This window comes from Robertmurraya siralis (genome assembly GCF_005502275.1).
Classification (GTDB): domain Bacteria; phylum Bacillota; class Bacilli; order Bacillales; family Cytobacillaceae; genus Robertmurraya; species Robertmurraya siralis.
The window spans coordinates 114,991-172,661 of sequence record NZ_SWLZ01000004.1; the positions used below are offsets into that span (position 1 = coordinate 114,991).

Genomic DNA, 57,671 nt, shown 5'->3' on the forward strand with positions numbered 1-57,671 from the left:
GTACAAACTGGAAGGACGGCGACTGAGATAAAGGAGATACGAAGAGCGAAGGCAAGTAATTGAACAGAAATATATGGAATCATAGCTCATCACCATCTTTTAAAAAAAGGGAGGAGTTTTACAAAACTTCTTCCTTTTTTTATTGAAAAATACTATATTAGTGATATTAGTGTATTTCTTTAAAGAAGAGAAATTTTGGAAGTGTCCTTGGGTGTTCGACATAAATAATTTGGACAATCATAGATACAAAAATTTCGACAATATGAGTGTAACTTTTGTGGATAATATAACGACTAATTGGTTGAACGGGGAGGGAAACCAATGGACTCCGTTTTTGATGAGCTGTATTCAAAATATCATCATGACGTTTTTCAATTTATTTTTTATATGGTGAAAAATAGGGAACAAGCTGAAGATCTTGTTCAAGAAGTATATATAAGAGTACTAAAATCGTACGACCGCTTTGAGGGGAAGAGTAGTGAAAAAACATGGCTGTTTTCAATTGCCAGAAATGTAGCAATTGATTATTTCCGAAAGCAAAAAGGCTGGCGACAGAAAATTGCTGAAAAGTTTGATTGGACTACAGGCCAGATTAAAGATGATAGTCCGATCCCTGAAGAAATTGCTCTGCAAAATGAGGAAATTTCATTGATATATCAATGTTTAGACCATTGTACAGTTGATCAAAGGATGGTTATCATATTGCGTTATATTCAAGAATTGACCATTATTGAAACAGCAGAAGCTTTAGGTTGGACAGAAAGCAAGGTTAAAACAACTCAACATCGTGCCTTAAAAGTATTGAAAAAAGAAATGGAAGAAAGAATGGCAAAGGAGGGGACAACAAGTGAGAAAATCAGAGTGGAGCGATGAACAGCTTGAGAAATTACTACGGGAAATGCCAAAGATTGAAGACAATCGCGATCCTCGTGATATATATCAAAACATTTCGCTTAGATTGAGTAAGAAAAAGCAACGCTCCTGGATCATCCCTTCTGTTGCTACTGCTGCAGTGGTTTTAATAATAGCAGTACTTTCTCCCAACCTTTTAGGTGAAAATTCTTCCTCTGAGCAATCAGCGGAGAGTGGAAATGCGACTGAGCAAGCTGAACGATCAGAGATGAATATAATCAAAGATGAGGGTGCAGGTATTGCCTATGAAAATGCTGTTGAGGAAAATCAGGATACCCCTACTAGTGATGACGCTGCTGAAGAAAGAGTGACTTCTTCAACCATTGACCTTAATCAAGAGTACACAGCCGTATATGCTGAAGATGTAGATGGTGCGGAAGAAAATGCGCTTACTTTTGCGATACCAGATGAGCAGAATCAAATTATCGTACCTATAACTGTGCTCATACAAAAGGAGAAGGGGAAGTCTCTTTTTGAGCAGTACACAGAGACAATGGCAAAGTTGCATGAAAAGGAATGGGGACTTGCGGAGACGTTCCCATTAAAAAATGTAGAACTATCGGTCATCAATGATAATATTTTAAAGGTAAATGTTCCAAGTGGTCAAACTTATCAAGGTTCTGCAAACGAAATCGCTTTTACATCTGTTATTAAGAAAACTGCGAAATCTTTAGGGTTAAAGGGAATTGAATTATATACAGATAATCAACCAGGAATTGAATTGGGCAATGAAGGAGAACTCTCTGGATTAGATCTTTCAGATGATGGAAATTATGCTTACTATTTTTACTATTCAAATGTGAATCCAGAAGTCCCTTATTTAGTTCCGTATGGGGAATCATTTACTAATATTGAATCGGCCTTAAATGCGATGAAGGAAAATGTTGATACTCATCAGTTAAGTGCGTCGATCCCTCAAGATATTGATATAGAAGAAATACACGGAGAGAAGGGGATGTTAACCCTACAGCTAAATGAAGAATCTGATATGACTAGCACAAGAACAATCCTTCAGACAATTGAAGCAATTTTACTAACAGCGAAAGAGTTTAATTATAACAAAGTAAAAATTGAGTATAGTAAGCTTGATAAAATCGGAAAATTTGTCTTTAATGAGGAAATGAATGTGCCGATTGCTCCTAATAAAAGGGAATTGTTAAATTGAGATTTCTAGAAGGCTGGTCTTTTTGCCTCCGTTCCGTTAAGACTTCTCATTATTTTGGCTGAAAATGTCTGTCTTGCGCCGAAAATGACAAATTGATAAGTGGGGTCGGGTACTATTTGAAAGTGCCCTGCTAAATTTAACAAGTGGGCTAATGGCCCACTTGTTTTTCTTTGAATAAACATTGTTCAAGTAGACTGGAACTGAGATATTAAACGGACCTTTTACATTAGATGCGTTAATCTGTCACTATGATTTGGTGTATGCAAGCTTGTATACTTTGTGCCTGCTAAAAAGATTAACTTAGTTTTGAAGAAACAGTCTTTTGACAACCTTTTGTTGTAATTAAGCCGTAAATCAATAATTTTTTGTATAAAAAAACGAAAACTATCCAAATAATAACAAATGTCTTTCTAAAAAGAAATTTTACAAAGCGAGGAGAGGATTTGACAGGTTTTTCATTTTACTCCGCTTAATTAGTAGTTCTAACAACGTACAAGCTGTCATATCGTGTAGGGAAAAGCTCAAATTAAGGAGGATTCTAATGAGAGACTTTGCAAAGCGTTTGTTAATTGCTGGGATTATGGCGTTTTTTATAAGCCTGTTATTTATAGGAGGAAAAAATATTCAAGCAGAGACAATTGATATAGAGGAAGCAGCGTCACATTGGATGTGGCCGGCAGATGGGATTGTAACCGATACATATGGAACACGGAGTGGACATCATAAAGGGATTGATATAGCTGGAGGATTAGGAACACCGATTTATGTAGTAGATGAAGGAACTGTTAGCAGATCCTATTATTCAAGTTCATATGGTCATGTCGTATTTGTAAAACACCCAAATAATTTTGAAACCGTTTATGCCCATCTTAGTAAACGAAAAGTAAACGAAGGTCAGAGTGTTAAACAAGGAGATATAATTGGAGAAATGGGCAGTACGGGTCGTTCTTCTGGAGTACATTTACATTTCGAAATACATAAAAAGGAATGGACTGTTAATAAAGAGAACTCGCTCAACCCTGTAGTCATTCTTGGGGACGTGGGTATAGGAGAAACAGTTCAAGCAATGGTACAGCAAAAAGATCATGTTCAGGTTGCAGGAGTGATGGAGGACACGAGCGATGTAGAGGAAGCAGGTGTAGCTTTTAAAGAAAATATAGCAAAATATCTACCTACTGACGATTATCAATTATTAGTTAGTGAGGAAAAAGATTTAAAGGATGAGGTAGAAAGTGCGAGTAACAAAGAAAGTGAAGAGGAGGCAACCAAGGATATTATTCACATCGTTCAAAGTGGAGATACTTTATGGGAATTAGCCGAAAAATACGATTCGTCCGTTGTTACGATTATGGAATCGAACCAATTAGCAAATGACGTAATCCTTCCAGAACAAAAATTAATTATTGAAGATCTCTCTGAAGAACAATATATTGTTAAACCCGGGGATTCATTAACTAGTATCGCAGAAGAAGCTAATTTATCAGTTGAAGAGCTGATGGAAATCAATCATTTAAGCAGCGAAATAATACAGCCACAGCAAATTTTAACGATTAAGCAGCAATAAACAATCGGAGGAGTTTTTCCTCCGATCGATAAACATTAATAAGATTAGAGAGTAATTTGATTCATTAAGACGATATCGTCTAGTTCAGATAGTAATTGGAGAGCAGTCGAGTCCAGTGGTTTGTCAAAGGACAGCACCATAATAGCTTCTCCGCCTATTTCTTTTCGACCCACTTGCATAGTTGCAATATTGATAGCGTGATCACCTAATATTTTACCGACGCGGCCAATGACACCAGGTCGATCCATATGTTGAATGTATAATAAATTTCCTTCGGGATGGAAATCAATATTAAAATCATTCATATGAACGATTCGCGGCCCATAATGATCAATATAAGTCCCTCTTAATGAAAATTGTCTATTCTCTACTTTGGCTGTAACAGTAATACAATTTGCATAACCAAACGAATTGGTTGAAATTTTCTCTCCAACTGTAATGCCTCGCTCCTTTGCGGTGAGCAGGGCATTTACTTCATTGACATGTACGTCTATACGGTTTTTGAAGAAACCAGATATTAGAGCTTTTGTTAAATAGGAGGTTTCGAGTTCAGTAACGCTACCTGAGTAATTGATAGATAACTCATCGATACCTTCTTTTACACATTGTGATAAGATCGAGCCAAGCTGCTTTGATAAATGGTGAAACGGTCGAATTTTTTCATAAATATCCTTGGACATCGCTGGAAGATTAATGGAGTTTGTAACTGGACGATCTTCAAAATAGGTTCTTACTTCTTTAGCGACTTGTGTGGCTACGTTTAATTGGGCTTCTTTCGTAGAAGCGCCTAAATGTGGTGTCACAATGACATTATCAAATTTCAAGAGTGGATGTTCTCCTGGTGGCTCCTCTTCAAAAACATCTAAGGCTGCACCAGCAACATGGCCGTTTCCGATATAGACAGCTAATGCTTGCTCATCGATAATGCCACCGCGGGCGCAATTAAGAAAATAGACACCTTTTTTTGTTTTTTTCATTGCGGTTTCATTAATCAGGCCTTTCGTTTCTTTAGTAAGAGGGGTGTGGACAGTGATGATATCTGCCTGTTCAAGGACTTCATCAAGAGTACAGCTCTGTACATTGAGACTAGTTGCTCTTTCTTTTGTTAGAAACGGATCAAAAACAAGGACTGTCATTCCAAATACTTTCGCGCGTTTTGCTATTTCTGCTCCAATTCTGCCTAATCCAACAATTCCCAATGCCTTCCCATGAAGTTCGTTTCCAACGAATGCATTTCTTTTCCATTCCAAATTTTTAACAGATGCGTGCGCCTGAGGAATATTGCGCAATAGAGAAGCCATCATTGCAAACGTATGCTCTGCGGTTGAAATAGTATTTCCATCTGGTGCGTTGACAACAATAATCCCTCGCTTTGTAGCAGCGTTAACATCTATATTATCAACTCCGACTCCCGCTCGTGCAATAATTTTTAATTGAGGCATTTTTTCAAGGAGCTCTTCGGTTACCTTCGTCGCACTTCTTACAAGAATGGCATCAATTTCCTTCAAATTAACTTCTGTGTCTGTTACTTTTTTTTCAATTACTTGAGCATCAGCATAATCTAATAATGGCTGCAAGCCTTCTGCATTAATCGCATCGGCTACTAAAACTCGATACATTTGAACATCTCCTACTAATTATCAATTTTCTGATTATTTTACAAAACGAATATTAATATGTCAATGTAGAATTAATGTTCGTTATCTGAAGAAAACGCTTTCTTGAAAGTGGTGTCATAAATTAGTAAAAATCGTAGGCATTAGCACCTACGACTCTTTTTTATGTTATTTATCTTTTGTTAAACACATCCGTTAAAACAGGGACAATTTGTTTTTTACGGGATACAACCCCTTTTAATAAGGCGGTATGATTCTCCAATTTCACACCGTAAGCCTCTTCGACAGCATCAGCTGAGCGACCAAGAGCAATAGCGGTAGAATCACTATTTAATATGTCTGTGATGACAAAGACAAATAAGTCTAACTCCTTATCAGTGATGACAGCTTCCAGAGCCGATTCAATTTCGGTTTGTCTAGAGAGAACATCTTCGATATCCACAGTATTAACCTGAGCAACTTCAACTTTGCTATTCCCCATTTGGAACTCTTTTGCATCAAGGGAGATCAGCTGTTCAACTGACTTTTTGCTTAAATCAGCACCAGCCTTAAGCATGTCTAAACCATATTTTTCTGGATCTACACCTGCTATTTGAGCCAGTTCCTGCGCAGCTTGAATGTCCTCATTCGTGCATGTAGGCGACTTAAATAACAAAGAATCGGAAATGATTGCCGAAAGCATTAGCCCGGCTATATTTTTTTCAATTTCTACATTATTTTCTTTAAACAGTTTCTTAAGAATCGTCGCCGTACAGCCGACCGGTTCAGCTCGATAGTAGAGCGGTTCACTAGTTTCGAAATTAGCTATTCTGTGGTGATCAATAACTTCTAAAACACGAACATCATTAATGTCATCTGCACTTTGTTGGCGCTCGTTATGATCAACTAAAATCACATTGCTAGCTTCTGCTGATACGGCTTGAACAAATCGTGGTACTTTTTGCTCAAATGTTTTTAGAGCGAACTCAGTTTCTCCGTTAATCTCACCTAAGCGGATAGGCTCGGTATTCAAACCAAGTTGATTTTTTAAATAAGAATATGCAATGCTTGAGCAAATGGTATCCGTATCTGGATTTTTGTGACCGAAAATAAGTATTTTATCCATTTTTATCTCCTTCTATATAAATGTTTATGGTTTTTTCTGAGGCGATAAAATGCCTATCTTTTTATGAAATTACTATTATAATTTACCATAAAATCGGTGAAAATAACAAAAAATATCGAGCATAAGGTTAACTTCTTCACAAAGTCGCTTAAGTGCGCTATAATAATGGTGTAATTAAATATTGGTCTATCTTCGGGGCAGGGTGCAATTCCCGACCGGCGGTAATGAGTGTTAGTCTCTGAGCCCGCGAGCCAATCATAAGCATAAGTGAATTTAAGAAGTTTCTTCTTGAGCTTAACGAAATGCTTTGGCAGGATTTGGTGCAATTCCAAAGCCGACAGTATAGTCTGGATGGGAGAAGATGGAGGTTCTGCAAGCGTTCAAATTTGCTAGTTTGAATGTTTATTAAGCGTGCCGTTTTATTCTCCCTCAAGTAAAAACTTGGGGGAGTTGTTTTTGGAGGGAATATTCAGGATTTAAAACATCTGGCCATTTCGAAATAATGTGATAAAATCGAGCATTAATCCATTGTTCGATGAAAAAACTGCATTTTATCATCCAGAAGAACGAATTGATTGTGCATTTTTTCACTTTATTTATTGAGAAATGGATTCAACTAGGTTGTGAGCATCTTGCTGTTCCTTATCAATGGGCATAGCTTAGTAAGGCTGAACCTTTCTTCTTTAGGAGAGATGGATCCTTAAAAGGAGAGAGGAAAATGAAGAAGTACGACATCAAAGTTTTAGTTTCAATCGGAATGTTAAGCAGTATTGGATTTGTTCTGATGCTTCTAAACTTCCCATTACCACCTTTTCCAAAATTTCTAATGGTCGATTTTAGTGATATTCCTGCTTTAATCGCTGCATTAATTTTTGGACCAGTTGCTGGGGTACTGGTTGAATTATTTAAAAATGTGTTGGATTATATTTTGACAAGCAGTGACACAGGTATTCCTGTAGGTCATTTTTCGAATTTCGTGGCAGGAGTTCTGTTCGTCATTCCAACATACTATATTTATGAAAAATTAAAAACGAAAAAAGGTATGACCTACGCATTAATTGTTGGAACGATATTGATGGCTGTTGTCATGAGCGTCTTAAATTATTTTATTATCCTTCCAGCTTATACAATGTTTATGGGGTTCCCGGCCATGTCCGGTGAGGAAACAAGGCAAATGATTGTCGCCGGTATACTTCCGTTCAATATTGTTAAAGGGATTTTAATATCAATCGTCTTTATGCTTCTCTTCACTAGAATGAACACTTGGATTGGAAAACAGAGAGCATATCGAATATAAATAGGAATAACAAATGTCTCTAAAAGAAAAAGTCCTCTCTTTTTGTGAGAGGAGTTTCAGGCCGTAGGCAAACTCGAGATTTCGAGTTTGCCTACGGCCTATTTTATTTTAAATATAGATAGAATATCCATGTGGTTAGATTTCCACTCGGGGTGGCCGCTTTTTCGCGGGCGGCACTTGACTTCTGGGGGATTTAGCTGGGACTGATGAGACCTCACGGGAGCTTCAGCGACGAGGAGGCTCACCGCCCGCCCCCGAAAAGCGGAAATCAGCCTTTTTCCCACCATTCCGAAACAAAAAAATGACAAAAGGTAGCGAGAAGGGCTTCTCACTACCTTTTGTTGACAATCCGTTCTTTTGATTCGGAAATTATCGAGTGCTTAGTTGAAGAGCACCCTTTCGAAACGTGTATCTATAACTGGCGCAAGTAGCCAAAGCCTAACAAACTTTAGACATTCACTGCCTACGATTAGTCAATCAAGAACAGCTGTCGCTATTCAGGCTTCCTATATCGGAAAGACAGTCCCTTCTAGCTAGTAACGACGACGAGTAAGCCCCTGCGCTGCTTTACTTCTATTCAAACTTTAATGGATCTCCATCAAATGGTTCGTCTGCAACTTTAATGGAATCAGTTGGACAGCCTTCAAAAGCATCCATCATATCGTCTATTAAAACATCTGGAATTTCAACAATTCCTTCGTTATCATCAAGCGTTACAAATGCGATACCCTCATCATCATAATCGTAAATATCTGGCGCAGCAGCTCCGCAAGCCCCACATGCAATGCATGTTTCTTTGTCAACAATTGTATATTTTGCCATGTAAAAACCTCCCAATGAATTAAACATTTATTTTCATACATTTCATTAAAGTTTCTGAAACGTATTCCCTCATTCTTTATTGTAAAACTGTATGAGTAACATTTCAATATAAAATTAATGAGAATGCTTATCATAACAACGTTTTGGAACGGAATAGGAGCCTTACTTACGTTTTCATGTTAAAATAAATGGGGAAACACGTCGAATTATGATATTAAAGAATACCGTTAAAAACGTGTTGTTGCTCTCCCATGAGGAACTATTTTTCAAAATATAGTAATAGGGTGATAGGATGCCAACTCCATTTATATATTTTGTCGTTCTTTTCTGTTTACATAAAATAAATGACGAGAGAACAATATACTCTTTATATCATCTCCTATGTGGAAAAAAATCTTCCCAGACCATACAAGATGTTCATCTTTTCCAAATTGCACAATTTTATAAAACATGTGATTTCCTAACAAGAAAGCAATTTGAAGAGATCGTTGAGGAGCTTGAAAGGAAAAATTTAGTTACTGCAACAAATGATCAGTATTATAAGCTCACAAGCAATGGTTTAGCGTATATGAAAAGAGAGTCTGAAAATTATCCGTTTTTATCCTATTTGAATGGTTGGGACTTCCAATATGCTAACATCTTTTGGCAGAGGATATCATTATTGGTTCAAGTAACTTCACATTTAGCTAATCAAGATCGAAATTATATTCCCATTCAGAGAAAGAAACCTTTGCTCAATTGGTTGAAAAATTATCTTATCAATAATCGATTCAATCGCAAAGAACTTAGTGATAGCCTATATAAAGAACTTATTCATGTTTTGGAAGATAGCCGCGAGATCGATCCAAGTGTTTTTGTCATTCGCTTAACTGGATTTGAGATAATTGGTTTGACGGAAAAACAGGCAAGTGAGTATTTAAAAATAGAGCGAACATTGTATCATTTTCAATTTCAGGCATTGCTACATTATATTTTGTCTAGAGTTCAAAAAGAACCGAAGAAATTTAAGCTTTTAGCGTCGCTTATAACAGATATTGAAACAGCTCTACCTTTAACAGATACAAGTAAGAAAACGTTGGCTCTCTTAAATAAAGGATTTTCACTCGAACAGATCGCTCAAATCAGAAAGTTGAAAGTTAGTACAATACAGGATCATATTGTTGAACTTGCTCTTCAAATGCATACATTTCAAATTGAACCTTTTGTAGGGAAGGAAATAATAGAACAGATTATGGCTGCACATAAACAGGCAACTTCTAAACAATTAAGACGGATTCGTGAATTGGTTCCAGAAGCAACCTATTTTCAAATCCGATTAGTTTTGACCAGGTTTGGTGAAAATAATGAAATTTGAGCTAGAAAAAAAGTTGCAGGAGTATTTCCGCTTTTCTACGTTTCGGCCCGGACAGAAAGAGGTTGTGTTATCTGTTCTAAACAAGAAAAATACCATTGCCGTTTTACCTACTGGCACAGGGAAGTCATTGTGCTACCAGTTTCCAGGATATGTACTTTCAGGTATCGTTGTGATCATTTCACCGCTTTTGTCGCTCATGCAAGATCAGGTCGAGCAAATGCAAATGCAAGGTGAAAAAAGAGTAATAGCGCTCAATTCATTTTTAACAGGCGCAGAGAGAATCAAGGCTTTACGCCAGTTAGAAAAATATAAATTTATTTACATTTCCCCTGAAATGTTGAACCTCGATGAAATAAAGCAGAGGTTACAATTGTTGCCGATTTCTTTGTTTGTGATCGACGAAGCCCACTGTATTTCACAATGGGGATATGATTTTCGTCCAGATTATATGAAGCTGGGAACAATTAGAGAGCAGCTTGGTAATCCACTTACGTTAGCATTGACAGCGACAGCTACGAAAGAAGTGGTTGCAGATATTGCACAAGTATTAAAATTATCTTCTTGGGATGAACATATTTTTTCGATGGATCGTCCCAATATTGCGATTAGGGTAGAAAAAGTGGCTGCTCCTGAGGAAAAAGAACATCATCTGATAAAGTTGCTTTCGTTTCTTCAAGGGCCAGGTATTATTTATTTTTCAAGTCGCAAAAGGGCAGAAGCTCTAGTTGAACGATTAAAGGATGAGGGCTTTCACAAAGTTATGGCTTACCATGGAGGCATGGATCAAGAAAGCCGAATTCTTATTCAACAGCAATTTATCCATGGACAACTTGATTTAATCTGCGCAACTAGTGCGTTCGGTATGGGTGTAAATAAAGAAGACGTCCGCTTTGTCATTCACTATCATATGCCACTGCAAATCGAATCTTATATACAAGAAATTGGTCGTGCTGGTCGTGATGGAAAAAAAAGCTTAGCGATATTACTATATTCACCAGGTGATGAGGCATTGTCATATCATCTGGTGGAAAATGAACTTCCAAACGAGACTCAGATTGAATATGTACGCCAATGGTTAAAATCGGGGAAACGTAGCGAAAAAGAAATGCGAACCTTTGTCGGGTTAAATGATGTTCAATGGCGCTTAATAACCGATTTCTTTGAGAATCTTGAAAACACCGTTTCTTTGGACTCTTCAATGGAGCAGTTCAAGCACTTTGTTGAAGAGAGAACGAGGCTAAAAAGAAAAAAAATTGAGGAAATCAAGAATTGGGTACACTCGTGCCATTGCCGAAGAGAAATTATCTTGAATTATTTTAGTGAAACAAAGAACATATCGATTAAGGATTGCTGTGATGTGTGTGGCATCGATTTAGATCTGTTTCAAAAAAGGGAAGAAGATGTGGCGAATTTGTCTTTTTCATTTGATTGGAGAGCCTATTTATCCAGCATTTTATTAAAAGGGTGAGCGTGTAAACATGAAAAATAAATATACGGAAATAGTTCAGGAGTTAAGCGATCGGGAAATCACGTTTCACCTAATAGCAACCCAAGTACTGCTACTGGTAATTGCGCTAGTAATAGGGTTCTTTTGGTTTGATGATTTTTCATCATTTTGGGAGTTGTTTATTTGGGACGATAAGAAAATTTGGTATGTTGGCGTCGGGGCTGGTTTAGCTATTGTCGCATTGGACCTCTTGCTGATGAAAATGCTGCCACCTTCCTATTATGACGATGGCGGCTTGAATAAGCGGATGTTTGAAAATAGAACTGTATGGCAAATTGCAGGAATTGCTGCAATGGTTGCGGTTAGTGAAGAAATATTATTCAGAGGTGTGCTCCAAACTCATATTGGACTAGTTGTCACAAGCGTTTTATTTGCACTCATCCATTATCGATACTTGTTTAACAAGTTTCTTTTCGTAAATATTTTACTTCTCAGTTTTTTAATAGGTTACATTTATATGGTGACAGAGAACTTGCTTGTCACAATTGTTTTGCATTTTATTGTTGATTTTCTATTAGGTTTAGCCGTTCGCTACGATAAACAACCACCTCATGAACAGGAGGGAAAAATACATGAATAAAGAAGAACCGTACCGTGATCAGGCGGAACGTTTAAGAAAGAGAATTAGCAAAAAAGAGGAATCTGAAACTATCAAAGATTCATCGCCAGAACTGCCGCCACGAAGCAGGGTCCATTATCATAAGGCAAAAAGAACAAAGGTGAAGTTAAAATACCCTATGATTCGATTATTGGCTGTTTTTTTCATCCTTCTACCAATTGTTAGCTTTAGCATTTATACGATTAATGAAAGCAAATCGAATCGTTCTGCATCTGTTGATCGTCCTTTATCAGGAAATATTGAGGCGGTAGATGTTAAAAATGATGAGCAAAGTGAACGGGGAATGGAAGAAGAGCGAACGGGTGTTGAACCGGATGAAGACTTGACTCGAATAGAAGAGAATGAAGTGGGGGTGGAGCAAGAATCGAAAAAGGTTGAACCGGCGAAAGTGGATAATACGCTTCCTGATAAGGAATCTCCTAATGATAAAGCACCTGTGAAAGAAGAGATTATTTACCATACAGTACAAACAGGAGAAACGCTCTTCCGAATTTCAATGAAATATTATCAATCACAATCAGGAATTGAAATCATTAGAGAAGCAAACGGGATCAAAGGAAATGAGATACAGCTTGGACAAACTTTGAAAATACCAATAGAGCAGTAGGAATAAAAGACGATGTTATTGTTTGAAATAACATCGTCTTTTTCGTTTAGTACTGACGAAATACCAATAGATCAAATAATCGCCATGTTTTAAATCATAACCAGAAGGACAAGATCATATATTTTTATAAAAAGCAAGACCAGGAATTGCTTAGAATGGGGAGGACGTTAATGGAAACATCGATTAAAATGCTTGACGAGAGAACCGATAAAGCAACGAAGCAAATGCTCCAAAAGGTAGTGGAGCGAAAAAGAAAATTTGATGCTTTTACATTCAGGCATTTCCTTGTTATCTGGTTAACGATCTTTTCCGCTTTTATCTACCTCTTCGTCTTATATAAAACGTTAGTAATCCCATATTCGTACTCCTTTGCAGCAATGTTTTCCGCTTTTCTGGACCAGACTTATAATTTGTACGCCCTTGTTTTCATTTTCGGGCTGTACGGTTTGATGAATTTGTTAAAAGAGAAGAAGGATAAGGCAGAACAGGAGTACCATGCACTGCGTTGTGAAATTATAGATAAGAGCAAGGATCTATGGAAACAAGAGGATGCGTGGAAAAATCGTCATCTTGTCTTTGAGATGATGAAAAAGAATTACGACATCAACCTTTATCATGAGAATAAATAAGCTTTCATGCAAAGGAAAGAGGCAGGGATTCGCAGCCGCTGCCTCGAAAGACTAAAAAAATTTCTTTTTATCACGCTCTTCTTTGAGAATTTCGACAGCTTCTCTGAAACGTTGAGAATGGACGATTTCTCGTTCTCTTAAAAATCTCAATCCATCATTTAGATCAGGATCATCGCTCACATTAATGATCCATTGATAAGTGGCTCTCGCCTTCTCTTCTGCAGCAATGTCCTCATATAGATCGGCAATTGGATCTCCTTTTGCTTGAATATAGGTTGCTGTCCAAGGTGCTCCGGCGGCATTATGGTAGAAGAGGGCATTGTCATGATTGACATAGTGGTCGCCAAGTCCAGCAGCTTTCATTTGTTCAGGAGTAGCATCCTTCGTAAGCTTATAAATCATGGTAGCAATCATTTCCAAATGGGCAAACTCTTCTGTGCCGATGTCCGTAAGTAAGCCGATTACTTTGTCTGGAATTGAGTAGCGTTGATTTAAATACCTGAGTGCGGCAGATAATTCTCCATCGGCACCACCGTATTGTTCAATAAGAAATTTGGCAAGCATCGGATTACACGTGCTAACTTTAACAGGGTATTGGAGCTTTTTTTCATAGATCCACATATTCTATCCCTCCTATTTTTCAAGTATAGAAGCTTTTAAAGTTGCCATGGCCAAGGAGAGTCATCCCAATCCCACGGTTGCCCAGAAAAGCTATGCCCGAACTGCATTAAAGGACCATACACGGCTTCGACTGCTTTTCTTAACCTTTTTCTCTCTCTTACATAATGATTAAATTGGTTAATCGCTTCAAAATCATTGTTATGGGTATTCAAATACAAGCTCAGTTCCACAAGCACAAAATCAACGGCTTGAAGTTGTTCCATAAGCTCATAAAATTCCGGTGGCAATTGTTTTTTCATGAGGTTTTCCCTCCCTTAGCCAACTCTCTGGGGTTGTAATAAGGATCATATAGTGGTTTCCAAAGTGTTCCAGCTCTCAACGCTTCCATTGGGGTGAATTGGGGAAAATTATTTGGTTGAAATCCTATATATAAATGCGGTGGAGTTGAGTAGCTTTTTATTTTGATAGGCTTACAAGGGTCAAAGGGACTTACGTAAGGGGAATAGGTTTTATTGGGTGTAAACATAGTTGCCCTCCTTTTATAGATATATCATTCAATTTTATGAAAAAAAACGACAGACATGACAGTTATTTTCCTGAAAAGGAAAGGAGTTCTTTCTGATTTTGTAGAATATATTAATTAAGGTAGATATTAACGCGGAGGTGAAAAAATGTTTGTAAAGAATATCATGATTCCAAAGCATCAAACATTTACTGTCCAGGCTGATGAACCATTAAGAGTCGCTTTGGACAAATTAGAGGAGCATAAAATAGATGGTCTGCCGGTATTACAAGGTCATCAATATGCCGGTATTGTGACAAGGCATAATCTCTATGAGAGTTTTTTTACCTCTGACCTATCAAGGGATGAATTTTTAGAAAAAAAGAGCTGTGGTGATATCGCAACATATAAGGATAAATATTTAAAAGGGCAGGAAATTTTTGAGAAAACTCTGCTTGAGTTAAAAGATTTTCCATTGCTTGCTGTTGTTAACGACAAAAATGAATACTTAGGAATTGTGACAAGGTTTGATGTATTAGAGCAATTTCAATCCGCTTTTGGTGTTAGAAAATCAGGGGTGAGAATTGCGTTTACCTCGATTGAAACGGAAGGGCGTCTTGCTCGTCTTGCTGATATTGCTCATCAATTTCATGAGCATATCATTTCTCTTGTTACATTTGATGAAACGGATAAGCTTGTGCGCAGAATTGTGATGAAAATTGAGAAAAAGGATAATGTTGATAAATTCGTAAAAAAACTCGAGAATTCCGGATTCCGAATTCTTGATATCTATGAAGATTAAAAAGTTGTTCGAAAAATATTGATAAGCAAGAAAAAACGATCCCTCTCATAGATTGTTATGAAGGGATTTTTTTCTGTTTTTAATAACTTTATGGTATGATTCCATTAGAATTTTAGAGAAAAGGGTAACCGGGAGGAACTATGGTTTTTATTTTTGTTTTCATCATCATGTCTTTTGCTATCGGGCTTATTGCTTATATGTATAAATTAGCCCATTCTGATCAAGTCCTTTATCAAGAAATTTCATTTGCAAACTTTCCCGACAGCTTTGGTGAAGTGAAGCTGTTTTTTATTTCTGATATTCATCGGCGATTGCTATCAGAGGATATTGTTTCGGAAGTGAAAGGAAAAGTAGATCTAGTGATTATAGGAGGAGACCTTTTAGAAAAAAGGGTGCCAATTGAACGTGTAGAACAAAATATTAAATCGCTTACGGAAATAGGACCAACCTATTTTGTGTGGGGGAATAATGATTATGAAATTAATCCTCGGCTACTGGACGCTGTCCTTTTAAAGTATGGAGTAAAAATCCTCGATAACACGGCAGTCTCATTCGAATCTGAAGAAGGAGATCGTTTTGTTTTATTAGGTATTGATGATATTTCGAGGAAAAGAGCACGTTTAGACTTGGCTTTACAAGATGCTGGTCCAGGAGGGTTTAAAGTATTGGTTAGTCATGACCCGAAAATTCAAAAACAAATCAAGCGTGAAGATCAAATCTCGCTCGTGTTAAGTGGTCATACACACGGAGGACAGATTAGAATTTTTGGCTTTGGTCCTTATGAAATCGGGAAATTAAAGAGAACCGGGGAGACAGCAATACTCGTGAGCAATGGGTACGGCACAACTTCATTGCCGCTGCGCTTAGGTGCTAGCCCGGAGACTCATGTCATTACTTTAAAAAGGAAATGAAGAATAGCAAAAACCCTAATTAGACGACTCACCATCCCTATTTATTTACATAAACTACATTAAGAGTTGTCACAGTAGGGGGCAAAAAATATGCGCATAGAGCGATTGAATTATAATAAAATCAAGATCTTCCTTACATCAGACGATTTAATGGAACGAGGGCTTACAAAAGAGGATATTTGGAAGGATTCCTTAAAATGGCATCAGCTTTTTCACGATATGCTTGAAGAGGCGAGTGATGAGTTTGGTGTTAAAATTGAAGGCTCTGTTGCAGTTGAGATTTTTTCTATGCACGCTCAGGGGATGATTATGATCGTTACGATGGAAGAAGAGGAAGATCAATCCCTACATGATGGGTTTATAGATATGGCTGTTATGTCTAAGAATAGTGATCAAATACTTTTTGAGTTTGACGATTTTGAGGATGTAATCCAGCTATCCCGACAATTATGGAATTTAAATATTCGTGGTGGAAGCTTGTACAGTTTTGCACAAAAATATTTTTTATCGTTCAAAGAGGATGCGCTTCGTCAGTCGGATAGCATGATCGCTGTCTTATCGGAATTTGGTGATATTTCGTTAAGAAGTATCCACTGGTTAGAAGAATACGGCCGAAATGTCATGAGCGGCAATGCAATCGAGACGGTGATGGAACATTTTGTAACGGAATAAAAGGAATAAAGGCTTCGTTATAAGAGTATGACTCTTATTGGAGTCTTTTTCTGTTTTTTAGGAAAAGGTCAAGCTGCCTTTTTTGTACTAAAATGATGTCCAAATGCGCGCGAGCGAATTAAAGGCGAATCATATCGTTACTAATTAATTATGATTGTTTAATTTTGTACGAAAGCAAAGGCTGCTTTTTTTTAAACTTGAAGTACGCATTTATGAAATGGACTCATCATTATAACATTAAAATGATAGCGGTTACAATTTTTATTAAATGTGTGTAAAAAAGGCTCTCATTCATCTTGCATTAATTATCCAAAGGTGTATACTTGTGACTGAAAGAGGACAATTATTGAAAGCGATTTTAGGAGGTTTATTTTAGATGGTAGCCGAGAAAGGTACTGAAAATATAAATCATGAAGACAAGCTTGATGTCTTAAAGTCTACTCAAACTGTTATACACAATGCTCTTGAAAGACTTGGATACCCCGAAGAAGTCTACGAGCTCTTGAAAGAACCTTTAAGATTGATGACGGTCAAAATTCCGGTAAGAATGGATGATGGATCTGTAAAAGTCTTTACTGGCTACCGGGCCCAGCATAACGATGCTGTTGGTCCTACAAAAGGTGGAATTCGTTTTCATCCGAATGTTACGGAAAAGGAAGTCAAGGCACTTTCCATTTGGATGAGTTTAAAATGTGGAATTGTTGATTTACCATACGGTGGAGGAAAAGGTGGAATTGTTTGCGATCCACGAGACATGTCATTTCGAGAACTTGAGCGCTTAAGTCGTGGTTATGTACGAGCAATTAGTCAAATTGTTGGTCCTACAAAGGATATCCCGGCACCAGATGTCTTCACCAATTCGCAAATTATGGCATGGATGATGGATGAATATAGCCGGATTGACGAATTTAATTCTCCGGGATTTATTACAGGAAAGCCGCTTGTTTTAGGTGGGTCACATGGACGAGAGTCGGCAACAGCAAAGGGTGTAACCATTTGCATCGAAGAGGCTGCAAAGAAAAAGGGCATTGAATTAAAGGGTGCTCGTGTTGTCGTCCAAGGATTTGGGAATGCGGGCAGCTTCTTATCAAAGTTTATGCATGATGCAGGTGCAAAGGTCGTTGGGATATCAGACGCATACGGTGGTTTATATGATCCGGATGGCTTGGATATTGATTATTTACTCGATCGTCGTGACAGTTTTGGAACGGTAACTAAATTATTTAATAATACGATCTCAAATAAAGAACTATTGGAGTTGGATTGTGATATTTTAGTGCCTGCTGCAATTGAGAATCAAATAACTGAAGATAATGCTCATAATATTCGAGCGAAAATAGTCGTGGAGGCTGCTAATGGACCGACAACATTAGAAGCTACGCAAATCCTAACTGATAGAGGAATCCTTCTTGTACCAGATGTTTTGGCATCTGCTGGCGGCGTTACCGTTTCTTACTTTGAATGGGTGCAAAATAATCAAGGTTATTATTGGACAGAAGAGGAAGTAGAAGACAAACTAAGAACCGTTATGGTAAAAGCCTTTGAAAACATCTATGGTACAGCTCAGAGTCGTAGAGTAGATATGAGGCTTGCTGCCTACATGGTCGGTGTAAGAAAAATGGCGGAAGCATCCAGATTCAGAGGCTGGATTTAAAAAGAAAAGCGGAGAGCGCTTGCCCATCGGCGACAAGCATAAGACAGGCTGGCAGGGAGGTTGTTTTTTTAACCTCCTTGACAGAATGGCTTATGACCTCGAGCCGATAGCGCTCGGAGCTGGACAAAGAAAAGCGGAGAGCGCTTGCCCATCGGCGACAAGCATAAGACAGGCTGGCAGGGAGGTTGTTTTTTAACCTCCTTGACAGAATGGCTTATGACCTCGAGCCGATAGCGCTCGGAGCTGGACAAAGAAAAGCGGAAGCGGCTCGTTCATCTCCGTACAAACTGGAAGGGCCTCGACTGAGATAAAGGAAAACCGATAAGCGAAAGCGAATCGAGTTTGACTTATCGTAGGGAGGTGGCTTGAAGGACAATAGGTGCTAGGGGCCTGTAGCTGGACAAAAAGAAAAGCGGAAGGCCCCTGTTTAGCACCGTATGGCCTGGAGAGACAGCGACTGAGATAAAGGAAAACCGATAAGCGAAAGCGAATCGAGTTTGACTTATCGTAGGGAGGTGGCTTGAAGGACAATAGGTGCTAGGGACCTGTAGCTGGACAAGCGGTTTGAAATTATAAACAATACAATAAGAACGAGGACTTGCCAATCGGTGAGTCCTTCCTTAGTTATAATCAAGGAGTGTTTACCATGAAGAAGGAAGAAGTAATCATCGTCGGGGGCGGCCCATGTGGAATTGCTGCGGCAATCTCTTTAAAGAGAAAAGGATTCCACCCACTCATTATTGAAAAAGGTAATATTGTCAACGCTATTTATCATTATCCAACCCATCAAACATTCTTTAGCACAAGTGAGAAGCTTGAAGTGGGAAACTATCCATTTGTAACTGAGCACTATAAACCAAAGCGAAATCAAGCGTTAGTCTATTATCGTGAGGTCGTGAAGAGAGAACAATTGAGTGTAAATACATATGAAAAAGTACAATCAGTAAAAAAAGAAGAGGATGACTTCTTTACTGTAACTACTGATAAACAAGTATACTCTTGTCAATACGTAGTGATTGCTACAGGCTATTATGATAACCCTAATTATATGAATGTCCCTGGTGAAGACTTACCTAAAGTATTCCATTATTTCAAAGAAGCTCATCCATATTTTGATAAAGATGTCGTCGTTGTTGGTGGAAAAAATTCGAGTGTAGATGCAACCATTGAACTTGTAAAAGCAGGAGCAAGAGTGACGGTTCTATACAGAGGCTCTGAATTTTCCTCAAGTATTAAGCCATGGATACTTCCAGAGTTTGAATCTTTAATTCGCCATGGAATTGCGACAATGGTGTTTAACGCACAAGTGAAAGAAATCACAGAGGATAAAGTAATTTATGAAAAAGAGGGTCAGCAAGTTGCAGTGAAAAACGATTTTGTTTTTGCGATGACTGGTTATCACCCCGATCACGATTTTCTTAAACAAATGGGTGTTGAGATTGATGAGGAGTCTGGAAGACCAATCTTTAATGAGGAGACAATGGAAACGAATGTTTCTGGTATTTATATTGCAGGGGTTATTGCAGCTGGTAATAATGCTAATGAAATTTTTATTGAAAACGGTCGTTTTCACGGAGAACAAATTGCCAGTGCGATCAAAACACAGAAAAATAATGAATAATGCATTTAAGAATTCTGAGTTTCATTACTAACTCAGGATTTTTTTTATATGAAGTCAATCTATAAGTAAAACTTATCGTTAGTTATATAAAAATAGTCATATTCTTATCGAGTATCATTCGTTAACATGGGGATGAACGAGTTTTAGGTAGGAGGATTTATCATGTTATTTTCATTTAAAGCAATCGATCATATTCAACTGGCTGCCCCGAAGGGTTCAGAAGCTCGAGCGAGAAATTTCTTCACTGGGATATTAGGCTTTATCGAATTAGAAAAACCTGATTCTCTGAAACAGAGAGGTGGAGTATGGTTTTCTAAAGGAAAGATTCAAATCCACATCGGCATTGAGGAACCTTTTTACCCATCAAAAAAAGCACATCCTGCATTCGAAGTGAAGAATATTGAGGAGCTAAAACGTCATTTGAAAATGAACCAAGTAATGTTTGAGGAAGACATTCATCTGCGTAATGCGCATAGGATATTTGTTTTCGATCCATTTGGTAATAGATTAGAGTTTTTGGAGTGGCAAAATAAATAAGATTCTTGTCGCAAACAGGCTGTTCGTTGTTAATCTTTTTATCCTCAAATATATGCTCTTAAAGTAACATCAACAAAAGAAAACGAAAAAATACCGTCGTCATTCTTAATTAGGGTAAAAATGGAAACCTGGAATTTTACACAATACGATCATCGATTTGTAAAGAAGGATTCGATTCGTTATATTGTTTATAATGGGAAGGTTGGGGATTTAGGTCACATTATGATTGATTTTGCTTCTTCAGCATAAATGACAGAAGAAGAAATAGCATTTGGGACGATTTTGGCATAAGTAACTAAAGATAAAGAGAATGCAGAGCGTGTTTATGTCCTTGTTGCATGGATTGCAGGTTCTGCATTTGCACATGTATGGAGTCGCAGAACGCAGGGCTGTTTCTATCCATGCGTTCTGTGATAGCCTTTAAATAGCGAAGGCTTGTTCGATTACATTTCGCTCAGAAGTAGTTGCTAGTAAAATTAACAACTTCAGCCGGGCTTTTTGTCCGTTTAAACCATTTGAAAAGATGACACCCATTTCTTTCAATTGTTTTCCTCCGCCTTCATAAGCATATGTGTCCTGTGCGATCCCATTAAAACATCGTGATACAAAGACGACAGGAATATTGTTTTTAATGAGTGCTTGTATTCCTGATATCGTTGCGGGAGGGAGATTTCCTTGACCGAGCGCTTCGATGACAATTCCATCACAGGGCAACGCATTTATGGCATCTAGCAAAGTTGAGTCCATTCCTGCGTGTGCTTTTATGAGAACAACTTTTTTTGACACGTCTGTAATCGGATAGTATTCTGTCCGGTTCGGAATATGGTGGAAGACAACTCCTCGCTTCGTTACAATGCCAATCGGTCCATACTGTGGGCTTTGAAAAGTGGCGATATTACTTGTATGAAATGTTTTAATAATACCATTTAAAAGAAATGGATTAGTCTATCCCCTTAAAGTTGATATATCAAGGATTATAGCACACCTGTAAGGTGTGTTTAATTTTTTTAGTTATCCACATTATTATTTTTGGTGTAAAATATAGATGGAAAGGGTGGGTAACTTGAATAAAAAAATAGCTTTAATAACAACAGGTGGAACAATTGCAAGTAAAGAAATTTCAAAAGGATTATTAAATTCAGGGGCAATGACAGGTGAAGAATTAGCCTCACTTTGTCAACTTCCTCATGATATAGAAGTTAAAATAATTGATGTTATGCAAAAACCAAGTATGCATATTGATTTTGATTCTATGATTGAAATTAGGAAAACAATAATTAACGAATTAAAGGACGAGTCTATTTCAGGTGTAGTTGTGACACATGGGACGGATTCTTTAGAAGAAACGGCATATTTTTTAGATTTAACCATTGATAATACTAAGCCTATTGTTGTGACAGGCTCACAACGCTCTCCACAAGATGTTGGTACTGATGTGTACTCTAACCTTAGAAACTCTATTTACGTGGCAATTAACAGTCTTTTAAACAACGTGGGAGTGGTAGTTGTTTTCAATGAAAGGATTTACTCTGCAAAGTATGTTAAGAAAGTACATGCCTCTAATTTACAAGGATTTGAATCTTTTGGGTACGGCTATTTGGGGATTATAGATAACGATAATGTTAGCATATATCAAAGACCAGTTTATCATGAATCGTATAATATAATTAATCCTATTCCAAGAGTTGATATAATAAAATGCTATAGTGGGGCAGATGGTATTTTAATTGATGCATCAGTCAAAGCTGGAGCAAAAGGAATAGTTCTTGAAGGGGTTGGAAGAGGACAAGTTTCTCCTTACATGGTGGAATCTATTAAAACTGCAATTAAACTTGGAGTTAAAATAGTAATTACAACTAGTGCTGAAGAAGGAAAAGTTCACCCTGCATATAGTTACTTGGGTAGCGCACATGAATTGCAACAATTGGGAGTGATCTTAGGTGATGATTATGACTGTAAAAAAGCAAGAATTAAATTAGCAATTTTACTTACTTCAGTTGAAAGTGTTGATCAAAGTTATTTCAAATAGGTGAATATTAAATGAATAGCTTTAGTAAACTTTGCAAGTGTAAAAAATGCAATAAGACAATGAAATTTAAAAAAGAATCTGGAGGACTATATTGTTGCTCGACATATGATAATTATGGAAAGAGTCATTGTGATAGAGTGATAGTAAAAGAAGAATTTTTAAAAAGTTTAGTCTGTAGGAGATTCGAAAAAGAATTATCTGATGAAGAAATTAGAGAAGTAATAGACCATATACTAGTCGAAGATTACCTATTATTAGAAATATATTTCAAAAATAATGAAAAACCGATCCTCCTTCAAGGGAAATTTATACAATTTTGATTTTAGGGTGAATGAGATTCTTTAACTTGATAAAGAAGGGAGGAGGGTTAGAGTTGATTTAAAAGGATTCACCTGTTTTTAATAGGGTGAAGAAATTTAGAGAGATTAGTCATATTTTTATTCGAAATTTGTGTATAATTTACATTTCCTGAGAGAAAATATAGTTCCAACATCATGATTATACACAAGAAAAAAGGGAAGAAATAATAATCTTCCCTTTATATTTAATATGTATTTAATTATTTTTGAGGATTAAAATAAATTCTATTAACAATGGCGTGGAGTAAGAATAAAGCTTCATCTACAGTAATATCTCCTTTTGCAGTTTTATCTACCCATTCCCTAGAAGATAAAATTCCACGATTATTAGCAACAGAGTACATATTAGCCATTTCTTTTAATTGCCATTCTTTAAGTTTCAATTTTCTCGCTCCTTCATTTGGAATTCGATTTCTTTCTGAGTTGCCTTTCAATTTTTCATTGACTCTTTTTTTAAAATCTATAAAATGCTGAGGATTTTTGACCCAAGGTGCAGGACAATTTTTATGAGTAATGTCATAGTGTCTAACAATATCTTTCAAGGGATCTAATTTATATCTTTTGCATAACTCTACAAGTATATCTTCTGTTCTTTTAATGGTATCTTGATGAAATGTACCATTCTTTTCTAAGCACATTTCTACACCAATTGATAGGAAATTAGCATTTGGCTTTAACTCAGAAATACCCCTATATGAGCCATCATTAGCATGATAAGCAACTTCATTTAATGGAATTATGCAATATGCTTCTTTCTTATCTGCGAAAATATGAGCAGATGCGTATCTATCTTTTAAATCATTAAAATAATTATAATGATTAAGAGCTGTTGCTCCATTATTAGCAGTATAATGTATAACTATTTTTCTCACCGCAGTTAATTTGTTTTGAGGTCTACTAAATTTATTTGGTTTAATAAATTTATCTATCCATAAAGACAATCATTCCACCTCCATAAAATAAAAAAACATCTCTCCAAATAAAGAAAGACAAGTTAATTACTTTTCAATTTTGTTTTTATTAATTTTATTAACTCCATTTTCAATCCCAGCAATGACTTCATCTTTGGATACAGTTATTCCTTTTTCAGCAAGAATAGCGATTGCTTTTTCAACAGCGAAATCACGTTTCTCAATACCTTTCTTTCCTTTTAATTCTTTTTCTGTGTATTCGACCATTAAATCAGTAATGGCATCAACTATTCCCAATTCATCCTTTTGTTTAAGAGTGTTAAAATAAACTCTTACTTTGTTAAGTGCTACCGTTAAAAGAGTGCCGATCACAATCACTAATAATTCAACGGCAAACTGTGTAATTGAACTTAAAAAAACATCCATATAAATACCTCCTGAAATAAATTAATTTATTTTAAAAAAGACCATCCAAATTGATTAGCGAGCCATGCTAATACACCGAGTGTTACAATTGTTCCTAATATCTTCAAAGACGTGCTATGTACGAATTTGTTCCAGTCAATTTTTCTTTCTTCTATTTTCCCTAAACGGTCATCTAGTTTCTCAACTGACTGCTGCAAGTAATTAATATTCTGATTTATATTTTTGTCTTCAATCTCTGTTACACGTTCATTAAGGTCAGCAAGACCATTATTTAGACCAGACAGATTTAAATTCATTTCGTTTAAGGTGTCAGCCATTTCTTTCATTTGTTCACCTTGTTGTCTATTAAGATCAACTTGCATTTCTACAATTGTTGCAAGTCGCTCAAGTGTAAAAGTTTGATCCTCTACTTTCTTAATTCGATTACCATGAGAGGATACTCTTTCTTCCAATTTTCCTAATTTAACTTCTAGATTTTCACTCACAACATCAACACCCCAATGCGACAGTATTAATTTAATTTACTTATTGAAAACAAGCACCTCCTCATGTTATACTTGAGTTGGTACATACTTTGTACTAAAAAAGGGCTGCCACTTTTTCGAGGAGACAGCCCTTTTTTTATAATAAAATATAATTTTTATTTAATTATCATATTTATCTATTTAAATTAAACATAAAAAATACACCTTATTCTACAGGTGCTTCTACTTCTTCATCTATAGTGTACTTCATCGTATCTTGATACTCTTGCTCTGTGATGTATCCTTTTACCAAAGCATTATCAATTTGTTCTAAAGTATAAGTCTTAGCCGCATATTCTTTGACCGGCTCATGATAGTCAGAAACGACTGTTTCAAAATTTCGTGTACCATAAACATAAACACATACTGCATATTGTTTTGTTAATAATGTATTTACCAAGTTACATTCCTCCTAATAAAACTGCTTCCATGAATTCAAGTAGAGTAGTATTTGTTTGTGCTTGTGATATTTCAAGCTTTTTAATTTTCTCACTCATTGGTTCACTAGTAATAATCAATTCTTCTGGATTTTCTGGATCTAGATATCCAAAAACTGGCTTTAAAGTCTCCACATCTATTTTTATTAACGTGCCTTCCTGAAAATCTTCAGCATAAGCTCCATCTCTAAGAATTAACAGCCCTATTGATTCTTTCACTCTATTATTCAACGTTAACATTTTCTCATAATCATCATCGAAATTTGGTTCAAAATCATAACGATAAGATGATTGATGAAGAATTTCACCTGTTGCATTATCATAATAAATCTTCATTACTTTATACATGATTTATTTCACCCCCATGCTTCCCAAGTTCCAACTAAACCACTAGCAGCTGCATTTACAGGTAATCTACATAATTCTTTACTTACTACACCATTGGGTGCATCTGCTTTAAAATTAATTACAGTTTGTGATGATGATGCTCCCGTGAAGACAGTTACTTTAAACGTTTTTGGGTAAATAGGATCTAAATCTTCTTCATAAATAGTTCTAAACATTGCGTTATTATCATTATTATTAATACTTATAATCATTTTCTTTGGAACAAATGGAAGGTCTGTAATTTCAACATATCTAAAATTACCTGATGTTAAAGTTGATGCGTATTGAAACGCTAAATTAGATGAAGAAGCAGTAACCGTTCCACTTGCATACCTAACAAATATGCCTGATGTTTGCTTTATCTTATCTGCCAACTCTTCCAAACTATCTTCATCATTTGCATTACCGCCAATTTCATTAATCGCTTTTACGATTTTTGCTTTTTTGCCAGGCAACACAATTTCATTTGCTTCTTTGGTCGCTTTTACGATTTCATGAATATTGGCATCCTCAGCTAAACGCTTATCGAAAATGTATTCCCATTTATTAGAGTCCATTTCGATAGTGAGTGTATTAAGCGCATCTAATCCTGAGTACTTTCCAAACTTTACCGCATTCCACCGCTCTTGAGTCAAACTAACTTGCGTATCTTCCCCACTCGCAAGCGTTTTTCTGCCAACCTCTACCCCGTTAACCTTTTCAATCACTTCGAACATTTCACCATCAGTTGTGATGTTATACGATAAAAGGTTGTTTTTATCGGTTTTAATGCCGATATCACCTTGTGGCACAGATATTTCAACCCATCTTAAGATATATGCTCCATCTGCATCCGGATTGTCTGATACACGGATTGTAGATGGTAGATTCAAAGCGGGGCGGGCACCCACGCGACCAAGCCACGCACTGTTGAAGTTGATAGCCCCTGACGAGCTCACATTACGAGCGCCGTACGAGTAACCGGAATGCGGGGTTCTTAACCACCACCACCAAGGCTGTGAAGCACTTAAACTTGCATCAGTATAAGAAGATTGGCTAACCGCTTCAGGTGTTGGGTTAGCTAACCTTGAGGAATCAGTTGTAGTGAATAGTGCAAGCCTTGAACCTTCAGCTATACTATTTTCATTTGCTAGTCCAAGCTCAGTGTTGGATAGTAAGAAAACTTTATCCTGTACACTTTCACTCCCCCCACCATCCGTGACTGTGTTCTTGACAACAGTAAGAGTTGTTGTCAAAATTCGGTTTTTGAAATTAGCTGAGAAATTAGCCAAAAAACCTTTCTCTGAATCATACGGATTATGACCAGACCAAACATTTGCAGTTGTCGGCGGTTGGTCTGCCCCGTGCTGAGCCACATACCAAGGCTGAGTATCTTTGTTCAACCATTGTCGGATATTGGAATGTAGATAGCGGTTATTCCCGTAGCTTCTACGGTTTGTATCGCTGTTGCTTGGCTCAATGGCGTCAAATGATTTTAGTGTGATGATCTTTTCTGTTATCAGCGTCACAGAGTTATCAGGATAGCCTTCGTGATTCTTAGCCGCAACCAAAAACACAATTGGTACACCGTAATATGTTGTTTCTGGATCTTTAACTTTTGCTCCGACAGGTAAATCGCTTAATAACATAGTTTACCTCCTTTTCTAAACACCTAAAATTCCGTTTACTGATGTAATTAAACTAGACCTATCTAAATTGTTTAAACCACCACCTTCACCCTGTAAGATAAAATTTGAACCATTGTAAACAATAGTATAAATACTGTCCTGTTTTAACTCACCAGCATCCACATCTGATCCATCTGCTTTTTTAATAGGTACTTCGCCTAATTCATTAACATTGATAGTGGCTACATCTGTATTTTCTTCATGAATTTTAATTCGTAGTGAAACACCTTCTGCATAAGCAGAAAGTGCCGGGGTAAGTGTTGCTATATAATTATTTGATGATCCTTCTGTGATAGCAAATCCTGTGTGAGTAATATAATCTGATTCATGGTTCTCAAGATTATTAGATAAAATTGATATTTTATCAGTATTATCTGATACATCATTTTTTAATTTAATTATATCTGCACCTGTTAATTGCAGTAATTCATATGTGCCATCTGCTTTTTGTATTTTTATTGTTGGCATTAATCCCACCCCCATGCTTCCCAAGCTATATTTTCATTCGATCTAGCAACAGGTAGTCGAACTAAGGTTTCACTCACTGTAGCAGGATGCAAATCTGCTTTAAAGTTGACGTTATTAGTTGTCACAATTCCCACCCCAAAAACTGCTAATTTTGCTGTTTTAGGATAATAGCTATCTAAATTTTCTTCATAAATTGTTCTATATCTGTTTACACCATATTCGCTGCTTAAAATCAACTTTTTAGGAAGGAATGGTATATCTGTTATTTCCACAAAAGAACGAGCTTCCCCTCCAGAAGTACCTGCATACGTAAATCCTATACTACTACTGGCAGAAACAACTGTTCCACTTGCATAGTAAATATTTGCTGATTCGATTCCCTCAACTAAATATATTAAATCTCGTAGCGATTCTGTTCCAATTACAGATGTTATTCCTTTATATTGCAAAAATTGTGCAAAAATGTCCTTTAAATTTTGTATCTTACCCACCATTTGCTGTCCAGTATCGCTCGGTAATAAAGGTTCGCCAATAACGTTTGCGATACCATTTTTAACGCTACTGGCAGAGAGCTTTAAATCATTAATTGCTGTCTCCACAGAATGACCATCTGATAAATGTACGTCTGTCCCTTTAATATCACGGTTAATGGTTTCATACCAATCATCCCAATACGGAGTTCCATCTGAATCAATATAGGCTGAACGTACTGCATATTCTTCAGCAGTACCTCCTAAATACTTTTGAACTATATGATTTTCATTCAATCTATATACTTCAAGCAAACTAGGAGCCCCTACAGAATGACCGTTAAGATGAGTCATTGTAGCGTAAAGTCCTGTTTCAAGTACGGTATCTAAGTTCTGATTTCCTATAGGTATAATAGTAAATCCTCCACCGCCTATTTCATTACCATCTGAGTCAATAGGTTTCCCTTCTGCGTTTAATAAGGCGATTCCGTTAGGTTTGCCTAATTGATTATCAATCTCTTTCAACCTACCATCTAGATCTTCAAACATTGTACCTTGATATGTGTCATCACTTGTATCGACCCACATTCTACCCTCAACAATTCCTTCTGGTGGAGTAGGGGACTTTATTATTTCCTCTATTTCAATATTTCCATTTTCATCAGGTTCAATATTGTTAACTGATTTTACTTTTCCTTCAACTTCATTTCCATCTGCATCAACTACTTTACCTTCTGTGTTAAGAAGAGCAATTCCATTTGGATTTCCAAGTTTAGATGAATATAAATCATCTAAATTATTTATTTGCTGGTCTGTATAATTTTTGGAGTTAGGTTCTGATGAATTCCACTGTTCCAATAGTTCGTTCGTGATGGTGTCAAGAACTTCCTTATTGGAGTGTGTATGAGATTCACCTACAGTATTATCAATTTGATTTGGTGTTGATACAGGTCGATTGGTAATAGTATTCCAATCTGATTGAGACTGCTCCAATGGAACTTTTCCATTTTCATTTAAGGTCGCAACTCCATTGGGTTGACCTTTTTCTGAAACTGGTATTAATCCAGTACCATCAATAATATCTTGAACTATATCACCTTGTGTTTTCGCATAATTACCTTGCTCAAAAGCAAATTGACCTTGAGATAATGCATAATCACCTTGTTCTTTTGCGTAATTTGCCTGAGCTTCAGCATTACTTGTAGTGTCATCAAGGTTATCCAAAGAGTTTTCAATGTCTGTTTTTAATTGTGATAAATTATTTACTTCCGTTTGAGCTAATTCTGCTTTTTCATTAGCATTTTGTGCGGCAGCATTTGCGTTTGTTATAGCATTTTCTGTGTTATCTATGGCAGTTTGCGTATCAATTTGTCGTTGGTGCTCATTTGCTTCTCTAGTATCTTCACTGTTTTTTCTTTCGTTTTCAGCACTGATTCTTTCATTTTCGTTAATAATTCTTTGAGATTCATTTACATCTCTATCAGCTTCAGATTCAACTCTATTTTGTTCATTTAAAATTCTGTTTGTCTCATTAGTAATTCTTTCATTTTCACTTGACACTCTAGAAGATTCAGCTTCATTTCTATTTGATTCATTAATCTCTCTTTGTGTTTCAGCACTATTTATTTCTTGAAGATTGCTATTAAACTCTGAATCCCATTCTGACATTTTGGTGTCAAAAATTTCTCCAACTTGGTTTATTTTTTCGCCAATTCGCTCATCAGCACTATTAATAGTAGAATCTAATTCAATAATTTTTTCATCAACTACTACAATTTTTTGATCGACTATTTCATTAGTGATTTGTATTTCTTCTACAGCTTCTTTTGCCTCATTCAAGACTTCTGTAACCTGATTCATTGTGTCGATAGCTTCATGACCGTCATCAATTAGTTCTTTTAAAGTCTCTGTTACTTTTCCATCTGACACTTTTGTGTAGATGGAGGAAGTGGGGAAATACTTCATTCCTGTTCCTTGAAATTCAAAATTTAATTGCTTTCCATTGTTAACAGAATTGAATGTTACAATTCTGTTAACATAGTCAACGATATACTGATCTTCTTTAGGTAAGCCGCTTTGAATTTCACTCCATTTCACTTCCTCATTTTCGCCCGTAACCCTAACTCGGTATAGTCGGTCTGGAATCTCTGAAAGAATGACTGTAGAGTTATCAACTTCGTGAGTTTCGTTGAGAAGAACATAAGGATCATCTACTGTACCTTTTCTTCGCTCTGTTATAATTGGATCATTATGCAACAGGTATCACCTCTTTTGGGATAAATAAAAAGGATAGAAATCATTCTATCCTTCATTGGAAATTTCTTTTTCTTCACTTTTATATTCATTTAATTGTTCTTTTAACATTTCAACCATTGACTCAAGAAAAGCAATAACCTTAGCATCTTGACCAATACGATGAAGTAATTTATCTATAATTTGTTCAGCATTTACTTCCATAATTATCCTCCTTTATTTAAATTTTAATATTTAATTCCATGCCAAAGCACCAATAATACTTCCATTCTGTCTAACAACTATGCGACCAGTTGAATTATCACGATAAAGTTCTAATCCTTGAGAGAATATATCCCTTACGTATCTAGTATCATGATTGTGTCCACTTATAGAGAAGTAACTAGCACGATGACCTTCCAGCGTGTTTGCATTTCCTGCATTCGTTGCATATGGAACACTGGAGATGTTTAATCCAGAAACAGTAGCTCCACTAAAATTAACACTACCATTAAAACTTGTACTACCTCTGATATTTATAGTATTAAAATTTATATAGCACTCGACAACTCCACGATTACCATACATTTCAAAAGCACTGTCTGATTGATGAATTATGGTTTCATAAGAACGACTATTTAATTTCAATGAACCACCTGTTATATTTAATGTTGAAAGACTATAGTCGTCAGTAGATGTAAGAGATGCTCCTGTCATTACAATTTTATTGTCACCACTTATTGATTGAACAGTTACCCCTGTAATTGTTCCACCAATAATATTGTTACCACTAATTGTGCCAGAATATATTCCATTAGCACCGATATATGTTAATCTACCGTCATTGAGAGACACTGCTCCAACATCGCTCGCATTTTTAGGTATGAATGGTGGATTTAAAATACTATCCCATGATATAACTGCATCCTTGCCCATTTTTACATTTTTTCCAACTTCTAATTCTTCAATGGCTAATGCTTTAATTTTCCCTCCGTCAGTAACCACACTTTGACCGCCAATTTTTATATCTAATGCGTTCAATTCTCCATTTAAAACAACTCTTTTATTGGAAGTGTCATAGTAAAAATCATCTCTCCATGCATTTCCTGTATTTGTGGAGAATTTAAATCCATCAATAGCATTAAAAGACGCTCTAACGTTAGGGGAGGTGACTGTTAATCCATCTGTGGGATTAATGGACAGTCCATTACCATCATCAATCATTTGGAAGCTGCCACCTTGAATCGTAAATCCATATTGATCAAATGTGTATTTGCCAGATATGTTTTCAATATAAAGATGCTCAGTAATCATAATTTGACCAACCAGTGTTTCTGCATAAACTCCTGTAGCATCAAGTGCTAATTTGAAAGTTTGCCCACCATCGTTAGTGAAGCCAATCATTCCATTATTCTGTCTAATAAACTTCAGAGGATCGTCACTATCATAAATAGTTATGCCTCTACGATCTGTAATGACTGAATTATTGTAACCTGCATTAATACCATTAGTGGCAGGATTCCATTTACCTTCCAAGATGTCATCTACTGCGGTTTTAACATTGTTGATTTGATCATATTTATATTTATTCATGTCAACCGTGTTTGTTGTTGAAATAGACTTATATAGTATTTTTGAAAGTTTATCCTCATCACGCTCTATATCTTTTGTGTTTGCTATTGTTACAGTAATATCTGTACTATCATGATCTATTTCTAATTCAATAAGTTGTGTTTCTACATCTATTCCTAATCTTTCAACATTTATGAAGAATTTATCTCCAATTGTAACCTTTTTCCAATCCTGTTTTCCCTCTAGAATTTTATATATGTTGACAATATTAGTTGTAATTATCTCTTTTGGCTTTTTTAATTCTTCAAATACCTTTTCTGCATCTGTTAATAGGTCATTGGCATCGGTATAATTTTGATCTTCCCAAGTATCTTCGATCAGATAATCATCTAATTCAATAAGTTGTTGTTTTGTAAAATTACTATCTAGTGATAATTCATTTTTTAAATTAGAAATTTCTACATCTATTGAGTTGATTTGAGAATATAATTGATTAATTTCAGTATCTATAGATGTAATTTGCGATTCAAGAGCTGCCTTACGTGCTAATTCTTCCGAGGCATTCTGCCCATGAGATTGTTTAACATCAATAAGTTCTAATACTATTTGTAGCTCTGTTTCAAGATTAAATGATTCATTTTCTTTATTAATTAATTCCGTCAATAAGTCTTCTTTTTGAGATAGGTAGTTCTGAAATCTTCCCCTGTTAGCTTCTATAACATCTTGATAGTCAAGTAGGGCGTTACATAAATCATCACTCATAAACTCACTAGGCTCTATTACATTTTTATTTTCATCTCTACGGAAAGGGTACATAAAATAGCTTAAATCCATTAAATAATCAGTTCCAAGTGGATTTACTTCATTAATAGATAAGCCGTCTTTCCCATATACTTTTAAAACAGTAACAATGGAATCTGATTGCTCTTCTTTAGTTAATGATTTTAAGTATTTTCTTTCTGAAATCCTGAATCCCTTATTAATTCCGGCAGACTCTTGTTTTATAAGACTAATTGATTTATTAATCGTATTCCATTTAATAATTGCTCCAAAAGTTTCAGCTACTTGAAAGAGAGCATCTAAAACAGTAATATTGCTGAAATCAAACGAACGATATTTTGTGAGAAATTCAGAATCAATATAGTCAATCGACCAAGCAGAAGTGGAGAGTAAGTTTTCTGTTACTTGCTGTGCATTAAGCGATTCTTTTCTATACTCACCATTAATCAATACTCCAGCCCATGTGCGTATTTTTTTGTTTCTTAATTGATATCCAAGACTTTTGAGTTCAACATTTAAAAATGCTTTTCCATCTTCATCATAAGAAGTAGTTAAGTTTGATATGACAAACCATTCTTCTTGCTCATCAAAAGTAGCCTTTATATGATATTGAGATTTTAATTTTTTTATATTTGGATTATCAACTAATATGTGATTACGCTCCACTTTATACGGTATTGTAAAACCAATCTCATTGATTTGTCCTAATTTGATTCTTTGTCTTCTATTAAAAGCTTCTTTTAGTATTCCAATAGGAGTTCTATTAGGTTTGTTGATTTCCAAAGTTAGCTTTGGTAGCAACTCAGGCTCTATGTACTCAATCAATCAAATCACCACCTTAAATATACCGTTTTGATTGATACTCGAATGTGATTCTACAATTTCCTTTAACGGATAACCTGTTAATACCGGTAACAAATTTTAAGAAATTATTATTAAAGTTTCCATACCTATATACATGCTCTAAATCTGTTGTTATTTCTTCATTAAATGAGTCAATAACAACAATTTCTTTATCTAATAAATCAATAATTTTTGACTCAATGCCTCCATTTGAATAATTGACTATCGAGACATCTCCATCACCAATTTTTTCAATTATTACTATTGGATAAGATATTTTGTGACCAATATTTGCTATTTCTATATTCATAGGTTCTGATTCTGTATCAACTATGAAAGAATTTTTATATACAGGAGTATATGAAAAAGCACTGTTACACCGCATGGTAATATTGACATATCCATTTTTTAATCCATTGTGAAGTATTCTAGGATCTCCATGATATACACAATAAAATATCCTACTTGTATCAGTATCAAAATATAAGGGGCAATAATAAGGTTGAACTAGCCAATTAACTATCTTATTTATTTTTACTTCATTCCACTTATCTTCAAAATAGAATGATACTGGTACTTCAGCAGGTTCATATTCAAACCCAAAGAAGTATGGTTCGTCTCTGTCAAATATTTTCTCTTCAATAATAGAGCGATTGGGAAGAAAGGATTCATCAAAGAGTCCTGAACTTGTAGAAATCTTAATTAATCCAAACTCACTTGAATGAATATTGTTATAGGTGAAACCTAATGATTCACTAATTGTCATTTATTCACCTCCAATTAAAAGAGTGAGAAGAATATCTCCTCACTCACATTTTTCCATTAACCTTTAAATTGTTAACTAAATTTGAAATGTCGTTTCCTAGTTTGTTCAATTGTTGTTTTGAACCATTAAAATTCTCTATGTGTATACCTCCAAGATTAATTTCCCCTGTTGCTGTTGAAGTAGGGGAGAGAGCAGGAATGCCAATTTTAGGTGTCAAATGTCCAATGAGATTTTGCAATCGATTATCATTTAGAACTACTTCTCCGTTTAATAACTTTGCAAATTGTTCATTTGGTTTTATGGTCGAAAGCTTATCAATTAAAGATGCAAGTCTACTTCCTTTGCCACCAACAACTCCACCGTCATGATATACTTTTAATTTTTCTAATTCAGACCAATGCCCATCTGGGAATCCATACTTTTGACGTATTCTCTCATTATCTTCATGTAGCTCTTTTTTTCTAGCAGGATCATTTGTTAGTTCGTAAACTTTTTTATTGTTGAGGTATCTATGCCAAGCATACAATCTTGCAGACGTGTCTGAGTTTTGCTGTCCATCAATAATGTCGTAATGTTGGAGATAGCGCCAATGTCCATCCATGAAACCCCATTTTTTACGTAACTCTTCATTTTCTGCATTAAGCCTTTGTTTTTCTGCATTAGTAGCGTTATCGTATAATTTTTTATTGTTAATATATTTTTCCCATGCTGCAATTCTTTCAGGATCAGAAGGATCAAACTTTGAACCTCCATTATTTCCACCTGAGCCGCCTGAACCGATATTCCCAATATTATTCTGCATGTCCATGATTCTAGAAATCATGTTTTGAAGTTCTTGCCAACTCATACCTAATTCTTTGATAACACTTTCATTTTGAGATTTAAAGAAGTCTAAGAAATCACCAAGTTTTTCTTTCATTCCTTCAATATTACCGTTCATTAATTGATCACGTAAATCATTGAAGTATTTCTCATTTGCCAATAACTCATTGTAATGGTATTCGATTTCTCTTTTTTCTTTTTCAAGTCTTTCTTTAGTGGAGTCATATTTTTTCTGTTCTGACTTTTTCTGTTCATCAATAGTATCTTTATAATTATCTAATTCATCTTGCAAGCTTTGTTTTCTTAATTTAACAGAACGATCATATTGAAATTGTCTAATTTGATCCTGTAAATTTGCTAATTCTTCTTCAAGCTGTTTTCTTTTTGCGATAGCTTCTTGAGAGTCATCCAACATAAGAACATTAATTCTTTCACGAATTTTTTGTTCTTCTTTTTGCATTTTTGCTAGTTCTCTGTTAAATTCATCTTCACTGTATTGATCATCAATTAGTCTTAATTTTGCATTAATAATTCTCTCGTAAGCCTTTAAGTCTTCATCATACATTTTCATTCTTTCATTAAAGGCTTTTTCAAGTTGTTCCAACTCTTGATCAATAGCTTTCATTTCGATATCTCTGCGCTTCTCGTATGCTTTTTTGAGGATATCTATTGTGTCATCTGTAATTCTTTTTGTGCTATTTTTTATTGAATTTTCGAGTTCGATATACTGAAGAGATAAATCTTCAATTGTCTTCCGTAGCTCTTTTTGTTGCTCAATGGTTAAACTTTGCACTAACAACTGCTTTTCTAGTGCTTGTATATGCTCTAAAATTAATTTTTGTTTTTGTTGTGTTAATTTAATTTCTTCTTCGAGTAATTTTTCATGTTCGCTCGTACCTTCAATATACAAATTTTGCAGTTTAGTATTTTTTTCTAAGGCAAAGTTTAATTTATCTATTTTCTCTGTATACTCTTGTGTCAGAGAGTTGATAATTCTAAGTGATACTTCATCTCTGCGTGCTGCATTCGCAAATCTTTCTTCGTACAGTTCGTCAAGTTTTGCCCTTAACTCTGCTCTAGTTGTCGTAGACATTTGAGTTGTTTCCATTAATTTGCGAATTTGTTTTTCTTCATTCGCAATTAATTTTTGTCTTTCTATAAGGGCATCTCTTTGTTTTTCCAACTCATCACGATAAGCCTTAGAACTGGTTGATAGGTGATAGGTTGATAACTCTAGGCGATCTGCAACTTTCTTTTGGTAATCTACTTGATAATCATACTGTGCAACTTGCGCCATGATAATATTATGACGAGCTTGTTCAATTTCCTGCTTAACGGATTCAATATCACTTTTCAATGAAAGTAAATCAGATTTTGCTTGATCGATTGCTGATAAATTGTTTGCTACATCTTTAGATAAATTGCTTGTAGTTACAGAGCCAGATTTTCCACCATACTGTTTATAGTAATTCAATACTTTTGGGACATACTTTTGCGTTTCTGGAAAAGGAGGTATGCCTCCATATTTTCTAACATTGCCGGGTCCCGCATTATAAGCTGCTAAGGCTTTTTCTATTGATCCCCCAAAAGCTTTCAGTTGCTGTGCAATGTATTTTGTTCCACCCATGATGTTTTGATATGGATCGTAAGCATTTTTAACTCCTAGACCTCTAGCTGTGGCAGGCATTAATTGCATCAATCCCATTGCGCCAGCATGAGATCTTGCTTTAGGATTAAAGCCTGATTCAGCTTTGATGATAGCTGCAATTAAATTTGGATCAACGCCATAAGTTGATGCAGCTTTATTGATATAGGATGCATATTGACCAGAATATGAACCTTTACTTGATGACGTAGAAACGGATGAACTGCTTGAAATAATTCCTGTTTGTTGAATTTTACCCGATTTAATTTGCTTATCTAGTGATTTAGCTTGATCTTCAAGTAACTTTTTCTTTTGTTCGAGTAATTTTAATTCTGATTTAAGTGCGCTTTGATATTGCTTTGAGTGTTCAGGAAATTTCTTCTGAATAGCTTGTTGTTTTTCGAGTTCAAAATTTAACTTTTCAAGTGCTTGACGGAATTTATCTGTTACATATGTATGTTTTTCAGTTTCTTTTGCAGATTTGGAAGTTGATTTGGATAAATTATCAAAACTTGTTTTAGTTGATATTGAACCAACAGAAATATTCATTAGGGATGCTGACATGGATTTCAAAGCATCATTTAGTGATTTTTGTTTAGCGAGTATTTGTTGTGTTTCGTTGCTGTCAATAGCGCCAGCCATCATTGCTCTAACTGTTTGATCGCTAATGGCTGCTGTACCATCTGCTTGGATTTGAAAATATTTAGCCCATGCTCCTGCCAGAGTCTTTAATAAGCCTTGCTCAAGTTCTAATTTAGCATTAGCCAATGTTTTAGCGTTTGAAAGATCAACATTGTACATTTTTGCCAAATTATCAAAATAGGCTTTATTACTCGATAATAAGGTTTTAAAATATGATTCACTATCTTTAATTTTATTGTAGATTGCATTTTGTGCAGCTTTCTCTTCTTCAGCAATTTTTAATTTAATTTGATCAATCAATGCTGATTCGTCATGCATATATGCTAAAAGTTCAGGATAGTTTTTAAGAATTTTCCCAATAGAATCAGCAGAAAGTTGATGAGACTCAGATAATTCATCTAAAAACTTGTTAAGATCTGATATTGACGAAACGGCATTATCGTAAGCTTCAGCAAATTTATCTGCTGAATCGGCTGCTTCTTCGGTGGCGTCACTCAAATCAATAAAAGACTCTCCTGTATCAATCGCCATTAGCATAGCAGCTCTTAATTCTTCAGTGCTTCTGCCAGTAGATTTAGATAGTTTTTCAAAGTCTAGAGAAGCTATTAGGGCACTTGTTGCCGACTGTGAAAGTGAATTTGCAATCCCATCAATAATATTCTTATCAGTATCTTTTGGAAGAAGATTAATCAAAGCATCTTTCACACTTGCAAACGAATCATTTACTGCATCTTTATATTTTTCAAGATCCTTTGGATCGAAGCCTTGACTAATCTTATCTTGATATGTCTTAACTGCATCACCATAAGTTTTTAAAACATTTGTAAAATCTGCATTATGTAGAGAAGTTAAAATAGAATTAAAAACATTATTAATCTCTGTAGAAGCCATATCAGAAGTAGCGACAAACAAAGAAAAATCATTAATTATTCCTTTTGTTGTATCACTTACACTTCCATTCAGTTTTACATTTGAATCAATCATTTCCATTAAAGCTGATTGATAAACTGATTTAAAATTAACTAACTCAGCTTCATACATTTTATATTCATCGACAACACTTTTAAGTTTGTTATATTCACGTTGCTCAAAAAAGCTTAACTCATTACCTTTTCCTATCTTTTCATTTAATTTATCATATTTTTCAATTACTTCATCAATATTTCTACCCAAAAAAGCATTTTTATCAAAACCTGTTAAGAATTCAAACCAGTTCTGTTCTAAGATATTTTTTAATTTTTTTTCAGTGTCTTCAATACTTTTCTGGACAGAATCTAAAGACTCCTGAGACTCTTCTTGCTTTTTTAAAGCATTCAGCGTTTTTTGCGACTCAATTTGTTTTTCTATTAATGCTATCTGAGCTTTAACTTTATCACTTGTTCCAATTATTTTGTTACCATATTGGTCTTCACCTATAACTAATTCCGGCATAAGGTTTGCTAGTTGATTTCTTACTGAATTAAATTCACTAAGATCTTCTACAGAGTAGTCCGTGTTATTTATTTTACTACTTAAAGATTCATATCTTTCAGCAAGTAATTGAATGTCCTTTTCATTTCTTTGGTAACTTTCAGACAATTGCCTGTTTTTTCTTTCAAATTCTTCTACACTTTGTCTGGTTTCACCCATTTTGCGTAAAAGAAAATCTAACCCCATTCCTATTCCTACTGCAATTGCTCCAATTCCAGTTGACAATAGAATCCCTTTTAAAGCTTTAGATGTAATTCCTAATGTTGTAAAAGCTCCATTTAGTAATCTAGTTTCAATTAAAGTGGCTTTCATACTTTTGCTGAATGCCATTATAGTAAAACTAGCAAGCCCTAATACTAAAGGTAGACCTCCTACAATTTCTACTAAATTACCTACTCCAGATGTTAAAGATTTAACTCCTTCAAGGGATTGAATGAAAGACTCTGTAATAAAACTTTCACCGAATGTTAATGCTAATTCTTCAAGATGCTGATTCATAAGATTTATTCTAGCTTCTAAAGATTTCATATACTCTTCGTTTTCAGCAGAAGCAGAACCTAAACTGTCCCTAGAATCATTGAGTTGTTTTTCGAAAATATCCCAATTGTCAATTAACGCTGTAAGTCTTGAAATATGAAACTTGCCAGCTAACCCTTCCATAACCGCTGCTTTTTCAACTCTAGAAATTTCTTTGACTTTATCAGCTACATCTGCGTAAATATCTATTACATGTCGCATATCGCCAGTTTTAGCGTCAATAAATTCAACACCAATTGACTTAAGAGCTTCTTGTGCTGGCTTCCCAAGCAACCTAGGTAAAACATTTTTCACAAAATTTCCCACTTCATTCCCTGATTGCTTAGTAGCAGCAGTTACTGTTCCGATGATTGCATTTAGCTCATCCATATCAAGCCCAAACGCATTTGCCGTTGCCCCTGCTTTAGCCATCCCTGATGCTAGCTTCTCAACTGTAGTTGCATTTCGATTCGACACATTATTCCATGCATCGATAACTTTCATTGACTCTTTGGTTTCGAGACGGAACTGTACCATAGCCGAAGTGAGAAATTGTGCTGCTTGAGCGCTTGAAATCTCCCCTACGTTAGAGGTGATTAAACCTGCTTCCCCTAGATTAATTAAATCTTGCTCATTATACCCTTGGCGAGCAAACTCCGTGTATGCATCTAGTGTCTCACGGAGTGATTTTCCAAATTTTTCCGCACTAATTCTAGCGTTATCCATGACATTTTCAAAATTGGTATCTTCGTCCATGACTTTTTTCAAATTAGTGAGACGTGTATCGATCTCTATGATGATTCCAATAGTTGACTGTAGCGATCTTAATGACCCATAGAAGGCTGTAGTTGCTCCCATCCATACCGGAAATTTCCAATTATGTTACCTCTAAGGCTTTTTATCCTTAGATTCTCATAGTTTCCAAATGAGTTCAGCATATATTTTCATCTCTTTGAGATGGTGGAGACTCGTGGAAGGATTTTTGCTCTCATACCGCTCACCTTCTATGCGTTACAAAGACTATTGATGATAGCCCTCTCGGTATTATCATATTATTAATTTAATTATTAATAACTTAGACTTCACCGATTTTCCCCACTAGTAATCTACAGTGTCACCACTGTAGACGGCAAAAATTCACCATTGCTGTACGGAAAGCATCCATGATTGTCATTGAAGATCTGGCTGATTCTCTAGCAGCATCTTGAAATTGTTTTAATTGTGTCTTTGCCTTGCTTAATTCATTTGCTGCATTTCTTGCGCTTACTGGTATACGTTCTAATTGTTGTATATATTTAATAAGTCCTTGAGTATCTGCTGTTTTGGAATGGGTTTTTATTAAATTTTGAGCATCACTTATTAATTTTTGCTGAAGTTGTTTGTTGTTTGCACTGCTAGTGACCAGTTGTAATTTCTGTTGAATCTTATCTAATTCTTGAATATTTCTTGTGCTTTTAATTGAATTATTAAATTTTTCAAAAGTTGATTGTCCAATTTTTCCTTGATCAAATAACTTTTGAAAACCCTGTATCAAGTTGTTTTGCTGCTGCTTTAAAATATCATTAAATTTTAAATTTTTTATACTTTTATTTAATTGTTCTATTTGCTTGACTGAACTTGATAAGTTAACACTTCTCGCTAACCCCTTTAATTCCTCTTTTGTTAGTTTTCCAGTGCGCCATAGCTCTTGAAGAGATTTTCTAGCTTTATCTTGTTCTTGTGTTAAAACTTTATAATTATTAATATCTTTGATGCTTATTACGTTATCTTGACTATCAGTTTTAATAACTCTTGCATTACCTTGTTCATTTATATATTTACTTGTAACGTCTTTTACTGAGCCTTTATTTGTTTTTCGGATCTGTTCACTTAAGAGGGAATAACCTTTCGTTAACTCTTCAACACTTTTTTTTTGATTGTTCAGGCTATTATTTACTTGACCTAAAGATGATTGCGCATTTTTAGCACCTTCTACGATCTGTGAAAATTCATTTTTCATTCCGTTGAAATAAGTTCGAGTTACCTTAGTGCCATCTTGCATTGTCATCTGCTCTATTACTTTATTAGTATTTACAGCCGACTGACCAATCTTCTTAACTTGATCGTTAAACTTTGTGAGAGTTTGCAAGACTTTATCGTCCACTTGAATTTTCAAATTTAACGATTTTACGCTTTTTTCCAATGCTTTTATATGGTCATTAATCTCACCTATAGATTTTCCCACATTTAAACCGGCAACAATTCTAATCTTTAGATCGTTGTTAGTCATTTAGACACTCCTTTCTAAAAAAATAAAAAGAAGTGTCTAAATGACTAGACACTTCTCATACTTTTGTTCCTCTCTATAATCACAGTGAGGGAACGATACCAATCTTCAATTGTATTTATAATAGCTTTAGAATTTTCATTAAGGACATCCAAACCTACGTCACTTTTATAAAATGGGATTACAACTCTAGGATTCAATAAATCATTTATGACAATTTCCAGTGAAAGCTCTTTTATTTTTTCTTTAGAATTTGTTTTGCCTGTGGTAGCGCCAATTAAAGTTCCCAACCCACCAAGGGCTACTCCACCGACAATTCCTCTTGTGACTTGCGATCCAAATGATGAAGAAGTAATTGTTTCATTATTCTTAATTACCTTAGATTCTATAATATCTCTAAACTCAATTTCTTTATAATTAAATTCATCAGACAAGTTTTCTCTACTCAAAATAGCAATTTTACCCATTTTTTCATTAAGTGCGATTGCATATTTTGAATCAAATAAAAGTGTACTTTTATCAGGTATAAAATCATTTTCTTGAAATGCTTTATTGAAAAATTTTTCAGTTTCAGCCTTAAAGCGCTTTTGATTTTTTGACGAAGTAAACAGTAACATTATCAAGAAGAAAAAGCTTGTAGCAATAAAAATAAATTTGGAATATAAAATTCCCAATATTATCAAAGAAAAAAATAAAATTAAGAATAACCAAGCTGTAGATCTCTTCATCACTATGGAATCAACTCCCAACAGAGTATTATAATCCCATTATATTAGATTTAGACAAAAATAAAAAGCCGTCTATTTATAAACGACTTAACTGGTTCAAAATGTCTACCTACCAGTATCTTCTTTAATTAATTTCAAAATATCATCATAAGTTATATTTTTCTTCTTCATTTGATCTTGTATTTTGTTTCTAATCCTCTTAAAAGTTTCAGAGTAAGTTTTTTCTATATTTTCTCTTTGCATATGCTGCTCACTCCCCAAAAATTACTCAAACTTCTACTAGATTTCGTTCTTTGATTTAGTAAATTAATATCTTTTTCTTTTGCAGAGGAAAGCAGGGTAGTTCTATTGCGTTTAAGCTTTCTTATAGACGCTATTTTTTGAACAGCAGGCATATCTTATTCCTCCTTTTCGCATACGAACAATATTGTTTTTTTGAGGATAATATAAAGTCGTCAAAAATATATTTCAGACGACTTTATATCCCAGAGAAATTTTTTACACAATTACTTTCAAGCCATTGAGTTATTTCATCTATATCCATTCTCTTATTGGCAACCTCTAATGTGATTTTATATAAATCATAATCTTCTACTATTAATTCATATCCATTAATGAGAAGGAATGTAAGACAACATTTAACACCTGTTCGTTTATTTCCGTCACAAAAATATTGATGGGTTGCGAACCCTTCCAAATAAACGGCTGCTTTTTGAAATAAATCAGGATAGATTTCTTGTTCAAATAAATACTGTTTTGGCTTATCAGCCATATAATCTATCATTCCTGATTCATTTTCACCATAAATTCCACCATATTCTTCAATCATTTCATCATGCAAATATCTAATATCTTCAGGATCTAGATAGTAAAATTCCATACTAGTTTTTGCTGATTAATTTCAATGCTTTATCATATCTTTGATTGATTTTCTTTGATGCTTTTTTTATCATTTCTTTTCGTAAAGCATTATCAACTTTTAATCTTTCTTGTGGTATAGCCATTTTTTCATCCTCCTTTTCAGACATATAACGGACACCTCCTTGAAAAAGTGGTATCTATTATATGCTATTTCTATCTAAATTATACCATTTTTCTTCCACTGTGGAATATTTTTTGATGAAAAAGTTATATAAGTGTTTGGTTAGACGACTATATTGATATTTATTTCTTTAAATTTACTTTTTAAACCCTTATAATTATTGTGAAGGTCATCTGGGAATAAGGGTACGAAGTTATATTTTTTTAATTTGTTGTAATATTTAATCTTTCTATGAGTTTTCTTTTTATAATTCTTCATATAATCTGTTTCTGGCTTTTCAAGATATAAACCAAAATACTCAACAATCAGTTCATCATTAATGATCCAGTCAGGAAGATATGATTCATTCTTATTCTTGAACTCCGAACTATTTCTATTTTTCGGCTTATAGACTCTTTGAAAGTTTCTTAATAGTATATCATGCACTTGCTTTTCTTCAATCGAATCTAATTTTGTATCGTCAATATCACTAATTCTTTTGTAGTAACTAGTGTATTTAATTTGTTTGCCATAAATCATAGTTAACATAAAAGGAATGTCGTATTTTGCTACCAAAGTGGTAAGTTTGTACTTACTTAGCAACTTATTAATATTATGATTAGTAATTTCACTAACATCTGAAATTATTTTATCCCTAATCAATTGTTCAATAAACCAAATTAGTGCGTCCCTGAGATTACTAGGTTCATTCCAAAAATCATTTGGGACATGTTTGAATTCCCATCTTTTCCATCTATTTGGATACATAAAATTCATTGCATTATAGGGAGATAATTGAAAACAATGCGCTAACATTGAACCTAATTTATATCGTTCGAAGATATTTCTATTTGCAATCAATGGTATGTCATCTATTTGTGTAACAACTTTGTCTTCAAATAATTTACCAATAAACCAATTCATCATTTCTTTAATATTTTCATCATTTTTATAGTAATTTTTTGGCACATTAAAAAACCATTTTTTGAATCTATCTGGATCAACAAAAACAGCCAATTCAGAAAAACTACCATTAAACCTCTTAACCATTCCACTAATTTGATATTCTCTTAATTTTTTATGATAAGATATTTTCGGTAAATTATCTATGGATTCGATAGTACCATCCTCAATGAGTTTATTCATAAACCAATAGAATGCATTTTTTGTATGTTCATAATTCTCCCAATAGCCATCATCCACCATGTTATATTCCCACGGTTCGTAACTTCCTTCAAATACCTCTTTCAGGAGTGTATTTATTCCGAAACGATCTGCTATACTACCAATATGAAATTTAACAAAGTTTTTTTGAGTTAAAAAACATTTTGCTTCATTCATGTTTTTTATGTAATTATTTTTTATTAAATATTCTATTAAATGAAGTACAATGTTTTTTGCTTGATTGATAGTGATATTTTGAACAAATCCATCTGGGAATCTATTATTTTCTTTATTCAAAATTTTATCAAATAATTCTACTTCATTATAATTTGACTGATTGACTTTGTGTTTATTGATTGTGTTCTGAGATCTTTCTTGATAGGAGCAATCTTTACATAATATTCTATTAGATTTCTCTAGTGTGACATTAATATCGTGATATCTTTTAATGAATTTATTTTTACATTCTCCTTTGTCACATTCATATTCTACTCTTACACTCGAATTTAACATTAAATCTTCTGCTCTAACTTTAAATTTTTGTCCTATTCCATTATATAAATATCCTTTTTCCTCAAACCATTTTTTATTTTTGCTTCCCCAAGTAACTTCTACTATTTGATTGGGTATCATTACCATTTGTTCATCACTCCATTTCTACTACACTCCCTAAAAAAAGAATATCAGGCAGGCGAAGTGTAGGGAGTGATCTTCACTTTTCTTCACAATTGATCAGACTGTTGCACGACTGCCTGTTAAAAACAATATCCAAAATTCTATGTATCAATCAATCTACCAAGTTACCATCTTCATCAAAAATTCCTTTAATATCCGTATTCCAATCCTTACCCTTAACTAATATTTTCTCACCGGTTACATTTTCAATTAAAATACTAACACTTTTTGTCATTTCATCCGAAATCTTATAAGCGCCTTCGAGTAAACTCATTTCGTCTAGTGGTTCACACACAGGCACTTCGAATAATACGGTCATTTCTGCGAATACTGATGGTTTCATACTATATCGCTCCCTTTAATTGTTTGTAATTTTATGTATTACAAATTGTTGTTAAACTTATAATAAAGGGTTTATAAACCTTTTGTCAATAGTATATCTATAATTTCTAAAAAGTTTATAAATAGTGTAGATATTAACTATTCGATAGTGTATACTGAATAATATATTAATCTTGAAAAGGGGAGTACAAATGAGTATCTCAGATAGCAATGAAAGACTTACTGTTATCATTTCAAAAGATCTTAAAGCTAAAATCCGCAACTTGGCTGTTGCTAATAATAGAAGTATAAGTAATTATGTTGTCACTGTCTTAGAAAATCATGTGGAGAAAAAACGAGTTATGGAAGATCTAACCCCACAAAAACACCCCAACCTAAAAGTCGCAGACAATAATGAACCATATAGAATTGACATTAATCTACCTGATGACAAATAAACACAAAAATTCCACAGTATTTTTCTGTGGAATTTTTATTATGTATTCAATTATTCGAACAAATCATATCTCATACTTACCGATTTTTTTCTCTTTTGCTGCTTATGTTGATTACGAACAAATCCATTACTTTCATAGAAGCGAGGGGTATCTTCTCTAAACTCAATATCAGCATCTACTGTAAGAAATCTACACGCAATCCCATTAAGTTCTAATTTTGCAGCATATCCTAATGCCATGTATAAAAGGTATGATCCGTAATGATACTCCTGATGTTCTATTGAAACAGCTAATTTCCCAATTTTCATTGCAGGAACAGAACTGAAAGGGATATCTAATTTCAATCGTTCTTTCTCATCTTTGTCCAATAGAAAGGCATCAGCTAACAGTGCAAAATATCCAATAATACTTTCAGTATCTTTATGGATTAATAAATGCACCGAACTAATGCCATTAGATATATAATATTCCGCATCATTCACAAGAAAAAGATTATAATCTTCTTCGCCACAATTAAATTCTTCCAAATTATATTCTTTAGAAAATGGAACAATTTTAGTATGTTCTAATATTATCTCATATTCACCAGTTTCAAGATATTTCATATAATTACTACCTTATCTCTGAGTCGCTTTTTTTAACATCTCTAGGGCTGACTGTCTTTTTTGTTTACTTTTTAAAGAGTCTTTCTTTTTAAGCGACATTGTAAAATTAATAAGATCTTTACCCTTTAAAACTGGAGTAGCTTCAATAGGTTTCGCCATAAGTTTCTCCCCCTTATTGCACAATTAAGATCGCTCCTTTAATATGTATTATCTGTACATATTAGTCACAATCTTTATTTTTTCCTCTATCTAAATTATACCAAAATATCCTAAACTATCAATCTAAAAATGTCAATAACTGTTCAGAACTGTCAAAACTTGTGCAGATTCAGTCAATACTATATGAAATTCTAGTAAAATCTTTTAATTCCTACTTTTTTCTTAAAAATTCTGTTGAAAAGTATTTGTCATATATAAACACAAAAACTCACTCCATTAATTTGAAGTGAGTTTTTCTATCTACATATTAAGTTTTGGGTAATGAAAAAGACCTCCAGCCACAAGAAAGGAGGTCTTTACAATCACTAAGGCAAGCTATGTATAAAAAACGCTCACCTTCTCAAACGATTCACTAGAGGTAAAACCTCTCTCATAACTATCTGTAATAAATATACCGAAATTCGGACAATATGTCAACATTTACCTAGACAATTATGCCAGATTTATTCATTGCATTTGATATATTGTCCATAATTTTTCCTTTGATTCTTCCATGTCTTGAAGTAAAATCAATCCTCATTTTGCTAACACAAACGATTCGCAACACATTTGCCCATCTTGGAATTGCTGCCAAATCAAACACATGAGGAATCTCTACACAGTAATCCTTGTTTTTCTTTGAAGGTGGGATTTTCCCACTTGACAAAGGAAGAACAAAAATACTATTACCCGTTTCTTTTAATATCACTGCTGGATGATGTCCACCAAATTCATTGCCAACATTAAAACCAAAGTGTATCCAATGAACATAGGAACGTCTTATGAAATTCTCTTTTTCCTTTGGAATGGAAAACGTGTTTTCATTTCTAATTAAATCAGTTTTTAATGTTATCCATTCTAGGTAATTTTTAAGTTTCTTTTTCGAGTCTTCATCATGATTATATAGTTTATTTTTTATATCTTTTAAAGATTGTACCGAATTTCCATATGATATTTCTATAGGATCTATAAATTTCACTTCCTGTTGATCGCTCATTCTTTCACCCCCAATCTTTCCCCATATTATACCATATTGAGAGTTTGATAGGAGGAAAGTTGTAGGAATTTGGTGAGATATGTAAGTCAGTTGTGTGATAAAAATTGTTGTTAAAGTGTTTTCTTGATATTGCCGTTATGAAAAAAAAGGGGGTGCCAGTTGTACGGACTGACACATTGAATGACAGTTCTTTTAGGTTGAAATTAAATCATATTTTATTTATATAATTATATAATTTGAATATATGTTAACTGAAAATCCCATTCTTTTCGTCTTCAAAATCTCTTAAATCATAGATTGAAGTAGTCGAAATATCATTGTGATGGGCTATGAACTTAGATACCAGAGAAATATCTACACCATTTTCAAGATGATAAGTAATACAACTGTTTTTAAATATGTGAACATTAATTCTCCTACCTAAAATATTACTTAGAACTTCAGTGCAAAAGTTATCAGCCCAAGTTGATGACATCTGTCGAATTTCACCACCATACTTTGTAGTGAAAATATTCTCGCTTTCGTAACCTCTAGATTCAATCCATTTCTTCCAATAGGGTAATACATCTAATGGAATCATATACTCTAATGGTTTACCGTCAACAGAAGAACCTTTACCTCTAACAATATGACTTAGCACATAGTTCTGACCATCTGGAATCTTATAATTAAGGATCTCGGTTTTGAATTGAATAATTTCAGAACGTCTTGCTCCCACTAAAAATGCAGTACCTAACCATGCCATTCCTAGATAATTCTCATCAGATTCTAATACTTTCATCATTTCTTGGTACTCATCGTATGTAACTTTTACTTTATCGTAAACTCTATTACGTGGAATTGCTGGCAAGCCCCTTGTAAAGTTTCTGAAGGTTTTGTAGTTTTTATCTTCATCTGCCACTACGTTTTCAATATAATTACATAGGCTAGAAACAGTTGCTTTCTTTAAATTCATTCCACTTGATGACATTTTTCTATCATCTCTTAAATAACTTAAGTATCTTAAAAAGTCTCTTTTTGTAATTTTGTATAAAGGCTTATCATTCATAGATTGATAGATAAACCATCCAAATTGCCGTAAAGACGACTTATATTGTTTCTTAGTTTGAGGACTATGAGATTGGACAGAAATAAATTCTTCAACTAAATTTCTATAATCATCATTTACTTGCTGCCACATTTCATCAGTAACATCAGGTAATTTCTTTGCACGCTCTCTAAGCATATTCTTTTCAATCTTACTCATCTGTTTCACCTCCTAGAAGTTATTCAATATTTAGTATAAATTTATTTATGTAATTCAATATTTTTTCCAATCTTTCATACGCAAACTTTTCATTATAATCATAGAATGAAAAAATATCTTTGGTATTTTTAGACGTATTACAAGGTTTACAAGAAGGTATTACATTCCCAAAAATGAAAAATCCACCTTCATTTAAAGGATGGATATGATCACAATGTAAATTTTGATTAAAAATTTCAAAATGTTTTTCTTGATTCATACCGCAATATGCGCAAGAATTATCAAAAATCGCAAAAATAGCCTCAATGTCTTCAATTGACAAATCATAGACAACTTGTTTTTCTATGCTCCTTCTTTTCTGTCTAGCAAGTCTAAGCCTTTCTTTTACTTCAGGTCTTTGATTATATTTCTGTCTCCTAGGTAGAGTACACTCCCTACACATTCCATTGCTTAAAAACTCATCTTCCAGTAATAATCTTCCGCATGGATTACAATATCTATATCCTTCAGGAATAAAACCTTTTAATACTTTATTTAAACGCTGAATTCCTGTTTTAAAACCCTTACACTTTTTACAAATTGTAGTACCATTAACTCTATCTTTTCGATTAAAATAGTATACTGGATCATCTGGATATTCAATATGGCAATTTGAGCAAATTTTGTAACCTTCTTTTCTTTTAATTTGATCGCAGGTATTTATTTTTGAAACTCCAAAGCCACTTTCTTTCTCCATGCATTCTTTGCAATTGCTACTGAAGCCTGTTTTATTACATCTACCATTAGTCCTCTGAAAATATAAAATATTCAATGGTAAGATTCTATCGCATTTATTGCAGTAGTGAAATCCATTTTCATTCAACTCTTTATTATAAGTTCTTCCCCATCCATATGAAGGAGCTCTTTCGCACAATTTACAATAGTGATGTAATTTTTTTCCTCCGGATGCAAAAAAATATGTATTTTCTGGAAGTTGTTTTCTACAATTACTGCAAATTCTAGTATTACCGTTCCAAAATTTCATTCTGAAACACTCCGTAATGTTTGAATGTGTATAATCAAGAATTAATTTTCTAAAACCACTTTCATCATCAATTTCCCAATGATAAAATGTATCACACAAATTTACCACACCTTCCACTGTTACCTTTCTAAGTACATAAAAAAAGAAACAGGCTTCTCCGAAAGGTGGGAGAAATACACGATGATCAGTCGTGTTACCTGTTTCAATCAATCTAGTTTATTAAACTAACGTTAATTTAATATTTAATTATTCCACATTCAAACCTTGCCTTCTCAAGCCATCCTTCATCGCTCTCTCTAACTTGTTACTCTTGGATAATTCATCTCTTGTATTCTTCACAAACGGACGAGAACCAATTTCTTTATCAAGATTACGTTTATATCCCCATTCATAATCTTTACCTTCTTCTATTACCTTAACTATGTCTCTACCATTCTCATTTCTAGTATTTTCTACTACTAAAACATTCTCACCCTCCATAGACTTATCAATGGATTCATTAAGTTTTCCTGTTCTTTGATAGTGTGGAGTAGTGCCGTCAGTAGAGTAGGGAGTGTATGCTTCATATACGTCTCTTTCTATTCGCTGTTGCATAGTTTTTTTGACTTCGGAAAAAACTTCATTTTGTAAGGCACTGTTGATTTTACTGTTCAGATACTTCTCCAAACTCTTTAAATCGTCAAATGTTGCCACTTATATATCAACTCCATTTATACTTCTGGAATTTGCTTTCTTTTTTTACTTAATTTTTCAATAACATCACGATTTTGTAACTCTAATTTTTCAAACTGTTCTTTTGCTGTTTTTTCCAAACTATTTAAAAACAAGAGATTTCCTGTTTGTTTAGCTAAGAAATCAAATACTTTATGTATTTCCTTCTGTAAAAACACTTCGTCAGCGATAATATTAAAAAGACTCTTACCTTCGATTTCATGATCTATAAAGGCATTCATTTCTACTAGTTTGCCTTCGTAAGTATCAGCAGTAAGTTGAGATTTAAAATGTGTAAAATATTTAATACAATGGAAAACAATAAATTTCATCAAAATATCTTGTTGAATTTCAAAATCCTGACCTTTAGATTGAAGTGTTTTTTGAATTTCAATAAGCATCTTTTCGATTTCAGTTTGAGGAAAGACAGGATAGAATGTGATAGTTGAACCGTCTTCGAGTTCAAACTTCTCTTTAACGTGGGTTTCTTTTGCTTTCTTTTTAACTTCCGAAAATTTAATATCAGTATTTTTTTTAACTGCCATTTTTTCTCCTCCTTTTTAGTTACAATAAAACCGTAGTTTTAATTAAAAAAGAGCAGGGGGGAGGGGCTAACCTTTTCCTGCTCAAAAAACTAAACTCGTATGTATTTTATTCGTCATTATCTGGTGGACTTTCAGGTGTCAACACAGTAACTAGACATGTGTCTGTTTTATCTCCATCATTAGTTCTAACTGTTATCGTTGCTTCGCCTTCACCAATTGCAGCAACATTTCCATTGTTGTCCACAGTAGCAATTTCCTCATTTGAACTTTCAAACACATATGACTTGTCGGTAGCATTACTTGGACTAACCGTAGCTATTAATTGAACTGTTTCATCAACATCCATAGTAATCTCATTAATGTCCAAAGTAACAGAAGTAACGGCAACAATAGGACTCATTACCTCAACATTAACTTCCTTTGATACACTAGGATCTGCAATAGAGAAAAATGTGATAGTGGTTTGACCTTCAGCTAGACCTTCTAATTCATAGTTTCCATCAATTTTAACTATCGAATCATCATCAATTTCATAAGAAATTCTTGTGTCAGCAGTCGTTGGGAGAATAGAAACATTGATAGGAAATTTTTCACCAACATCTAGAGTGACACTAGTTTCACTAACATTAATACTTTCAACTAATGAAAAGTCTGTAGTAACGATAACAGGAGATGACAAAGGACTTTCCTTTCCATTCGTTTCCATACTGACCTGAAATGAATATTCAGTATTCGGATTTAAATTATCAAAAGTGTATTGTTTTAACTTTGTAGTATCGACTTTAATTCCATCTTTATAAACGTTATACAATCTAATTTCCTCCTTTGAATATCCCCATATGTAACTAAGTCCAAGATATGGTTACTGTGGTATCACTCTTGGAATCTACAGTTACATTTTGGGGTACATTAGGGAGTTGTAGTGTCAGTGTTATCTCGTTCTACTTCAATAATACGACCGATACTTGTTGTATTCGGAGCAGCCATACATTCAAAGTTAACCTCTGGAGCAATAGCGTTTCCGTTTTCTAGAGCCATTTCAAATTCATCAGAAGGTACAACATGATCTAATTGAATATAGATGTCTTTTACAACGGCATTTGTATCAGGATCATAAGCAATCGTATGATATTCAAGTGTATATGCTTCAGCAAACTTCTCAGCATCCAATTCAACAATATCACCTGTAACTTCCTCTAGATAGATAACAGATACGTACTCACCTTCTTTTGCATGACCATCTGGAATTACTACTTTCCCAGATGCAGCTTCAACGTCTTTCAATTCACCTTTTGCATTACGTACTGTAACAGTAGTTACTGCAATATTTGAAATTGTAACTTCTAACTCACCATTTTCATTTTTAGTTACAGTTAAACCTTTTTCAGTTTTGTTAACTGTTGCTGTTCCATCTTTATCAATTTCAACGCCCTGAGTTAAAGAAAGAAACTCTTGGTCATAGAATGCATTACGAAGTGTAGAAGTTACTTCTTTCTGTCCTTTCATGATCGCAAGTGGTTTATTTCCAATACCACCATAAATTTTTTCGTTGATTCCTAAAGTTTGGGAAATTGATGTTAATTGAGCTTCAGCAGTAACGAATTTATGACCATCTCTTTTTCTTTTCATTACTACGTCAGCAGTATCAATAACTAATAATTTCATCTATTCTCCTCCTAATTTTTTATAAATAAAAAAATGAGTAGAAATAATCTACTCACTAACTGCACTTGCTATTGACTTCTTAAACTCTCCATAGGACATTGCGTTTTTATCATCTTCAAACAGATTTATGTGCTTACTCCAACTTTCAATGTTGATTTTATCGGCTGATACTGTTGCGAATAATGTAGAAGTGTCATAGTTTTTAATATATGAAATTCTATAATAGGTCATATAAAGTTGGTATATTGTGAACTCGTTTATATCCATATACGAAAGTCCGTTATAACCCACTACACTAGAAATAATATCAGCAAATTCAAGCTTTTCACTTTCTCTTGCTTTAACACGCTTACTTCTCTCAATAGCTCTTTGAATTTCAGGATTTGGATTAACTTCTTCTTCTTTCATGCAGTTTATTTCCATGATCAATTTGCGATAATAATTAAAGTTTTTTTCATTAAGACTGTTAATAACTTCTCTTGAATTAAATGATTTATTGAACATTCTTATGTAAGCATGAGTTATATCAGGAATTCCCATTGCGATCTCAAATAAACTAGAATTATTTAATTCGTTTATTAATTCGTTCAAACTTCCATCTTTATTTATTTCACTGTACTTATAAATAATTTGAGTTTTACTTAGAGATAAAACTTGCAAATCCATAAAATAATCTGGATACTCTTTAACTAATAAAAAACTACATTCCCCGATATCAGTTTCAATAGGCAAACCAAGAATATAAAATTCACGCATGTTCTTCATCGTTTAGTCACCGCAAATTCATACAGATGCCTATAGCCAATATAATTCACAGGAGATGAGATTTGATTGCCATGTATATATTCAATTTTACCCATGCCAGCCACTCTTTCATGAACAAGCAACTCATTAATTCTGTCACTAATTCTCATAGATCTTAAATCCTTCTCAAAGTTATTGTGACAAAGAACATCGACAACTATTTCCTGATTAGCAACTTTAAAATTGCCATTCTGAGGAGTTCTTCTACCGGCATATAAATAAATCCTACATATTGGATCGTCAACTAAATCATCAGATTTTGAAACCAACAATATCCTTTTATCTCGGATACTCCAATCTTCATCCAATACCAACATATCCTCAAGAGATTTGTCCAATGGATCTTTAATATTATTTTTTATATTTTCAGGTGGATAATACAAAAGTCGAAGTAAAATTTCATCGTAACGAAAAACGGTAACAACTTTGCGCAAATTATTATACATACTCATAAAATCACCCCGTTTTTCTTCTGCCATTGAGAGTAATTATGCCAATTTCATTGACGGCTTTAGAATAATCAATATCTCTAATTTCATACACTTCGTCATACATTTGAAATTCACTACCCAATTTTATGTTATCTGCTTTTATATATTTAATTGTTATATTTAATTGTCCTTCTGGAAGTAAGATTTGACCTCTGTCTTGTGTGGTTATTACTTTATTTTCAACTACGCAAGGCTCATAGTAATCAACTTCATACTGGTCATCATAAATCGGTCTTCCATCTGAGTCATGACCAATTAACTTTCTTGTTCTATTTGATAATACATGAAAAGCAGAGTTACAAAGTTTAATTGTGGCAGTGGGGTAGGCTTGGTATACACCTTCCCCAAGAAAGTCTAACACAAGATATTTTTTATTATTGAATTCCAAAACAGAACCCACATCTATATGGGTGTCAGGTTTAAAAATTGCCTTTTTTTCTTCATTTTTCTTTCCATGTCTTATCAGGACTTCATAGGAAACATCTTCAATAAAAGCAGTTTCAACAAATAATGATTGATTGAAGTTACTTAAATATAACTGTTTGGTTGCTTCCATGATAGGGTTAGAATTATCAGTGTTAGGTAATTTAAAATACTTTCCATAGTCATTTATATAATTAGGCATATTAATTACCACCGTAAACACTTTTAAAAGTCCAAGTCTCACGATCTCTACTGAGATAATTTGAAAGTAGATTTAAAATTCTACTTTCTTCCTTATCAATCATATCTAAGTAACTTTTTCGTTCATTCGCAGGTGAAAAAACATTTATTTCCGATGTTCTGAAGAAAATACCAAGAGATTTTAGTTTATTTTTATCTTCTTCTAAATATAAAAAATACATCAATTCAGATAGCAAACTTATTTCTTGGGGAATTAATACGGCATTAAAAACTTGATTTTCATCATCCTTGTCATAAAAATCAATATCTGGTGAACCAAATGAATATATTTTGTCTATTGATCTATTTAATAATGATAATAAGTGTTCATGCACAATTTCATTAATTTCTTCTTCTGATAGATCTTTATAGTCAAAAAAGCTATTATCACCTTTTAATTTCTTAATAAATTTATCAAATATCACTCTATATTCAGTTGTCATATTTTCACCGCCTAACTATTTTTAGGGGGTCTACCGACATTTTTTCTAGCAGTTGTTTTTTTGACTTCGCTTTCCTGTTTACTTTCAGTTGAATTATTGCTTTTTAAATCATTAACCATTTTAAGTAAATCCTGAATTGCAGAAGCAGATTGCGTTAATTCTTCATCTTTTTTGGCACTTTCTTTTTCAAGTCTATCTAGTTTCTCAGTAAGGGCGCTAAGTTGCTTTTGTACTGCATCTTCATCTTTCTTCTTTTTATCTGCTTCAAGAATCCTGTTTATTTCTGAATTAGCATGTCGCTTAAGACCATATTTAATTTCGTTATTCCTTTCGTTCACAGCAGATAAAATTTGATGAGGAATTTGTTGATTACTTTGTTCCATTTTAAATAATAAAGATTTTAATCTAAGTAATAGGGTAGGGGACTTAAGATTTGCGATCCATTTAACGGTTTTGATATCATCAGTTTTTAAAATTGTCATTAACTCTGAATCAGTTTTTATATTATCTTTATCTTCGATCCCTAACTTCTCATAGACTTCATCTTCTTCATCGGGGTGGAATCTTAATCGTCCAACCTTAAATAAATCAGACTTAGTATTTTCTACTTCAATATCTTCAAAAGAAACTCTTTCAACTACAAACTCTTCTTCTTCGTTCTTGCCACTAATAAAAATGCCATTGGTATTATTTTGACTAGGAAAACCCACAGGTGCAGTTTCATAATTGTATACTCTAATTTTTCCATTTAATAAATCTAAACTCATAAATAAACATCTCCTTTTGTAGAATAAAAAAAATGAGGAGGGATAAATAATCCATCCTCATTCATGTATTATGAAAAATGAATACGACCAATTTTATCTAAATAGTAAATTGTGTACTCAAAATCAAAGCCAGTGAACTTTAAGTGTACTTTTTCGGCATTGTTATCATATGTTTCATATAATCTCATTTCTCCACGCATACTGGCATCACCAATTTTCCCAGCAATACCAATAATACGTTTATCAGGAATTAGAGCTTGACCAGAAGCTGTTTTTCTAGCTGTTGGAACAGAAGATAATTTAACTCCTTCAAACAATGCAATACGACCAACACGATTCAATTCGTTTTTCAAATCATCGCTTAAATAAGATTCATAACCTTGAATTTTAGCAATGGGATCAATGTATTTAGAAAGACCAATCATGAATGGATCTCCCTCAGACATATCACGTAAATAACGAGCTAAAGTATCAATTACAGCAGGAGTAACTTGAGAACCACCGTTAATATTTTGATCGCCAGCTAGTAAATCAATGGCTGAATCAATGCCTGCAAACAAACGATAAAACATTTCTTGCTCAAATGATTCTCTTGCTAATTCTGTCATTTTAGAAATAGATTTCCATCCATTTCTACGAAGATCAGAATAGTTTAATTCTGTTTCAGCTTGTAATGCAACCTTTTTAGTTTCGAATAGAGTTGGATCTACATAACTTTTAGGAACATTACCGCCACGAACTGCATCATGAACTTTGATAGTATTTTTAGGTAATCCTGTATAGCGAGACTCATCAAACTCGCCAACATTGCCCATGTCGAAAATGGAATGTAAAATACTCTGTTCAGGTTGGAATACAAGCGGTTCTACAGTTTTTTTAATTAATTCCGATACAAGAGTGTTATTTTCATTAGTTTTACCAGACTTACCAATTTCTCTGGCAAAGTTATCTAAAATTTCAATTGCTTCTTTATCATCAGCTTGCAATGTATTTAATTTTGCCTTTTCAGATAACTCAATGATATTTTTCTCAGCAAATGCCGAAGCTACTTCAGTATTATATAGCTTGCTTGTCATAATTTATTTTCCTCCTAATGTTCTTATTAATTTTTTTAATAAAATCTTCTCAATATTTTCATAGTCCCAATACCAGATTTCTAATAGCTCTATGTTATTTTGAGTCGCAAATTCACGTTTACGGGAGTCATGCTCTTGCTGCCTAAGAAGCTGATTTTCAGTTTGAAATTTTATTGAACCATCATGGAACTCTCCTTGATATTCAATTAACAAATTCTGATTGGGAAGATAAAAGTCATATGATAGGTTTCCACCACCTAAGCCTATTAGATCGTCAAACTCTTTTTGCGATTCAAAAGCGATGTTATTTTCCTCAAACC

Annotated in this window: 60 protein-coding genes, 1 pseudogene and 1 riboswitch (1 of these 62 running past the window's edge); of the genes and pseudogenes, 19 read left to right on the top strand and 42 right to left on the bottom strand. The window is 34.2% G+C overall.

What is annotated here, in order from left to right; translation table 11 throughout:
- Positions 1-321 precede the first annotated feature (321 nt).
- The 3 genes from sigX to FCJ93_RS07285 all read left to right on the top strand — a co-directional run bounded on the left by sigX (position 322) and on the right by FCJ93_RS07285 (position 3,641).
- Complete coding sequence (sigX, locus tag FCJ93_RS07275) at positions 322-873, top strand: RNA polymerase sigma factor SigX (protein WP_095306604.1); 552 nt, start codon at positions 322-324, stop codon at positions 871-873.
- Positions 848-2,077 carry a GerMN domain-containing protein gene (locus FCJ93_RS07280; protein WP_095306603.1) on the top strand — a complete coding sequence of 410 codons (1,230 nt, stop codon included), beginning with the start codon at positions 848-850 and terminating at the stop codon, positions 2,075-2,077. The genes sigX and FCJ93_RS07280 overlap by 26 nt, the downstream gene beginning before the upstream one ends.
- 541 nt (positions 2,078-2,618) lie before the next feature.
- Complete coding sequence (locus tag FCJ93_RS07285) at positions 2,619-3,641, top strand: M23 family metallopeptidase (protein ID WP_137743219.1); 1,023 nt, start codon at positions 2,619-2,621, stop codon at positions 3,639-3,641.
- Positions 3,642-3,685: 44 nt separating this feature from the next.
- Here the strand turns inward: FCJ93_RS07285 and serA are convergent, their stop codons facing one another.
- Both serA and FCJ93_RS07295 read right to left on the bottom strand, forming a co-directional pair.
- Complete coding sequence (gene serA, locus FCJ93_RS07290; RefSeq protein ID WP_137743220.1) at positions 3,686-5,260, bottom strand: phosphoglycerate dehydrogenase; 1,575 nt, start codon at positions 5,258-5,260, stop codon at positions 3,686-3,688.
- A gap of 169 nt (positions 5,261-5,429) precedes the next feature.
- Positions 5,430-6,362: a manganese-dependent inorganic pyrophosphatase gene (locus FCJ93_RS07295; RefSeq protein WP_137743221.1), complete on the bottom strand. Its 933-nt coding sequence runs from the start codon at positions 6,360-6,362 to the stop codon at positions 5,430-5,432.
- A 184-nt stretch (positions 6,363-6,546) separates the two neighbouring features.
- Positions 6,547-6,729: riboswitch (FMN riboswitch) on the top strand.
- 351 nt (positions 6,730-7,080) lie between these two features.
- Here FCJ93_RS07295 and FCJ93_RS07300 point away from each other — a divergent pair.
- Positions 7,081-7,659: an ECF transporter S component gene (locus tag FCJ93_RS07300; RefSeq protein WP_095306599.1), complete on the top strand. Its 579-nt coding sequence runs from the start codon at positions 7,081-7,083 to the stop codon at positions 7,657-7,659.
- Positions 7,660-8,232: 573 nt separating this feature from the next.
- Here FCJ93_RS07300 and FCJ93_RS07305 read toward each other — a convergent pair.
- On the bottom strand, positions 8,233-8,481 hold the full coding sequence (locus tag FCJ93_RS07305; RefSeq protein WP_095306582.1) for a ferredoxin: 249 nt from the start codon (positions 8,479-8,481) through the stop codon (positions 8,233-8,235).
- Between the two features lie 292 nt (positions 8,482-8,773).
- Here FCJ93_RS07305 and FCJ93_RS07310 point away from each other — a divergent pair, with 292 nt between their 5' ends.
- From FCJ93_RS07310 to FCJ93_RS07330, 5 genes are all read left to right on the top strand, one after another.
- Positions 8,774-9,835, top strand: a complete 1,062-nt coding sequence (locus FCJ93_RS07310; protein WP_095306581.1) for a helix-turn-helix domain-containing protein — start codon at positions 8,774-8,776, stop codon at positions 9,833-9,835.
- Positions 9,825-11,303 carry a RecQ family ATP-dependent DNA helicase gene (locus FCJ93_RS07315; RefSeq protein ID WP_137743222.1) on the top strand — a complete coding sequence of 493 codons (1,479 nt, stop codon included), beginning with the start codon at positions 9,825-9,827 and terminating at the stop codon, positions 11,301-11,303. Before FCJ93_RS07310 ends, FCJ93_RS07315 begins: the two co-directional genes overlap by 11 nt.
- A gap of 10 nt (positions 11,304-11,313) precedes the next feature.
- Positions 11,314-11,922 carry a CPBP family intramembrane glutamic endopeptidase gene (locus FCJ93_RS07320; RefSeq protein WP_095306579.1) on the top strand — a complete coding sequence of 203 codons (609 nt, stop codon included), beginning with the start codon at positions 11,314-11,316 and terminating at the stop codon, positions 11,920-11,922.
- A complete protein-coding gene (locus FCJ93_RS07325; RefSeq protein ID WP_170211229.1) occupies positions 11,915-12,568 on the top strand; it encodes a LysM peptidoglycan-binding domain-containing protein in 654 nt (217 codons plus the stop codon). Before FCJ93_RS07320 ends, FCJ93_RS07325 begins: the two co-directional genes overlap by 8 nt.
- 170 nt (positions 12,569-12,738) lie before the next feature.
- Positions 12,739-13,197: a YpbF family protein gene (locus FCJ93_RS07330; protein ID WP_095306577.1), complete on the top strand. Its 459-nt coding sequence runs from the start codon at positions 12,739-12,741 to the stop codon at positions 13,195-13,197.
- Positions 13,198-13,248: 51 nt separating this feature from the next.
- Here the strand turns inward: FCJ93_RS07330 and FCJ93_RS07335 are convergent, their stop codons facing one another.
- Genes FCJ93_RS07335 through FCJ93_RS07345 form a run of 3 tightly spaced genes read right to left on the bottom strand, consistent with a single transcriptional unit; the run spans position 13,249 to position 14,344 of the window.
- Positions 13,249-13,818, bottom strand: coding sequence for a manganese catalase family protein (locus FCJ93_RS07335; protein ID WP_137743224.1), 570 nt, complete (start codon positions 13,816-13,818; stop codon positions 13,249-13,251).
- Positions 13,819-13,853: 35 nt separating this feature from the next.
- Complete coding sequence (locus FCJ93_RS07340) at positions 13,854-14,117, bottom strand: spore coat protein CotJB (protein ID WP_095306575.1); 264 nt, start codon at positions 14,115-14,117, stop codon at positions 13,854-13,856.
- Positions 14,114-14,344, bottom strand: a complete 231-nt coding sequence (locus FCJ93_RS07345) for a spore coat associated protein CotJA (RefSeq protein ID WP_095306574.1) — start codon at positions 14,342-14,344, stop codon at positions 14,114-14,116. Before FCJ93_RS07345 ends, FCJ93_RS07340 begins: the two co-directional genes overlap by 4 nt.
- 145 nt (positions 14,345-14,489) lie before the next feature.
- Here FCJ93_RS07345 and FCJ93_RS07350 point away from each other — a divergent pair, with 145 nt between their 5' ends.
- From FCJ93_RS07350 to FCJ93_RS25625, 7 genes are all read left to right on the top strand, one after another.
- Positions 14,490-15,122: a CBS domain-containing protein gene (locus tag FCJ93_RS07350; RefSeq protein WP_095306573.1), complete on the top strand. Its 633-nt coding sequence runs from the start codon at positions 14,490-14,492 to the stop codon at positions 15,120-15,122.
- Between the two features lie 140 nt (positions 15,123-15,262).
- Positions 15,263-16,033 carry a metallophosphoesterase gene (locus FCJ93_RS07355; protein WP_137743225.1) on the top strand — a complete coding sequence of 257 codons (771 nt, stop codon included), beginning with the start codon at positions 15,263-15,265 and terminating at the stop codon, positions 16,031-16,033.
- Positions 16,034-16,123: 90 nt separating this feature from the next.
- A complete protein-coding gene (locus FCJ93_RS07360; protein WP_095306571.1) occupies positions 16,124-16,705 on the top strand; it encodes a genetic competence negative regulator in 582 nt (193 codons plus the stop codon).
- A 376-nt stretch (positions 16,706-17,081) separates the two neighbouring features.
- Positions 17,082-18,359 carry a Glu/Leu/Phe/Val family dehydrogenase gene (locus FCJ93_RS07365; protein WP_095306570.1) on the top strand — a complete coding sequence of 426 codons (1,278 nt, stop codon included), beginning with the start codon at positions 17,082-17,084 and terminating at the stop codon, positions 18,357-18,359.
- A gap of 646 nt (positions 18,360-19,005) precedes the next feature.
- Entirely contained in the window at positions 19,006-19,980 is a 975-nt protein-coding gene (locus tag FCJ93_RS07375) for a YpdA family putative bacillithiol disulfide reductase (protein WP_137743226.1), read from the top strand.
- 162 nt (positions 19,981-20,142) lie between these two features.
- Positions 20,143-20,517: a VOC family protein gene (locus FCJ93_RS07380; protein WP_095306568.1), complete on the top strand. Its 375-nt coding sequence runs from the start codon at positions 20,143-20,145 to the stop codon at positions 20,515-20,517.
- A 120-nt stretch (positions 20,518-20,637) separates the two neighbouring features.
- Positions 20,638-20,766: a hypothetical protein gene (locus FCJ93_RS25625; protein ID WP_268951572.1), complete on the top strand. Its 129-nt coding sequence runs from the start codon at positions 20,638-20,640 to the stop codon at positions 20,764-20,766.
- A 171-nt stretch (positions 20,767-20,937) separates the two neighbouring features.
- On the opposite strand, the pseudogene FCJ93_RS07385 reads toward FCJ93_RS25625, so the two are convergent.
- Positions 20,938-21,423 (bottom strand): annotated as a pseudogene (locus tag FCJ93_RS07385) (asparaginase); the annotation flags it as partial.
- A gap of 157 nt (positions 21,424-21,580) precedes the next feature.
- On the opposite strand from FCJ93_RS07385, the gene FCJ93_RS07390 reads away from it, so the two are divergent.
- Positions 21,581-22,546 (top strand): asparaginase, encoded by a 966-nt coding sequence (locus FCJ93_RS07390; RefSeq protein ID WP_137743227.1) that lies wholly within the window; start codon positions 21,581-21,583, stop codon positions 22,544-22,546.
- Positions 22,547-22,557: 11 nt separating this feature from the next.
- On the top strand, positions 22,558-22,866 hold the full coding sequence (locus tag FCJ93_RS07395; RefSeq protein ID WP_137743228.1) for a recombinase zinc beta ribbon domain-containing protein: 309 nt from the start codon (positions 22,558-22,560) through the stop codon (positions 22,864-22,866).
- Positions 22,867-23,105: 239 nt separating this feature from the next.
- Here the strand turns inward: FCJ93_RS07395 and FCJ93_RS07400 are convergent, their stop codons facing one another.
- The 19 genes from FCJ93_RS07400 to FCJ93_RS07475 form a co-directional block, all read right to left on the bottom strand.
- Complete coding sequence (locus FCJ93_RS07400) at positions 23,106-23,846, bottom strand: peptidoglycan recognition protein family protein (RefSeq protein ID WP_137743229.1); 741 nt, start codon at positions 23,844-23,846, stop codon at positions 23,106-23,108.
- 57 nt (positions 23,847-23,903) lie between these two features.
- Positions 23,904-24,242, bottom strand: a complete 339-nt coding sequence (locus FCJ93_RS07405) for a phage holin, LLH family (protein ID WP_137743230.1) — start codon at positions 24,240-24,242, stop codon at positions 23,904-23,906.
- A gap of 26 nt (positions 24,243-24,268) precedes the next feature.
- Entirely contained in the window at positions 24,269-24,727 is a 459-nt protein-coding gene (locus FCJ93_RS07410) for a hypothetical protein (protein WP_137743231.1), read from the bottom strand.
- 205 nt (positions 24,728-24,932) lie between these two features.
- Positions 24,933-25,166, bottom strand: coding sequence for an XkdX family protein (locus tag FCJ93_RS07415; RefSeq protein ID WP_137743232.1), 234 nt, complete (start codon positions 25,164-25,166; stop codon positions 24,933-24,935).
- A 1-nt stretch (position 25,167) separates the two neighbouring features.
- On the bottom strand, positions 25,168-25,551 hold the full coding sequence (locus FCJ93_RS07420; RefSeq protein ID WP_137743233.1) for a hypothetical protein: 384 nt from the start codon (positions 25,549-25,551) through the stop codon (positions 25,168-25,170).
- 8 nt (positions 25,552-25,559) lie between these two features.
- Positions 25,560-27,218 carry a DUF6273 domain-containing protein gene (locus FCJ93_RS07425; RefSeq protein WP_137743234.1) on the bottom strand — a complete coding sequence of 553 codons (1,659 nt, stop codon included), beginning with the start codon at positions 27,216-27,218 and terminating at the stop codon, positions 25,560-25,562.
- 15 nt (positions 27,219-27,233) lie between these two features.
- Entirely contained in the window at positions 27,234-27,725 is a 492-nt protein-coding gene (locus tag FCJ93_RS07430; protein WP_137743235.1) for a hypothetical protein, read from the bottom strand.
- On the bottom strand, positions 27,725-30,451 hold the full coding sequence (locus tag FCJ93_RS07435) for a pyocin knob domain-containing protein (RefSeq protein WP_137743236.1): 2,727 nt from the start codon (positions 30,449-30,451) through the stop codon (positions 27,725-27,727). The genes FCJ93_RS07430 and FCJ93_RS07435 overlap by 1 nt, the downstream gene beginning before the upstream one ends.
- Positions 30,452-30,496: 45 nt before the next feature.
- Positions 30,497-30,652: a hypothetical protein gene (locus FCJ93_RS24815; RefSeq protein ID WP_170211231.1), complete on the bottom strand. Its 156-nt coding sequence runs from the start codon at positions 30,650-30,652 to the stop codon at positions 30,497-30,499.
- Positions 30,653-30,682: 30 nt separating this feature from the next.
- Positions 30,683-33,604, bottom strand: coding sequence for a phage tail protein (locus tag FCJ93_RS07440; protein ID WP_137743237.1), 2,922 nt, complete (start codon positions 33,602-33,604; stop codon positions 30,683-30,685).
- 13 nt (positions 33,605-33,617) lie between these two features.
- Positions 33,618-34,388, bottom strand: a complete 771-nt coding sequence (locus FCJ93_RS07445) for a phage tail domain-containing protein (RefSeq protein WP_137743238.1) — start codon at positions 34,386-34,388, stop codon at positions 33,618-33,620.
- 43 nt (positions 34,389-34,431) lie between these two features.
- A complete protein-coding gene (locus FCJ93_RS25630; RefSeq protein WP_137743239.1) occupies positions 34,432-40,341 on the bottom strand; it encodes a phage tail tape measure protein in 5,910 nt (1,969 codons plus the stop codon).
- Between the two features lie 256 nt (positions 40,342-40,597).
- Positions 40,598-41,752, bottom strand: coding sequence for a hypothetical protein (locus FCJ93_RS07455; RefSeq protein WP_137743240.1), 1,155 nt, complete (start codon positions 41,750-41,752; stop codon positions 40,598-40,600).
- Positions 41,753-41,796: 44 nt separating this feature from the next.
- A complete protein-coding gene (locus tag FCJ93_RS07460; protein ID WP_137743241.1) occupies positions 41,797-42,480 on the bottom strand; it encodes a hypothetical protein in 684 nt (227 codons plus the stop codon).
- 221 nt (positions 42,481-42,701) lie between these two features.
- The gene (locus FCJ93_RS24820; RefSeq protein ID WP_170211232.1) at positions 42,702-42,872 is read right to left on the bottom strand and encodes a hypothetical protein; all 171 of its coding nucleotides are present in this window, start codon (positions 42,870-42,872) and stop codon (positions 42,702-42,704) included.
- Positions 42,873-42,955: 83 nt separating this feature from the next.
- The gene (locus FCJ93_RS07465; RefSeq protein WP_137743242.1) at positions 42,956-43,357 is read right to left on the bottom strand and encodes a type II toxin-antitoxin system death-on-curing family toxin; all 402 of its coding nucleotides are present in this window, start codon (positions 43,355-43,357) and stop codon (positions 42,956-42,958) included.
- 1 nt (position 43,358) lies between these two features.
- Positions 43,359-43,505, bottom strand: a complete 147-nt coding sequence (locus FCJ93_RS24825) for a hypothetical protein (RefSeq protein ID WP_170211233.1) — start codon at positions 43,503-43,505, stop codon at positions 43,359-43,361.
- A 116-nt stretch (positions 43,506-43,621) separates the two neighbouring features.
- Entirely contained in the window at positions 43,622-45,301 is a 1,680-nt protein-coding gene (locus tag FCJ93_RS07470; protein WP_137743243.1) for a hypothetical protein, read from the bottom strand.
- 148 nt (positions 45,302-45,449) lie between these two features.
- Complete coding sequence (locus FCJ93_RS07475) at positions 45,450-45,680, bottom strand: hypothetical protein (protein ID WP_137743244.1); 231 nt, start codon at positions 45,678-45,680, stop codon at positions 45,450-45,452.
- A gap of 190 nt (positions 45,681-45,870) precedes the next feature.
- Here FCJ93_RS07475 and FCJ93_RS25225 point away from each other — a divergent pair, with 190 nt between their 5' ends.
- Positions 45,871-46,116 (top strand): hypothetical protein, encoded by a 246-nt coding sequence (locus tag FCJ93_RS25225; protein ID WP_211344094.1) that lies wholly within the window; start codon positions 45,871-45,873, stop codon positions 46,114-46,116.
- Between the two features lie 50 nt (positions 46,117-46,166).
- Here the strand turns inward: FCJ93_RS25225 and FCJ93_RS07485 are convergent, their stop codons facing one another.
- The 16 genes from FCJ93_RS07485 to FCJ93_RS07555 all read right to left on the bottom strand — a co-directional run.
- Positions 46,167-46,721, bottom strand: coding sequence for an N-acetyltransferase (locus tag FCJ93_RS07485; RefSeq protein ID WP_137743245.1), 555 nt, complete (start codon positions 46,719-46,721; stop codon positions 46,167-46,169).
- A 12-nt stretch (positions 46,722-46,733) separates the two neighbouring features.
- Positions 46,734-46,880: a hypothetical protein gene (locus tag FCJ93_RS24830; protein WP_170211234.1), complete on the bottom strand. Its 147-nt coding sequence runs from the start codon at positions 46,878-46,880 to the stop codon at positions 46,734-46,736.
- 484 nt (positions 46,881-47,364) lie between these two features.
- Positions 47,365-47,916, bottom strand: coding sequence for a type II toxin-antitoxin system PemK/MazF family toxin (locus tag FCJ93_RS07490; protein ID WP_137743246.1), 552 nt, complete (start codon positions 47,914-47,916; stop codon positions 47,365-47,367).
- 247 nt (positions 47,917-48,163) lie between these two features.
- Positions 48,164-49,162 carry a tyrosine-type recombinase/integrase gene (locus FCJ93_RS07495; RefSeq protein ID WP_137743247.1) on the bottom strand — a complete coding sequence of 333 codons (999 nt, stop codon included), beginning with the start codon at positions 49,160-49,162 and terminating at the stop codon, positions 48,164-48,166.
- Positions 49,163-49,181: 19 nt separating this feature from the next.
- The gene (locus FCJ93_RS07500; RefSeq protein WP_137743248.1) at positions 49,182-50,186 is read right to left on the bottom strand and encodes an HNH endonuclease; all 1,005 of its coding nucleotides are present in this window, start codon (positions 50,184-50,186) and stop codon (positions 49,182-49,184) included.
- A gap of 246 nt (positions 50,187-50,432) precedes the next feature.
- On the bottom strand, positions 50,433-50,879 hold the full coding sequence (locus FCJ93_RS07505) for a hypothetical protein (protein WP_137743249.1): 447 nt from the start codon (positions 50,877-50,879) through the stop codon (positions 50,433-50,435).
- Between the two features lie 17 nt (positions 50,880-50,896).
- Complete coding sequence (locus FCJ93_RS07510; RefSeq protein WP_137743250.1) at positions 50,897-51,442, bottom strand: hypothetical protein; 546 nt, start codon at positions 51,440-51,442, stop codon at positions 50,897-50,899.
- Between the two features lie 106 nt (positions 51,443-51,548).
- On the bottom strand, positions 51,549-52,253 hold the full coding sequence (locus tag FCJ93_RS07515) for an Ig-like domain-containing protein (protein WP_137743251.1): 705 nt from the start codon (positions 52,251-52,253) through the stop codon (positions 51,549-51,551).
- 98 nt (positions 52,254-52,351) lie between these two features.
- Positions 52,352-53,107, bottom strand: coding sequence for a hypothetical protein (locus FCJ93_RS07520; protein WP_137743252.1), 756 nt, complete (start codon positions 53,105-53,107; stop codon positions 52,352-52,354).
- Between the two features lie 48 nt (positions 53,108-53,155).
- A complete protein-coding gene (locus FCJ93_RS07525) occupies positions 53,156-53,872 on the bottom strand; it encodes a hypothetical protein (RefSeq protein ID WP_235879434.1) in 717 nt (238 codons plus the stop codon).
- Entirely contained in the window at positions 53,869-54,363 is a 495-nt protein-coding gene (locus FCJ93_RS07530) for a hypothetical protein (protein WP_170211235.1), read from the bottom strand. The genes FCJ93_RS07525 and FCJ93_RS07530 overlap by 4 nt, the downstream gene beginning before the upstream one ends.
- 4 nt (positions 54,364-54,367) lie before the next feature.
- Positions 54,368-55,027, bottom strand: coding sequence for a hypothetical protein (locus FCJ93_RS07535; protein WP_137743254.1), 660 nt, complete (start codon positions 55,025-55,027; stop codon positions 54,368-54,370).
- A gap of 1 nt (position 55,028) precedes the next feature.
- Positions 55,029-55,508, bottom strand: a complete 480-nt coding sequence (locus tag FCJ93_RS07540) for a hypothetical protein (protein WP_137743255.1) — start codon at positions 55,506-55,508, stop codon at positions 55,029-55,031.
- 11 nt (positions 55,509-55,519) lie between these two features.
- Complete coding sequence (locus FCJ93_RS07545) at positions 55,520-56,275, bottom strand: coiled-coil domain-containing protein (RefSeq protein ID WP_137743256.1); 756 nt, start codon at positions 56,273-56,275, stop codon at positions 55,520-55,522.
- Positions 56,276-56,343: 68 nt separating this feature from the next.
- Positions 56,344-57,351 (bottom strand): hypothetical protein, encoded by a 1,008-nt coding sequence (locus FCJ93_RS07550; protein ID WP_137743257.1) that lies wholly within the window; start codon positions 57,349-57,351, stop codon positions 56,344-56,346.
- A 3-nt stretch (positions 57,352-57,354) separates the two neighbouring features.
- Positions 57,355-57,671: the final stretch of a zinc-ribbon domain-containing protein gene (locus FCJ93_RS07555; RefSeq protein ID WP_137743258.1), read on the bottom strand. Its footprint extends 895 nt past the window's final position; the window shows 317 of its 1,212 coding nt (coding positions 896-1,212); its start codon lies beyond the right edge, outside the window; it ends in the stop codon at positions 57,355-57,357.

Bases quoted from the DNA above. Each gene is read 5' to 3' on its own strand.
- FCJ93_RS07455 (WP_137743240.1), bottom strand. From the start codon at position 41,752: ATGACTAACAACGATCTAAAGATTAGAATTGTTGCCGGTTTAAATGTG.
- FCJ93_RS07295 (WP_137743221.1), bottom strand. From the start codon at position 6,362: ATGGATAAAATACTTATTTTCGGTCACAAAAATCCAGATACGGATACC.
- FCJ93_RS07320 (WP_095306579.1), top strand. From the start codon at position 11,314: ATGAAAAATAAATATACGGAAATAGTTCAGGAGTTAAGCGATCGGGAA.
- FCJ93_RS07445 (WP_137743238.1), bottom strand. From the start codon at position 34,388: ATGACAATTAGTGAATCATTAGGTTTCACCTATAACAATATTCATTCA.
- FCJ93_RS07525 (WP_235879434.1), bottom strand. From the start codon at position 53,872: ATGAAGAACATGCGTGAATTTTATATTCTTGGTTTGCCTATTGAAACT.
- FCJ93_RS07535 (WP_137743254.1), bottom strand. From the start codon at position 55,027: ATGCCTAATTATATAAATGACTATGGAAAGTATTTTAAATTACCTAAC.
- FCJ93_RS07360 (WP_095306571.1), top strand. From the start codon at position 16,124: ATGCGCATAGAGCGATTGAATTATAATAAAATCAAGATCTTCCTTACA.
- FCJ93_RS07495 (WP_137743247.1), bottom strand. From the start codon at position 49,162: ATGAGTAAGATTGAAAAGAATATGCTTAGAGAGCGTGCAAAGAAATTA.
- FCJ93_RS07365 (WP_095306570.1), top strand. From the start codon at position 17,082: ATGGTAGCCGAGAAAGGTACTGAAAATATAAATCATGAAGACAAGCTT.
- FCJ93_RS07380 (WP_095306568.1), top strand. From the start codon at position 20,143: ATGTTATTTTCATTTAAAGCAATCGATCATATTCAACTGGCTGCCCCG.
- FCJ93_RS07310 (WP_095306581.1), top strand. From the start codon at position 8,774: ATGCCAACTCCATTTATATATTTTGTCGTTCTTTTCTGTTTACATAAA.
- FCJ93_RS07540 (WP_137743255.1), bottom strand. From the start codon at position 55,508: ATGACAACTGAATATAGAGTGATATTTGATAAATTTATTAAGAAATTA.
- FCJ93_RS07530 (WP_170211235.1), bottom strand. From the start codon at position 54,363: ATGAGTATGTATAATAATTTGCGCAAAGTTGTTACCGTTTTTCGTTAC.
- FCJ93_RS07305 (WP_095306582.1), bottom strand. From the start codon at position 8,481: ATGGCAAAATATACAATTGTTGACAAAGAAACATGCATTGCATGTGGG.
- FCJ93_RS07470 (WP_137743243.1), bottom strand. From the start codon at position 45,301: ATGGTAATGATACCCAATCAAATAGTAGAAGTTACTTGGGGAAGCAAA.
- FCJ93_RS07350 (WP_095306573.1), top strand. From the start codon at position 14,490: ATGTTTGTAAAGAATATCATGATTCCAAAGCATCAAACATTTACTGTC.
- FCJ93_RS25225 (WP_211344094.1), top strand. From the start codon at position 45,871: ATGAGTATCTCAGATAGCAATGAAAGACTTACTGTTATCATTTCAAAA.
- FCJ93_RS07300 (WP_095306599.1), top strand. From the start codon at position 7,081: ATGAAGAAGTACGACATCAAAGTTTTAGTTTCAATCGGAATGTTAAGC.
- FCJ93_RS07345 (WP_095306574.1), bottom strand. From the start codon at position 14,344: ATGTTTACACCCAATAAAACCTATTCCCCTTACGTAAGTCCCTTTGAC.
- FCJ93_RS07465 (WP_137743242.1), bottom strand. From the start codon at position 43,357: ATGGAATTTTACTATCTAGATCCTGAAGATATTAGATATTTGCATGAT.
- FCJ93_RS07315 (WP_137743222.1), top strand. From the start codon at position 9,825: ATGAAATTTGAGCTAGAAAAAAAGTTGCAGGAGTATTTCCGCTTTTCT.
- FCJ93_RS07420 (WP_137743233.1), bottom strand. From the start codon at position 25,551: ATGTATAAAGTAATGAAGATTTATTATGATAATGCAACAGGTGAAATT.
- FCJ93_RS07520 (WP_137743252.1), bottom strand. From the start codon at position 53,107: ATGAAATTATTAGTTATTGATACTGCTGACGTAGTAATGAAAAGAAAA.
- FCJ93_RS24830 (WP_170211234.1), bottom strand. From the start codon at position 46,880: ATGGCGAAACCTATTGAAGCTACTCCAGTTTTAAAGGGTAAAGATCTT.
- FCJ93_RS07485 (WP_137743245.1), bottom strand. From the start codon at position 46,721: ATGAAATATCTTGAAACTGGTGAATATGAGATAATATTAGAACATACT.
- FCJ93_RS07425 (WP_137743234.1), bottom strand. From the start codon at position 27,218: ATGTTATTAAGCGATTTACCTGTCGGAGCAAAAGTTAAAGATCCAGAA.
- sigX (WP_095306604.1), top strand. From the start codon at position 322: ATGGACTCCGTTTTTGATGAGCTGTATTCAAAATATCATCATGACGTT.
- FCJ93_RS07330 (WP_095306577.1), top strand. From the start codon at position 12,739: ATGGAAACATCGATTAAAATGCTTGACGAGAGAACCGATAAAGCAACG.
- FCJ93_RS07395 (WP_137743228.1), top strand. From the start codon at position 22,558: ATGAATAGCTTTAGTAAACTTTGCAAGTGTAAAAAATGCAATAAGACA.
- FCJ93_RS07550 (WP_137743257.1), bottom strand. From the start codon at position 57,351: ATGACAAGCAAGCTATATAATACTGAAGTAGCTTCGGCATTTGCTGAG.
- FCJ93_RS07355 (WP_137743225.1), top strand. From the start codon at position 15,263: ATGGTTTTTATTTTTGTTTTCATCATCATGTCTTTTGCTATCGGGCTT.
- FCJ93_RS24815 (WP_170211231.1), bottom strand. From the start codon at position 30,652: ATGGAAGTAAATGCTGAACAAATTATAGATAAATTACTTCATCGTATT.
- FCJ93_RS07510 (WP_137743250.1), bottom strand. From the start codon at position 51,442: ATGGCAGTTAAAAAAAATACTGATATTAAATTTTCGGAAGTTAAAAAG.
- FCJ93_RS07340 (WP_095306575.1), bottom strand. From the start codon at position 14,117: ATGAAAAAACAATTGCCACCGGAATTTTATGAGCTTATGGAACAACTT.
- FCJ93_RS07375 (WP_137743226.1), top strand. From the start codon at position 19,006: ATGAAGAAGGAAGAAGTAATCATCGTCGGGGGCGGCCCATGTGGAATT.
- FCJ93_RS24825 (WP_170211233.1), bottom strand. From the start codon at position 43,505: ATGTCTGAAAAGGAGGATGAAAAAATGGCTATACCACAAGAAAGATTA.
- serA (WP_137743220.1), bottom strand. From the start codon at position 5,260: ATGTATCGAGTTTTAGTAGCCGATGCGATTAATGCAGAAGGCTTGCAG.
- FCJ93_RS07475 (WP_137743244.1), bottom strand. From the start codon at position 45,680: ATGAAACCATCAGTATTCGCAGAAATGACCGTATTATTCGAAGTGCCT.
- FCJ93_RS07490 (WP_137743246.1), bottom strand. From the start codon at position 47,916: ATGAGCGATCAACAGGAAGTGAAATTTATAGATCCTATAGAAATATCA.
- FCJ93_RS07405 (WP_137743230.1), bottom strand. From the start codon at position 24,242: ATGGATGTTTTTTTAAGTTCAATTACACAGTTTGCCGTTGAATTATTA.
- FCJ93_RS24820 (WP_170211232.1), bottom strand. From the start codon at position 42,872: ATGCCTGCTGTTCAAAAAATAGCGTCTATAAGAAAGCTTAAACGCAAT.
- FCJ93_RS25625 (WP_268951572.1), top strand. From the start codon at position 20,638: ATGGAAACCTGGAATTTTACACAATACGATCATCGATTTGTAAAGAAG.
- FCJ93_RS07285 (WP_137743219.1), top strand. From the start codon at position 2,619: ATGAGAGACTTTGCAAAGCGTTTGTTAATTGCTGGGATTATGGCGTTT.
- FCJ93_RS25630 (WP_137743239.1), bottom strand. From the start codon at position 40,341: ATGGGAGCAACTACAGCCTTCTATGGGTCATTAAGATCGCTACAGTCA.
- FCJ93_RS07500 (WP_137743248.1), bottom strand. From the start codon at position 50,186: ATGAAATTTTGGAACGGTAATACTAGAATTTGCAGTAATTGTAGAAAA.
- FCJ93_RS07545 (WP_137743256.1), bottom strand. From the start codon at position 56,275: ATGAGTTTAGATTTATTAAATGGAAAAATTAGAGTATACAATTATGAA.
- FCJ93_RS07430 (WP_137743235.1), bottom strand. From the start codon at position 27,725: ATGCCAACAATAAAAATACAAAAAGCAGATGGCACATATGAATTACTG.
- FCJ93_RS07325 (WP_170211229.1), top strand. From the start codon at position 11,915: ATGAATAAAGAAGAACCGTACCGTGATCAGGCGGAACGTTTAAGAAAG.
- FCJ93_RS07335 (WP_137743224.1), bottom strand. From the start codon at position 13,818: ATGTGGATCTATGAAAAAAAGCTCCAATACCCTGTTAAAGTTAGCACG.